48 protein-coding genes (1 of these 48 running past the window's edge) are annotated in these 57,186 nt (G+C 71.7%); 21 read left to right on the top strand and 27 right to left on the bottom strand.

Features of this window, described 5'->3' with window-relative positions; genetic code table 11:
* Both WME75_RS24880 and WME75_RS24875 read right to left on the bottom strand, forming a co-directional pair.
* Positions 1-777, bottom strand: the 5' end (the start) of a protein-coding gene (locus tag WME75_RS24880; RefSeq protein ID WP_437475874.1) for a molybdopterin cofactor-binding domain-containing protein. 1,359 nt of this gene lie to the left of the window's left edge; the window shows 777 of its 2,136 coding nt (coding positions 1-777); it begins with the start codon at positions 775-777; its stop codon lies beyond the left edge, outside the window.
* Positions 774-1,235 carry a (2Fe-2S)-binding protein gene (locus WME75_RS24875; protein ID WP_437475873.1) on the bottom strand — a complete coding sequence of 154 codons (462 nt, stop codon included), beginning with the start codon at positions 1,233-1,235 and terminating at the stop codon, positions 774-776. Before WME75_RS24875 ends, WME75_RS24880 begins: the two co-directional genes overlap by 4 nt.
* Positions 1,236-1,443: 208 nt before the next feature.
* Between WME75_RS24875 and WME75_RS24870 the strand changes: the two genes are divergently transcribed.
* Together WME75_RS24870 and WME75_RS24865 are read left to right on the top strand one after the other, a co-directional pair.
* Positions 1,444-3,114 (top strand): NTP transferase domain-containing protein, encoded by a 1,671-nt coding sequence (locus WME75_RS24870; protein ID WP_437475872.1) that lies wholly within the window; start codon positions 1,444-1,446, stop codon positions 3,112-3,114.
* 191 nt (positions 3,115-3,305) lie between these two features.
* On the top strand, positions 3,306-4,289 hold the full coding sequence (locus tag WME75_RS24865; RefSeq protein WP_437475871.1) for an aldo/keto reductase: 984 nt from the start codon (positions 3,306-3,308) through the stop codon (positions 4,287-4,289).
* 148 nt (positions 4,290-4,437) lie between these two features.
* Here the strand turns inward: WME75_RS24865 and WME75_RS24860 are convergent, their stop codons facing one another.
* On the bottom strand, positions 4,438-5,181 hold the full coding sequence (locus WME75_RS24860) for a hypothetical protein (protein ID WP_437475870.1): 744 nt from the start codon (positions 5,179-5,181) through the stop codon (positions 4,438-4,440).
* A 175-nt stretch (positions 5,182-5,356) separates the two neighbouring features.
* Here WME75_RS24860 and WME75_RS24855 point away from each other — a divergent pair, with 175 nt between their 5' ends.
* Positions 5,357-5,848: a hypothetical protein gene (locus WME75_RS24855; RefSeq protein ID WP_437475869.1), complete on the top strand. Its 492-nt coding sequence runs from the start codon at positions 5,357-5,359 to the stop codon at positions 5,846-5,848.
* 460 nt (positions 5,849-6,308) lie between these two features.
* On the opposite strand, the gene WME75_RS24850 is transcribed toward WME75_RS24855, so the two are convergent.
* The 8 genes from WME75_RS24850 to WME75_RS24815 all read right to left on the bottom strand — a co-directional run bounded on the left by WME75_RS24850 (position 6,309) and on the right by WME75_RS24815 (position 14,689).
* A complete protein-coding gene (locus WME75_RS24850) occupies positions 6,309-6,437 on the bottom strand; it encodes a hypothetical protein (protein ID WP_437475868.1) in 129 nt (42 codons plus the stop codon).
* Positions 6,434-7,825 carry a vWA domain-containing protein gene (locus tag WME75_RS24845; protein ID WP_437475867.1) on the bottom strand — a complete coding sequence of 464 codons (1,392 nt, stop codon included), beginning with the start codon at positions 7,823-7,825 and terminating at the stop codon, positions 6,434-6,436. Before WME75_RS24845 ends, WME75_RS24850 begins: the two co-directional genes overlap by 4 nt.
* Positions 7,822-9,180 (bottom strand): AAA family ATPase, encoded by a 1,359-nt coding sequence (locus WME75_RS24840; RefSeq protein ID WP_437475866.1) that lies wholly within the window; start codon positions 9,178-9,180, stop codon positions 7,822-7,824. Before WME75_RS24840 ends, WME75_RS24845 begins: the two co-directional genes overlap by 4 nt.
* Before the next feature lie 178 nt (positions 9,181-9,358).
* Complete coding sequence (locus WME75_RS24835) at positions 9,359-9,946, bottom strand: hypothetical protein (protein WP_437475865.1); 588 nt, start codon at positions 9,944-9,946, stop codon at positions 9,359-9,361.
* Positions 9,947-10,156: 210 nt separating this feature from the next.
* Positions 10,157-11,161, bottom strand: a complete 1,005-nt coding sequence (locus WME75_RS24830) for a hypothetical protein (RefSeq protein WP_437475864.1) — start codon at positions 11,159-11,161, stop codon at positions 10,157-10,159.
* Between the two features lie 136 nt (positions 11,162-11,297).
* Positions 11,298-12,353: a hypothetical protein gene (locus tag WME75_RS24825; protein ID WP_437475863.1), complete on the bottom strand. Its 1,056-nt coding sequence runs from the start codon at positions 12,351-12,353 to the stop codon at positions 11,298-11,300.
* 424 nt (positions 12,354-12,777) lie between these two features.
* Complete coding sequence (locus tag WME75_RS24820) at positions 12,778-13,485, bottom strand: hypothetical protein (protein WP_437475862.1); 708 nt, start codon at positions 13,483-13,485, stop codon at positions 12,778-12,780.
* 4 nt (positions 13,486-13,489) lie between these two features.
* The gene (locus WME75_RS24815; RefSeq protein WP_437475861.1) at positions 13,490-14,689 is read right to left on the bottom strand and encodes an epoxide hydrolase family protein; all 1,200 of its coding nucleotides are present in this window, start codon (positions 14,687-14,689) and stop codon (positions 13,490-13,492) included.
* Between the two features lie 355 nt (positions 14,690-15,044).
* On the opposite strand from WME75_RS24815, the gene WME75_RS24810 reads away from it, so the two are divergent.
* Positions 15,045-17,225, top strand: coding sequence for a TonB-dependent receptor plug domain-containing protein (locus WME75_RS24810; protein WP_437475860.1), 2,181 nt, complete (start codon positions 15,045-15,047; stop codon positions 17,223-17,225).
* Positions 17,226-17,360: 135 nt separating this feature from the next.
* Here WME75_RS24810 and WME75_RS24805 read toward each other — a convergent pair whose 3' ends face one another.
* A complete protein-coding gene (locus tag WME75_RS24805; protein WP_437475859.1) occupies positions 17,361-17,993 on the bottom strand; it encodes an NUDIX hydrolase in 633 nt (210 codons plus the stop codon).
* A 262-nt stretch (positions 17,994-18,255) separates the two neighbouring features.
* The gene (locus WME75_RS24800) at positions 18,256-19,917 is read right to left on the bottom strand and encodes a carboxylesterase/lipase family protein (protein WP_437475858.1); all 1,662 of its coding nucleotides are present in this window, start codon (positions 19,915-19,917) and stop codon (positions 18,256-18,258) included.
* Between the two features lie 227 nt (positions 19,918-20,144).
* Here WME75_RS24800 and WME75_RS24795 point away from each other — a divergent pair, with 227 nt between their 5' ends.
* Complete coding sequence (locus tag WME75_RS24795) at positions 20,145-22,124, top strand: hypothetical protein (RefSeq protein WP_437475857.1); 1,980 nt, start codon at positions 20,145-20,147, stop codon at positions 22,122-22,124.
* 42 nt (positions 22,125-22,166) lie between these two features.
* Here the strand turns inward: WME75_RS24795 and WME75_RS24790 are convergent, their stop codons facing one another.
* Positions 22,167-25,553, bottom strand: coding sequence for an ATP-binding protein (locus tag WME75_RS24790; RefSeq protein WP_437475856.1), 3,387 nt, complete (start codon positions 25,551-25,553; stop codon positions 22,167-22,169).
* Positions 25,554-26,114: 561 nt separating this feature from the next.
* Here WME75_RS24790 and WME75_RS24785 point away from each other — a divergent pair.
* The 4 genes from WME75_RS24785 (at position 26,115) to WME75_RS24770 (ending at position 30,767) form a co-directional block, all read left to right on the top strand.
* Entirely contained in the window at positions 26,115-26,519 is a 405-nt protein-coding gene (locus tag WME75_RS24785; protein WP_437475855.1) for a hypothetical protein, read from the top strand.
* A gap of 629 nt (positions 26,520-27,148) precedes the next feature.
* Positions 27,149-28,480, top strand: a complete 1,332-nt coding sequence (locus WME75_RS24780) for a polysaccharide deacetylase family protein (RefSeq protein WP_437475854.1) — start codon at positions 27,149-27,151, stop codon at positions 28,478-28,480.
* A 44-nt stretch (positions 28,481-28,524) separates the two neighbouring features.
* On the top strand, positions 28,525-29,304 hold the full coding sequence (locus WME75_RS24775) for a metallophosphoesterase family protein (RefSeq protein ID WP_437475853.1): 780 nt from the start codon (positions 28,525-28,527) through the stop codon (positions 29,302-29,304).
* A 95-nt stretch (positions 29,305-29,399) separates the two neighbouring features.
* Positions 29,400-30,767, top strand: a complete 1,368-nt coding sequence (locus tag WME75_RS24770) for a GNAT family N-acetyltransferase (RefSeq protein WP_437475852.1) — start codon at positions 29,400-29,402, stop codon at positions 30,765-30,767.
* Here WME75_RS24770 and dsrP read toward each other — a convergent pair.
* The 3 genes from dsrP to WME75_RS24755 are packed head-to-tail and all read right to left on the bottom strand — an operon-like array spanning position 30,673 to position 33,503.
* Positions 30,673-31,965 (bottom strand): sulfate reduction electron transfer complex DsrMKJOP subunit DsrP, encoded by a 1,293-nt coding sequence (gene dsrP / locus WME75_RS24765; protein WP_437475851.1) that lies wholly within the window; start codon positions 31,963-31,965, stop codon positions 30,673-30,675. The two genes, WME75_RS24770 and dsrP, sit on opposite strands and share 95 nt — an antisense overlap.
* A gap of 15 nt (positions 31,966-31,980) precedes the next feature.
* Positions 31,981-32,883 carry a 4Fe-4S dicluster domain-containing protein gene (locus WME75_RS24760; RefSeq protein ID WP_437475850.1) on the bottom strand — a complete coding sequence of 301 codons (903 nt, stop codon included), beginning with the start codon at positions 32,881-32,883 and terminating at the stop codon, positions 31,981-31,983.
* On the bottom strand, positions 32,880-33,503 hold the full coding sequence (locus tag WME75_RS24755; protein ID WP_437475849.1) for a hypothetical protein: 624 nt from the start codon (positions 33,501-33,503) through the stop codon (positions 32,880-32,882). The genes WME75_RS24760 and WME75_RS24755 overlap by 4 nt, the downstream gene beginning before the upstream one ends.
* A 228-nt stretch (positions 33,504-33,731) precedes the next feature.
* On the opposite strand from WME75_RS24755, the gene WME75_RS24750 reads away from it, so the two are divergent.
* The 5 genes from WME75_RS24750 to WME75_RS24730 are packed head-to-tail and all read left to right on the top strand — an operon-like array spanning position 33,732 to position 38,022.
* A complete protein-coding gene (locus tag WME75_RS24750) occupies positions 33,732-33,974 on the top strand; it encodes a hypothetical protein (protein WP_437475848.1) in 243 nt (80 codons plus the stop codon).
* Complete coding sequence (locus WME75_RS24745) at positions 33,974-36,388, top strand: molybdopterin-dependent oxidoreductase (RefSeq protein ID WP_437475847.1); 2,415 nt, start codon at positions 33,974-33,976, stop codon at positions 36,386-36,388. The genes WME75_RS24750 and WME75_RS24745 overlap by 1 nt, the downstream gene beginning before the upstream one ends.
* Positions 36,385-37,158, top strand: a complete 774-nt coding sequence (locus WME75_RS24740; protein ID WP_437475846.1) for a nitrate reductase cytochrome c-type subunit — start codon at positions 36,385-36,387, stop codon at positions 37,156-37,158. The genes WME75_RS24745 and WME75_RS24740 overlap by 4 nt, the downstream gene beginning before the upstream one ends.
* Positions 37,155-37,688, top strand: a complete 534-nt coding sequence (locus WME75_RS24735) for a 4Fe-4S dicluster domain-containing protein (protein ID WP_437475845.1) — start codon at positions 37,155-37,157, stop codon at positions 37,686-37,688. The genes WME75_RS24740 and WME75_RS24735 overlap by 4 nt, the downstream gene beginning before the upstream one ends.
* Positions 37,681-38,022, top strand: coding sequence for a hypothetical protein (locus WME75_RS24730; protein WP_437475844.1), 342 nt, complete (start codon positions 37,681-37,683; stop codon positions 38,020-38,022). Before WME75_RS24735 ends, WME75_RS24730 begins: the two co-directional genes overlap by 8 nt.
* Before the next feature lie 26 nt (positions 38,023-38,048).
* Here the strand turns inward: WME75_RS24730 and manA are convergent, their stop codons facing one another.
* Entirely contained in the window at positions 38,049-39,248 is a 1,200-nt protein-coding gene (manA, locus tag WME75_RS24725) for a mannose-6-phosphate isomerase, class I (protein ID WP_437475843.1), read from the bottom strand.
* Between the two features lie 122 nt (positions 39,249-39,370).
* Here manA and WME75_RS24720 point away from each other — a divergent pair, with 122 nt between their 5' ends.
* From WME75_RS24720 to WME75_RS24700, 5 genes are all read left to right on the top strand, one after another.
* Complete coding sequence (locus tag WME75_RS24720; RefSeq protein WP_437475842.1) at positions 39,371-39,880, top strand: MmcQ/YjbR family DNA-binding protein; 510 nt, start codon at positions 39,371-39,373, stop codon at positions 39,878-39,880.
* 153 nt (positions 39,881-40,033) lie between these two features.
* Positions 40,034-41,242 (top strand): endonuclease/exonuclease/phosphatase family protein, encoded by a 1,209-nt coding sequence (locus tag WME75_RS24715; protein ID WP_437475841.1) that lies wholly within the window; start codon positions 40,034-40,036, stop codon positions 41,240-41,242.
* Between the two features lie 57 nt (positions 41,243-41,299).
* A complete protein-coding gene (locus tag WME75_RS24710) occupies positions 41,300-42,199 on the top strand; it encodes an AraC family transcriptional regulator (protein WP_437475840.1) in 900 nt (299 codons plus the stop codon).
* A gap of 54 nt (positions 42,200-42,253) precedes the next feature.
* On the top strand, positions 42,254-43,120 hold the full coding sequence (locus WME75_RS24705; RefSeq protein WP_437475839.1) for an alpha/beta hydrolase family protein: 867 nt from the start codon (positions 42,254-42,256) through the stop codon (positions 43,118-43,120).
* A 142-nt stretch (positions 43,121-43,262) separates the two neighbouring features.
* Positions 43,263-44,123 (top strand): DUF1554 domain-containing protein, encoded by an 861-nt coding sequence (locus WME75_RS24700; RefSeq protein ID WP_437475838.1) that lies wholly within the window; start codon positions 43,263-43,265, stop codon positions 44,121-44,123.
* A gap of 70 nt (positions 44,124-44,193) precedes the next feature.
* On the opposite strand, the gene WME75_RS24695 is transcribed toward WME75_RS24700, so the two are convergent.
* The 9 genes from WME75_RS24695 to WME75_RS24655 form a co-directional block, all read right to left on the bottom strand.
* Positions 44,194-45,228 (bottom strand): Kelch repeat-containing protein, encoded by a 1,035-nt coding sequence (locus WME75_RS24695; RefSeq protein WP_437475837.1) that lies wholly within the window; start codon positions 45,226-45,228, stop codon positions 44,194-44,196.
* Positions 45,229-45,459: 231 nt separating this feature from the next.
* Positions 45,460-46,428, bottom strand: a complete 969-nt coding sequence (locus tag WME75_RS24690) for a LysR family transcriptional regulator (RefSeq protein ID WP_437475836.1) — start codon at positions 46,426-46,428, stop codon at positions 45,460-45,462.
* Between the two features lie 220 nt (positions 46,429-46,648).
* Complete coding sequence (locus tag WME75_RS24685; RefSeq protein ID WP_437475835.1) at positions 46,649-47,623, bottom strand: aldo/keto reductase; 975 nt, start codon at positions 47,621-47,623, stop codon at positions 46,649-46,651.
* 14 nt (positions 47,624-47,637) lie between these two features.
* Complete coding sequence (locus WME75_RS24680) at positions 47,638-47,817, bottom strand: dienelactone hydrolase family protein (RefSeq protein WP_437494917.1); 180 nt, start codon at positions 47,815-47,817, stop codon at positions 47,638-47,640.
* A gap of 406 nt (positions 47,818-48,223) precedes the next feature.
* A complete protein-coding gene (locus tag WME75_RS24675) occupies positions 48,224-49,411 on the bottom strand; it encodes a leucine-rich repeat domain-containing protein (protein WP_437475834.1) in 1,188 nt (395 codons plus the stop codon).
* Between the two features lie 327 nt (positions 49,412-49,738).
* On the bottom strand, positions 49,739-51,169 hold the full coding sequence (locus tag WME75_RS24670) for a TolC family protein (protein WP_437475833.1): 1,431 nt from the start codon (positions 51,167-51,169) through the stop codon (positions 49,739-49,741).
* 56 nt (positions 51,170-51,225) lie between these two features.
* A complete protein-coding gene (locus tag WME75_RS24665; RefSeq protein WP_437475832.1) occupies positions 51,226-53,247 on the bottom strand; it encodes an HlyD family efflux transporter periplasmic adaptor subunit in 2,022 nt (673 codons plus the stop codon).
* A gap of 38 nt (positions 53,248-53,285) precedes the next feature.
* The gene (locus tag WME75_RS24660; RefSeq protein ID WP_437475831.1) at positions 53,286-53,978 is read right to left on the bottom strand and encodes a DUF4956 domain-containing protein; all 693 of its coding nucleotides are present in this window, start codon (positions 53,976-53,978) and stop codon (positions 53,286-53,288) included.
* Positions 53,975-54,778 (bottom strand): polyphosphate polymerase domain-containing protein, encoded by an 804-nt coding sequence (locus WME75_RS24655; RefSeq protein ID WP_437475830.1) that lies wholly within the window; start codon positions 54,776-54,778, stop codon positions 53,975-53,977. The genes WME75_RS24660 and WME75_RS24655 overlap by 4 nt, the downstream gene beginning before the upstream one ends.
* A 127-nt stretch (positions 54,779-54,905) precedes the next feature.
* Here WME75_RS24655 and WME75_RS24650 point away from each other — a divergent pair, with 127 nt between their 5' ends.
* Both WME75_RS24650 and WME75_RS24645 read left to right on the top strand, forming a co-directional pair.
* Positions 54,906-55,847: a hypothetical protein gene (locus WME75_RS24650; RefSeq protein WP_437475829.1), complete on the top strand. Its 942-nt coding sequence runs from the start codon at positions 54,906-54,908 to the stop codon at positions 55,845-55,847.
* 19 nt (positions 55,848-55,866) lie between these two features.
* Positions 55,867-57,003, top strand: coding sequence for an FG-GAP-like repeat-containing protein (locus tag WME75_RS24645; protein WP_437475828.1), 1,137 nt, complete (start codon positions 55,867-55,869; stop codon positions 57,001-57,003).
* Positions 57,004-57,186: the final 183 nt, after the last annotated feature.

The raw sequence follows: 57,186 nt of genomic DNA, 5'->3' as shown, positions 1-57,186 counted from the left end.
GACGGCGACGCCGGTCGCGGTGGGGACGACCTTCTCGACGCCGGGCACCTTGAGGGCGTCCGCGGCGTCGAACTTGACGAGCTTGGCGCCGAACGCCGGCGGGCGCAGCACCACGGCGGTGCGCAACCCGGGGAAGTGCACGTCGAGCCCGAACTGCGCCTTGCCCGTGATCTTCTCCGGCGTATCGATGCGGCGCACGAGGGTGCCGATCAGCTTCCAGTCCTTGGGGTCCTTCAGCTTCACCTTCGCCGGCGGGGTCAGCTTCATCGCGTCCTCGGCGAGCTGGCCGAAGGTCAGCTGATCCTTGCCGTGGGTGACGACCCCCTTCGCGGCGACGCACGCCGCGGGCGAGACCTTCCATCGGGCGGCTGCCGCGCGCAGCAGCATGTCCTTGGCCATCGCGCCGACGGTGCGATACCGCTCGAACTCGCCGTTCGTGCTCGACGACCCGCCGGTCATCTGGAACTGCATCACCGGATGGCCGTAAACAGGCGCGGCCGGCGCGTGCTCCGACCGCACCTTCGACCAGTCGCACTCGAGCTCCTCGGCGATCAGCATCGCGAGCCCGGTCCAGATGCCCTGGCCCATCTCGGAGTGCGCGAGCAGCACGGTCACGGACTCGTCCGTTCCGACGCGCACGAACGCGTTCGGCGACACAGGAGGAGGCTGCGCCGCCTTCGGCGCGGCACGGACCCCCTGCGGAACGTAGAAGCTGAGCAGGAGCCCCGCCGCCGAGCCCGCGGTCGCTTGCAAGAAGTCACGCCGGGAGACGGTCACTTGCCACCTCGCTTGAGACGCGAAGCGAGGATCACCGCTTCGCGTACACGCACATACGTCCCGCATCGACACACGTTTCCGGACAGCGCAGCGTCGATGTCGGCGTCGCTCGGATCCGGCTTCTGTTCGAGCAAGGCGACCGCGGTCATGATCTGCCCGGACTGGCAGTACCCGCACTGGACGACGTCGGCCTGCGCCCACGCCTGTTGCACCGCGTGCGACCCGTCGGCCGACAGGCCCTCGATCGTCGTCACCTTGCGCGCCCCGACGCTCGACACCGGCAGGACGCAGGACCGCGCGGGCTTGCCGTCGATGTGGACCGTGCAGGCGCCGCACTGGGCCATGCCACAGCCGTACTTGGTGCCGGTCAACCCCAGCAGATCCCGGAGCACCCAGAGCAGGGGCATCTCCGGAGCGGCATCCACCTCGCGAACAGCGCCGTTGATATCGAGTTTCATGACCGTTCACGCCATACTTTTGCGCTGGTGCGACGTCAAGCGACTGCGCTGGTTCTTATCATTTCTTCAACATCGACCCCCGTCTCGCCGCCGTTTGACGTTGCTTGGTGTCGTGTTGCGGCGCGTGACGCCCGAGGGCGACCCGCGGCGCCCGGTGACGATGAACGCCCTGGCGGGCGCATCGCGAAAGGATAATGATGCCGGGCGCATGAATGAGATCGAGCGGATCGTGCGGGAGGCGGCGGCCCTGGCGACGGATCGTTCCCCGTTTCTGCTCGCGACCGTGGTGCGGGTGTCGGGGTCGTCGTACCGGCGCCCCGGCGCGCGGATGCTTGTGGCCGGCGATCGATGGCTGTCGGGGTGTGTGAGCGGTGGCTGCCTCGAGGGCGACGTGATGCTCCGCGGAGAGCACCGGTGCCGCGATGGCGCCGTGGTGGTCACCTACGACTCGACAACCGAAGACGGGGAGGCGTGGGGTGTGGGGCTCGGCTGCAACGGCGTCGTCGATGTCCTGCTCGAGCACGTCGCGGCGGGAGCGACCCACGACGCGCTCGCGTTCGCCGGCGCCTGCTTCGCCGAGGAGACCACGGGCACGCTGGTCACGGTGATCCGCTCGACGGCCTGCGCGGTCCGGGTCGGCGCGCGCCTCGCCTTCGGTCCGCCGTGCGCGCTCGCGCACCCGGTGGCCGATCCCGCCGCGCGCTCCGCGATCGAGGCCGTGGCGCGGGGGCCGGCCGGGGTCGCGGAGCTCGACGGGCTGGGGATCACCGTGCTCGTCGAGAAGATCGCGCCGTCGCCGCAGCTCTTCGTGCTCGGGGGCGGCCACGACGCGGTGCCCCTCGTCACGCTCGCGAAGTCGGTCGGGTTCCGGGTCACTGTGGCCTCTCCCACCCTCCCCCAGGGCTCCCGGTTCCTCGCTGCGGATCGCGTCCTCTCGACCGGCGGCGCGATGGATCGCCTCGGCGCGCTCATCGACGCGGCGGCCGAGCCGTACGTCGTGATCATGCATCATCAGCGCACGCCGGATCGCGACGCGCTCGCGGTCGCCCTCGCGTCGCGCGCCCGGTACATCGGCGTGCTCGGGCCCGCGCGCCGCACGCGCGATCTCCTCGCCGAGATCGGCCGCCGCCCCGGCGACGATCCGCGGATCCATGCGCCGATCGGGCTCGATCTCGGCGCCGAGACGCCCGAGCAGATCGCGCTCTCGGTCGTGGGCGAGCTCCAGGCCGTCGCGCGCCGGGCGCAGGGGGGAAAGCTCCGCGACCGCGCCCGAGCGCTGCATGCCGGCCTGGCGCTCGTCGTGCTCGCCGCCGGCGGCTCACGTCGTCTCGGCCGCCCCAAGCAGCTCGTCGAGCTCGACGGGGCGCCGCTCGTCCGGCGCGTGGCGACGGCGTGCGTCGAGGCGCGATCCGGACCGGTCGGCGTCGTGCTCGGCGCCCACGCCGGCGTGGTCGCGCGCGCGCTCGGCGATCTGGGCGTCGCGCTCATCGCGAACGATGGCTGGGAAGAGGGCATCGCCTCCTCGATCCGCGCCGCGGTCCGATGGGCGGAGGCCTCGAAGGCCGACGCGCTCCTGATCGCGCTCGCGGATCAGCCGTTGATCACGGTCGAGCACCTCACCGCCTTGCGGAATGCCTGGCTCGCGGGCGCGCCGATCGCCGCGTCGCGGTTCAGCGGCGTCGTGGGCGCGCCGGCGGTGTTCGACCGATCTCGCTGGGACGCCCTCTCGCGCCTCGAAGGGGACCAGGGCGCCGGTCGGCTGCTGCGCGCCGAGGACATCGCGGCGATCGACTGGGCGGGCGGGGCGATCGACGTCGATACGGCCGACGACGTGCGCGCGCTCGGCGGCCGCGCGCCGGCGGATCAACCGAGCTGCTGAGCCAGCCTCTGGACGGACGGAGGACTCGTACGCAGCTCCCGGGCTCGTCCGTGGCTCCGCGATGGGGAAGCGCGTGAGCCACGGAGTCCCTTTGTCCTGCCGCTCCCCTTGACTTCGAGCGCGCTCTCACTCTTACCGTGGCGTGCGTCGAAGCGCCGCGGCCCCTCCCCGCGGCCTCAAGGAGCCCAACCATGCACACGCGCAAGCTCGGTCCTCTCCAGGTCTCCGCCCTCGGTCTCGGCTGCATGGGCATGAGCGATTTCTACGGCCCCCGCGACGAGGCCGAGTCGATCGCCACGATCCATCGCGCGATCGAGCTCGGCGTCACGCTGCTCGACACCGCGGACATGTACGGCCCCTTCACGAACGAGGAGCTCGTCGGTCGGGCCATCGACGGCCGGCGCGATCGGGTCGTCCTCGCGACAAAGTGCGGCATCGTCCGCGACTCGAGCGACGCCACCGTCCGCGGCATCAACGGCACGCCGGAGTACATCCGCGCGGCCTGCGACGCGAGCCTGCGGCGCCTCCGCGCCGACGTCATCGATCTCTACCAGCTGCACCGTGTCGATCCGAAGACGCCCATCGAGGACAGCGTGGGCGCGATGGCGGACCTCGTGAAGGCGGGCAAGGTGCGCGCGATCGGCCTCTCGGAGGCGGGCTCGGCGACGCTCCGGCGCGCCCACGCGGTGCACCCGCTCGCGTCGGTGCAGACCGAGTATTCGCTCTGGACGCGGGATCCCGAGGACGACGTGCTCGCCACGTGCCGCGAGCTCGGCATCGGCTTCCTTGCCTACAGCCCCCTCGGCCGCGGCTTCCTCACGGGGCAGATCAAGCGCTTCGAGGACCTCGCGCCGGACGACTTCCGCCGCTCCTCGCCGCGCTTCCAGGGGGAGAACTTCCAGAAGAACCTCGATCTCGTCGCGAAGGTCGAGGACATCGCGCGGGAGAAGGGCGTGAAGGCGTCGCAGCTCGCGCTCGCGTGGGTGCTCGCGCAGGGGGACTTCATCGTCCCGATCCCCGGCACGAAGCGCCGCAGCTACCTCGAGGAGAACGTCGCCGCGGAGGCGATCGCGCTCACCGAGGCCGATCTGCGGCGCCTCGACGCGGCGGCGCCGAAGGGCGCGGCCGCCGGTCCTCGCTACACGGAGGTCGGCATGCGGCTCGTGAACCAGTGAGCGCCGCGGCCGGAAGACCGCGCCTCGGCGCGCCGGTCTCCGGCACGGCCGGCGCCCCCTCGATGGCGGAGGTCGCTCCGGCTTCGTGAGCCGAGCGCGGGGGCGCCTGCGGTGAGCGGGCGCCCGGCGGGGCTCGCGGGCGCGGCGATCATGCGTCTTCCGGCACCCCGGGCTGCCGGAGGACGCGCAGGGGGCCTTCGGACGAGACGAGGCCGGCGAGCGCCGGATCCGTCATCACCTCGAGGAGGTCGCGCTCCGCGTCGTCGACCGTGCACCGCCGCCGCACGAGCCGGACGACCTGCGAGTAGTCCACGTGATCCAGGTCGTGCGCGAGCCCGAGCGGCTGCCACAGGGGGTGCCGGCCGTGCCGGTGGGCGGCGCCCGGGTCGAACCAGCCGTAGTTGGCGGCGCGGTCGCGCCTGCCGGCGAGGCGGTTGGTGAGCACCCAGTGCTTGCCCACGTTCTCGATGAGCCCGGTGCGCCCCGCGACCCGCTCCTCGACGCGGCGGTGGTGCTCCAGCATGCGGGAGGTGTTCGCCATCGTGGGATCCGGGGCGCCGAAGCACGGCAGGATCCGCACGGTGGCCTGCTCCCAGACGAGATCGCAGAGGCGCGTCGTCAGCATCGCGCACTCGAGCTGATCCGCCATGCGCTGCGTCGTCCTGGCGGACGCGTTGATCCGGACGGAGTCGTGCGTGTCGCCGATGCGGAGCGCGTCGGCGCTCACGAGGAAGGTCGCGCGGTGTTCGCCGTGCTCGCTGTGCACCGGGAGCCAGGAGATGGGCGCCAGGTGGCCGGCCTGCACGGCCTCCAGGAGGGCGTCCTCGCGCGCGGCGCAGGCGCGTTCGGGGAGGCGTGCGACGAAATCGGTGCCTCGCGGGACGTCGGTCATGGCTCCCCCTGGGCGAGCGCGGGCGTCGCTCCGGCCGCGCGGCGCCGTCCGGCCGGCGTGGCGAGGACTGGCCGGCTCGCTCGTTGGATTGTGCGGAGCGCCCGAGATCCGCGCAAGGCCGCGCGGCTCCTGCTCCGCTTTGCGCTGCTCGCTCGACCGCCCTAAGCTCCGCCCCATGTCGCTCCCGGCGAGCCGTCCCTCCCTGCGTCCCTCCGGAGCGTTCCGCGCTTCCCGACTCCTCCTCGTCGCCTGCGCCGCCGTGTTTGCCGCGCAGTCCGCGGGCTGCGGCTCCAGCGCGTCCCAGGGGCCCGACGCGGCCGCCGCCCTCGCGTCGATCGACGCGCGCCTGCGCGGCAGCTTCCGGCTCGTCCGGTTCGAGCCCGAGGTCCCGCTCGAGCCGATGCTCGCGTCGATGCTCGAGTTCCAGTACACGCACCTGATCGTCCGCTTCGACGGGAAGCGCATCCTCGCGGATTCGCCCGGCCTCCACGTCGACCGTGCCTACGAGATCCGCGACCCCGTGTGGGATCGTTTCAAGTTGATCTCCTACGACGAGGCGGGGATTGCCTACGAGGCGCTGTGCGAGTTCTCGGAACAGGGAGAGCTCATCGTGTACGCGCAGACGCCGCCCTGGAAGGGCGTGGCCATGCTCCGGCGGGCGCAGTAGCCCGACGACACGGCCGAAACGAGAGCGCAGCAGAGCAACGAGCCGCGCGGGGGGCGCCAGGATCGGTTCGAAGCCTCGCGCAGCCAGGAGTCGGGGAGCGAAAGCACGGACCCGCGCGCGGCATGTCGCCCCGAGGCCACGAGGACGAGCTCCGTGGCACGGAGCCGCGCGATGGACAGCTGCGCGCCGGTCGCCGTATCCAGCGTATATTGGCGGAGACCCGGAGCCGCGCATGCGGCGATCCGAGACGCCGTGACGACGACCGAGTCGCACCTCGTCGAACTACGCGCCTTCGGAGAGGAAAACGGATCCGGAACACACTTTCGCAACGAGTTGGCGATGAAGCACGTAAGTCGTTGACGTCCCACAGCTCACCCGATGCGCTGGAGATGGCAACCGCGGCTCGAAGCAGCGCTGGCTCCCGCCGGATCAGGTGATCCTGAGCCGGACGCTCCCTGCCTCATCGTCCGCCCGCCGGAGCGGATGCTCGAACATACAGCGTCTGCTTGACCTCGATGTACGCCAGGACGGCCTCGGCGGGCACGCGCTCCCGGATCGCGAGATCGCTGCCCAGACCGCGCAGCGTCACCCCCGCCGCGGCTTCAGGTCCAGCCAGGCCCGCTGCCCCCACGGGCACGCGAACTCCAGCGGCTTCGTCAGGATCCAGAGCACCGGCAGCGGCGGCGGCGCCGGCGGCGTGGGACCCGCGCCGTCCGTGAAATAGATCACGCCGGAGACCCTCCGCGCCGCCAGGAACTCCGGCGCGAACACCGGCCGCAGATCGGTCCCGCCGCGGCCGCCCACGTCGTTGAGCCGGCCGTCGAAGGCGTACACGCGCCCGATCTCCGTGTCGCACTCGGCCACGGTGATGCGCGCCACCGCGCTCATCGCCTGCAGCTGCCGGGCGACCTCCTCCAGCTCGTCGCGCCGCATGCTCATCGACGTGTCGATCGCCACGAGCACCGACGGCTTCGCGATCGCCCGGGGCGCGTACGTCCTGCCAGGCACCTCGCCGATGCGGCCCGGGAAGCGCCGGTTCGGTCGCGCGTACGTGTGCACCGGCGCGCGCTCCCTCGCCACGAACATCCGCAGCGCGGTCTTCCAGTCGAGCGGGGTCGCACGCGGGCCGAGCACGTCCGTGAGCTCCTCGATGAGCCGGCCGGGCGTCTTGCCCGCGAGCGTCAGGCCGGGCAGGTCCGCCGGGTCGCCGTCGCCCGCGAGCGCGCCCGCCTCCTCGGCGGCGCGCAGCAGCAGCTGCCGCGTCTGCTCCACCGCGCCCGGCTCCCGCGACGGGCGGCGCAGCACGCGGTGGTCGTCGACGGCCTCGCCGCCCCGCTGCGGGAGCTTGCCCTCGCGCGCCGCGCTCACGAGCAGCTCGTAGCGCTCCAGCGTGCTCTGGCCGCCGCGCAGGCCGAGCGCGGCGTAGGGCTGCCAGCGGATCGGGTCGGGCAGCGGCTCCTCGATGTACTCGTTGGCCGACATCTCCAGCGCGAGATCCATGAGCTCCGGCTCGTCCGCGCCCGCGAACTTGGGGTGGCAGAGGTGCCCGAGCGCCACGTGGTGCACCTCGTGCAGGAGCACGCCGCGCAGGAACACGGGCTCGCTCATGAACGACTCCACGTTGACGTGGAGGAAGAAGCGGCCCTCGAACAGCGAGACGGCCATGCGCTTGACCGAGGGGTCCGCGACCGGCGCGAGCCGCGCGAGGATCGCCGCATAGCAGGGATACCGCTCCAGGAACCCCGGATCGCGCACGAAGGCGTCGAGCCACGCCGTGAGCTCGTCCTCGGGCACCTCGCGGTGCGCTGTGCTCTCGAGCGCGGGGTTCGCGCGCTCGAGCGCGGGATCGGCGTTCCCCGGCGCCGGTTTCGCGTTTCCGGGAGCGGGATCGGCGTTCCCCCGCGCCGGTTTCGCGTCCCTGAGCGCCGGCGCCTCCGTCCCCGGCGTGGGTTTCTCCGTGTCCTTGTCCCGCCTCATTGCGGCCGGATGGGCGTGACGCCGTGCTTCTTCAGCGCCCCCGCGAGCCGGAGGGCCCAGCGCTCCGGCAGCTGCGCGAGCAGCTGGCCCAGGCACGCCCGCGCGACGTTGCTCCGCCGCACCTCGACGAGCTTCGCCTGCTGGGCGAGGTGCGCCGACAGCGCGGTCACGACGAGCCCCACGCGGTGCTGCCGCAGCGGATCGGCGCGCCACCCCAGCACCTTCTGCTCGGCGGCGCTGCCCGCGTAGTTCTGGAGCAGCTCCTCGGGGCGAATGTCGATGAGCTGCGTCGCCGTCGCGTTGCCGCCGAGCGCGTCCTGGAGGCGCTCGCGGTGGTCGCCGGGCAGGTCGGCGAGCAGCGCCTCGAACGCCGAGAGCGAAAGCTTCCGCTGCGCCGCGAGCACGCCGACCTCCGGCCCCTCGAGCAGCGGCGCGAGCCGCGTCGTCACCTCGTCGAACCGGTCGGTCTCCCCGCGCTCGCGCGCGGCGCGCAGCACCTTGCCCGCGGGCGAGGTCGGCCCGTAGTCGGCGAGCAGCGCGCGCAGATCGAACGGCAGCCGCGTCGACCAGGAGTCCTTCGACGCGAGCAGGAGCTCCACCCAGCTCGGCGGCAGGTACCCGCCGAGCGCGTCGCGCAGGAGCACGCCGTCCGCGAGCTCCTCGGGACGGAGCGCGCCGAGCACCTGCGACGCGTACGTCCACGTGCGCGGCGGGACGTCGTCCAGGATGCGCTCGTGCGCCTGCCCCAGCGCGATCACGCCCGGATGGAGCCCGCTCACCTGCGCCCAGGCGAGCCAGGACGCCCGGTCGGCGCGGACGCTCAGGTTGAGGAACCGCGCCCGGAGCGCGCGGTCGAGCGGGGTCACCTGGTAATCGGCCGACTCGGGGTTCACGGCGGCGAAGCACACCCAGCCCGCGGGCAGCTCGTACTCGTGCAGCCGCCGGGCGCTGAGCAGCTGGAGCGCCGGCTGCTGGATGTACCGCTCCGCCCGGTTGAGCTCCTCGAGCATCAGGATGCCGGCGCCGTCCTGGGGCAGCACCGACGGCGCCGCGTAGGCGGTCCGGTTGTCCCGGATGACCGGCAGGCCCACGAGATCGGGCGGCTCGAGGAGGCTCAGGTCGAGCACGACCGTGGCGATGCCGAGCCGCTCGGCGAGCTGCCGGACGAGCTCGCTCTTGCCGATGCCCGTCGGCCCCTCGAGCAGCACCGAGCGCCGCGCGCGGTACGCGAGATCGAGCACGGCCTCGAGCCGCGGTCCGACAGGGATGGGCGCAGAGCGCCCCTCGAGGAGGCCGGGTGAAGTCGCCGCGGCCGACCTGCCCGGCGCGTTGCCATCGGATCTGGGCTTCGTCACGGGGATAGAGGAGGGGTTTTCGTGCGAGGCGCGAGGAAAGGACCTCCGAGGCCTGGGGCCCAGGAGGCTCGGCCTTCCCGTCCCCGGCGTGCTCTCGGCGCTCGTCCTGCCAGGTGGACCGGAGCTCTAGCAGCCGCTGCGGGGCCTGTCATTCGTCACGCGACGGCCGGCGGCGCCCTCATGCGCCAAGGAGCAGCCCGAGCGTTGTCGCGAGCGCGGCGTCGCTCCACGAGGACAGCCCGCGGGGCAGGAGGACGGTCACGTGGTGAGGCTGGCCTCCGCAGCTGCGTGCGCCCTCGTAGGTGCGTCCCGTCCGTGTGAGCTCGTAGCTGCATCGCCCGATCTGGCCGGTGAGCTGCCGGTCGTCCAGCCGGTAGTCGGAGAGGGCGCCGGCCACGAGGCCGCGCGCGCGGAGCCCTGCCTCCGCCCGGGTCACCGAGAGCTGAAGCGGCATGGCGCCGACGATGCCGGTCGCGCCCTGCCCGGTCGTTGTGACGCTCACGGCCCGGTTGAACGCGATCCCCCGGACCGCCTGCCCGCCGCGCTCGCCGCCCGCCGCGTACACGCCCAGGTTCACGTCCGGCCCGACGACGCGCCCCGGCTCGATGTCGGCGCTCACGAGCTCGCCCCGGGCGGTGAGCAGGATGAACTCGCCCGGCCCCGCTGCGCCGAAGATATCCTCGCGCGCCGGGTGATCGGCGCCCGGCGCCGCCCCGCACGCCGCGGTGAGCGGCAGCGCGAGCGAGAGCACAAGGAGCAGCCTCATCCGCATCGCAGCACCTCCACGCCCGATCGGGCACACCCAACGTGAGGCCGCCGGCGCCGGAACGGTAGACGTCGGTACGACCGGGAACGGTTTCGCTGGATCCGTCCCCGATCGCGCCGGGATTCTCACGAAGACGTCCTGTCGGGAAAGGCTGAACGCCGGCGCCCGCGAGGCGTGCGAGACGTTATGGCGCGACGAGCCCGGAGCCCCTCAGCGCGGCGTCTCGAGCGGGGCGCAGGTCGACACGCCGGCGCCGACGATGCGGAAGCCGATGTTCGTCATGTAGGCCGTGTCGATCGAGCCGTCGGAGGGGCGATAGCGGCTGACGTTGGTGGTCCGCGACGCGGACTGGAACCGATCCGGCGCGGTGTAGAAGTAGAAGTCGCCACCCCAGAAGGTGAACGCCCAGGCGCTCGGGGTCTCGATGCCGGGCAGGTCCGTGGCCTCGATGATCTCGCCGGTCTCCTTGTCGATCTCGGCGAGCTGGACCGGCGAGGTGGTGAAGAAGCCGAAGAGGCGTCCATCGCCCGTGCCGGTGAGCTCCGCCGAGGCGCCGCGCAGCGAGCCGCTGAACTCCCCGACCGGCTTCACCGACGGACCGTCGATCCTCCCGAGCCCGATGCCCGGGGTGCCTGTCGCGCCCGCCACGAACAGCTGCTCCGCGTCCGGACGCGAGAGGTCGCTCGAGAAGCCCATTCCGAGCCGGGACCACCCTTCCGAGAGCGGCGTCTCCGTGGGCTCGCAGCTCGCGTCCTCGGTGCTGACCTTGAACAGCGTCCCGGCGCTGTCGTCGGCCTGCGCGTAGTTGACCCACGCCACCGCGTCGCGATCGACCGCCATCGAGTTTGGATCCATGTCGGTCTGGCAACCCAGAACACCAATCTTCGTGAACTCCTTGCGATCCGGTTTGAAGCTGTAGAGCTCGTTGTCTTGCGAGAGCACATACACGAAGGCCGCCCGCTCGATGCAACGGCTGTCAGCGTCCCCACTCCCGCTGTCCCCGCTGCTCCCGCCGGTCCCGGCGCCGGCGCCGAACGTCTCGCCTTCACCGCCCGCGCCGACCGCGCCGACCGCGCCGTCCTGGCCGCCTTCGCCGCCGTTCTCGCCGGCGCCGCCTGTGGGCTGGCCGCTGTCTGTCGGGGACGTGCCGCTGTCGGAGGCGCTGCAGCTGCTCGCTGCGAGCGCCATCCAGAAGCACCATCGTGCGATTCGCATATCCGCTCTCCCTTCCGCGTGATCGCGTGATTCGCTTCTATAGCGCGCGAAGCGCGCGCCCGGGGGCACGAAGTCGCGTCCTCGAGCCAAAGGGCACCGCGCGCTCTGCGTCGGGCGTGCGGGGCGGGCGAGGTCATCAGTGCACGAAGACGGCCTCGTCGGACTGGCAGCAAAAATACGAAACGCCCGTCGGTATCACTTGCCCCGTGGCGACTCCACCGGTCGGGGCGCATGTGCCCGGCTCGTTCGTGACCCACTGCGCCGCCATGCTCTCGAGCCGCAGGTCCGGCCCTGCGACGCACTTCGGCCCGGCCAGCGTCACCGTCTCGGCGCCGAGGAGCTGGCGGCAGCTGCCGTCCTCGTAGGCCGACACGAGCGCGGAGCACGCGCTGCCCTCGAGCGGATCGCACCCGCACGGCGTGCAGCTGCGCGTGTCGTCGAAGCCCGTGTGGAGCTCTTGCAGCTCGGGGTATTCCTCCGGGCACCTCGGCTCGCCCTGGCGGAGGTGGTGGATGCAGATCGAGAAGCCCTCCGGGCGCGGCACGGGGGAAGCGATGCACATCAGCGAGGGATCTCGGCACGTGTGCTTGTCCGCCGTCCCGGCGCAGCCGCGCGCCCGCACAGCAAAGGGGGCGGGCAGCTCGAGCGGCGCCCCTCCGGGATCGATCGTCGGCGCGCAGGCGTCCACGGTCGGCGCCGGGATGAGCAGCGAGCCGAGCTCGTCCAAGGCCGCTGCGTCGGGCGCGGTGCATGCGCCGTCCCATCCGTCGGGGGCGTCGAACGGCGCGGCCGCCGTCCCGTCGCACGTGGCCGAGGCGCTCCCCCGGAGGCCCGGCGGCAGCTCGCAGGAGGGCTGCGTGCAAAGGCATGTCGAGCAGCTGTGCGCGTCGGCGAAGCCGCCGTAACCGTCGAACACGAGGTCCGGTGTCTCCGCCGGGCACTCCGGCGCAGAGGCCCCATCGGTCGAGTCGCCCCGCCAGAGCAGCATGGGATCGCTGAACCCGAGGTACGGTAGATCCACGCACGCGCCCTCGCACCTGGCGCACGGCTTGTCGCACTCGTAGATCTCCAGGCCCCAGCACGGGTCGTCGCACGAATACATCTGGACGTGGCCGCCGGGCCAGCAGCCCGCGAAGCTCCCGGCTGCAGCGAGCGCGAGCGCGATCAGGATCGGGTACTTCCTTTGTGTCATCGTGGTGGCCCTTTTCTGGCGTGTTTCGGTCCGGCTCTCGGACAGGGGTCACTGCGCCGCGCTGATCTCTCGGCGCCGCCCCCCCACCTCACCTCGTGCTCCTTCACGCCGGTGGGCCCGCGCGACCGGGGCGCGCGGCGCAGCGTCGATTCAGAGCAGGGAGAGCGCGCACACCGAATCCATACTTGGGTCGACCAGGGCAGGAAAGCCCAATCTGCCATGAAGCCTCGAAGCATCGAGAGCATTCCGGTTGGGCTCACGAGATTATCAGTCTATTCGCTGATGATTTTCTGATAATTTTTCTACGGGTCACGGAAGGTGTGTCGCGGCTGGACGGTGGTCAATCGGCTCGGGACGTCGCCGCCCAGAGGACCCACGCGTGCATCGCGAATCGGTCGCGGGCGGAACCCGTCACTGGCGAGCTCTACGATCGGTCGAGCGCATCCACGGCGTCCAGCTGGGGTTTGAGCTGCGCGCGCTCCTCATCGGAGAGCGGCGCCTCGTCGAGCTCGGCGCGCAGGGTGCGCGCCCGCGCCCCCTCGCCCAGGGCGACCGCAAGCTCGATCCGGGCCGCGAGAGCGCGCGCGCGTTCGAGCGGGGCGTCTGCCTCCTTCCGTGCGAGCGCCACGTCGAGGACCTTGGCGGCGGCGTCGTCGTCGTTCTTGAAATCGCGCAGCCGCGCCGCCGTGCGCAGCGCCCGGTCCAGCCTCGAATTCGAGCGCGACCCGGCGGCCCCCTCGTCGTAGTCGTCCGGCGCGTCCCGCTGGATGAAGATGACCGAGTTGCCCGCGACGTCGACCACCGTGAAGCGGCTCTGCCCCTTCTTCATGCGCGAGATCCGGGGAAAGCCGGCGATCGGCACCTTGCCGTACGCCTGCCGCAGGCCCTCGGCGAAGGTCTCATGGAGGCGCTCGACCTCGGGGACGAGCACAAGGCACGTGCTGTACGACTCGCTCGGATCCAGCTTCTTGAGGCCCATGAAGTGCAGGTGGATGTCGCCGCGGCGCGTCGCCGCGTACACGTTCGGCTTCGTCTGCTGGTGAGTGACCTCGAAGCCCAGGGCGCCGTAGAACGCCAGGGTCTCGGGCATCGACACGCACGGCAGCACGGGAATCGTCGTCACCTCGCCCATGAGATCACCCCTCTCGCGCCGGCCCGCGGAAGCGGCGGAAGAAGGCGCGCACGTCGCCGATGAAGAGGTCGGGCTCCTCCATGGCCGCGAAGGTGCCGCCGCGGTCGAACTCCGACCAGTGCACGATGTTCGTGTTGTCGCGGGCGGCGAACCTGCGAATCGGAGCGATGATGTCCCGAGGGAACACGGCGACCCCGGTCGGCAGGGTCGAGGGCTTCACGTCGGCGAGGTCCGCATCGTCGGGCGTGTCCGGGGTCTCCACGAACGAGCGGGACGACGATCCGGCGGTGTTGGTGAGCCAGTACAGCATCACGTTCGTGAGGATGCGATCGCGGTCGATGGCGTCCTCGGGGGTGTCCTTGCAGTCGGTCCACTCCTTGAGCACGCCGACGATCCAGGCGAGCTGGCCGACAGGTGAATCCGAGAGGGCGTAGGCCAGCGTCTGGGGCCGGGTCGACTGGATCTTCTTGTAGCCGTACAGCTCGCGCAGGTAGTACTCGGACGCTTTCAGCCGGGCCTGCTCGACGTCCGTCAGGCCGACAAGCTCCTCGGGATCTCCGGACGGCCACGAGACAAGGCCGTTTGTGTGCACGCCGATCACGTGGTCGGGGTCGACGAGGCCGACCTCGCGGGAGATCCACGTGCCCCAGTCGCCGCCCTGGGCGCCGTAACGCGGGTAGTCGAGCCTTCGCATGAGCTCGGCCCAGGCGCGGGCGATCCGGCGCGCGCCCCATCCGGCCTCGCGGGTCGGCCCGGAGAGGCCATATCCAGGGAGCGAGGGGATGATCAGGTGGAACGCGTCCGCCGGATCGCCGCCATGAGCGCGGGGATCGGCCAGCGGACCGATGACGTCGAGGTACTCGACGACGGAGCTCGGCCAGCCGTGCGTCACGATCAGCGGCAGCGCGCCGGGCTCGCGCGAGCGCACGTGGAGGAAGTGGATCCGCTGGCCGTCGATCGTCGTCGTGAGCTGGGGGTGCTCGTTCAGCCGCGCCTCGTGCCTGCGCCAGTCGTAGGTGGTGCGCCAGTACCCGGCGAGCTCCTTCAAATAACCGAGCGGGACACCGTGCGACCAGCCCACCGAGGGCAGCTCGTCAGGCCAGCGGGCGCGGGCGAGCCGGTCGCGCAAGTCGTCGAGCGCAGCCTGCGGGGTGTCGATGCGGAAAGGCCGGATGTCGCTGTCCACGGGCAAGGGCGAGCTCATACGTACTGTGTAACGTACGTTGTACGGTTCGTCAACCCGGGAGCCTGAGCCGGCTCGCACGTCTCGGCCTCGACCTCGGCGGAGCTGCGGAGCTGCCGAGGTGTCAGGACTGAAAGCCCGGATCTCAGGAACGAAAGATGTAAGGGTCATCCTTAGGGATAACCGCATGAAGTGAGGAGGGCTGAGCCCTGGCCCGTGTCCTGCTAAGTATGCAGGGCAGAGCGCCCGTGACGGCATCCCCCCCCGCCGTCGAATGGGCGCTCTGTTTTTTGTGCTCCTGTCACGGGGCGAGCGCGGAGGGGCGCCGCCTCGCCGATGCGATCGCCGGCGCTGCACACGCGCCCGCCGTGCCTCCGTGGCTTTCGCCGAGCGGCTGGATTTGCTAACTGCGGGGCGCCACGAGGCGGATCTTCCACCTCCCCGGCGGCGTATCGACGACATCCGCGTGAGATCCTCCAGCGCCCTCCTCGCCTTCGCGATCGCCGCCGCCGCCAGCTTCCACGCCGGCGAGGCGCACTCCCAGGCCGCCCCGGCGATCCCCGGCGCGCCCCCGGTCGAGCCGCCAGCGGCCATCGCGCCCCCGGCCGAGCGGCCCGCGGCCACCGCGCCGGCTGACGCGCCCGCCGCGCCCGCCGAGGCAGCCGGCGCGCCGGCTGAGGCGCCCGCCGGGATCGAGGTGACCGTCGAGGGGAGCCGCGCCCCGCCGGGATCCATCTCGCTCTCGAGGCGCGACATCCGCGAGCTGCCGGGCGCGCTCGGCGACCCCTACCGCGCCATCGAGATCCAGCCCGGCGTGACCGGCATCGCGAGCGGCATGCCGTACTACTACATCCGCGGCGCGCCCCCCGGGAACATCGGCTACTTCTTCAACGGCATCCAGGTCCCGCTCCTCTTCCACGTGGGCGCCGGCCCCAGCGTCATCCCGGCCTCCATGGTCCAGCGGGTCGAGATGCACCTCGGCCCGTATCCCGCGGACATCGGGCGGCTCGCCGGCGCGGCGATCGAGGCCGAGAGCGCGCCGCCGTCCGACGTCTGGCGCGGGGAGGGGAGTATCCGGTTCGTCGACCTCGGCGGCGTGGTCGAGGGGCCCATGGACAGGGACACGCACGTCCTCGTGGGCGGCCACTACGCCGCCGGCGCGGCGCTCACCTCGGCGCTCGTGCCGAGCGTCGACGTGGGCTACGCCGACTACCAGGGCCGGATGACCTACCGGCTCGGGCCGGAAGAGCGCTTCACCCTGTTCGCCTTCGGCGCGTACGACTACCTCGCCACCGTCGACGAGGAAGGCGGCGCCGAGACGACAAACGTCCTGCTCGACAGCGACTTCCACCGCCTGGACCTGCGGTACGACCGCGACGACGCCTCCGGCGCGCGCGTCCGGGCGGCCGTCACCCTCGGGCTCGACCAGTCGCGCGGGGTCGGCGTGGAGAGCGCGCAGGCCTGGAAGCTCAACGCGCGGCTCAGCCTGGCCCGGCCCATCCTCGGGGGGCGCGCGCTCCTGCGGGCCGGGGTCGACGCCGCGGTCGACCGCTACAAGGTGATCCCGCGCCCCAGCCCGCCGCCGGACGACGAGCCCGCCGAGGGCGCGGACGACGAGCCCGCCGAGGGGATCGACCAGCTCGACGAGAGCTTCCCCGAGCTCTTCCGCAGCCGGCTCGATCTCGCGCTGGGCGCGTGGGCCGACGCGCTGCTCGTGCTCGACGAGCGCTCGACCGTCACGCCCGGCGTGCGCGTGGACCACTACACCTCGCTCGGCCGGAGCGCCGTCGCCGTGGACCCGAGGATCGTCGGCCGCTTCGGCATCGGCGAGCACGTGCGGCTCATCCCCGCCTTCGGCGTCGCCTCGCAGCTGCCAGGCCTCGCCCCGCTGCCGGCGCTCCAGATCGGCGGCATCCCGGGAGGCCTCCAGCGCAGCCTGCAGTCGAGCTTCGGCGTCGAGGTCAACGTGGGTCCGGTCAATTTTAATACCACGGTATTTCGACAGGTGATCTTCGGCCTGAGCGATCCGATCGGCACCGGGCGCGGCACGAACCTCAGCACGGAGCGCTTCCTGACGCGGAGCCTCGGCGACTCCTACGGCCTGGAGCTCGGCGCGCGCGGGGCGCTGCGGCGCAACATGTTCTTTCTGGCGTCGTACACGCTGTCGCGCTCCACGCGCACGCGCGGCAAGGTGACGATCCCTTCCGCCTACGACCGGACGCACGTCGCGCACGTCGCGCTGCTCTACGACCTCGGCAAGGGCTGGCGCGCCGGGATCCGCCACGTCTTCTACACCGGCTTCCCCGCCGACGAGGCCGCGCCGGGCCGCCCGCCGCGCGAGCACCCGGATCGCATCCATCCGTTCTACCGGCTCGACGCGCGCCTGTCGAAGCGCTGGGCCCTGAGCGCGCGGAGCTACCTCGGCCTCGTGCTCGACGTGCAGAACGCGACCCTCGCGAAGGAGGTGTTCGACGTGAGCTGCGACGACAGCGGGTGCACGCCGCAGACGATCGGGCCCATCACGCAGCCGGGGATCGCGATCGAGGGCGGGTTCTGAGGGGAATGCTCGCGCCCCGAGGGGAGGGGCGAGCGGGAGCCGATGACCCGGTGAACCGGAGCTCGGCCAGCGGCGCGCCTCGTCCGAGCCGGCCCGCGCCGGCGATGGGCCGGGGCGAGCGCCCGGGCCGGCGGCTCACCGGTGGAGCACGTCGAAGAGCTGCTCCAGCATGAGGTAGGTCAGCCCCCAGACGACCCGCTCGTCCACGCGCAGGCACGGGAGCTGGCGGACGTTCCCCTCGTGCGTGTACGCATAGCTCGAGGCGCGCTCGCCGCGCGCGAGCGGGCCGAGCGGCGTCCAGAGCGCCTCGGCCACCTCGTTGCTCAGGGCGAGATCCGGCGTGGAGCGCAGCGCGAAGACGAACGGGGCGATGATCATCCCGACGCGCCGCCCGCGCGCGACCGCGGGGATGTCGGGCAGGCGCGCGAGCAGGGTGCCGTGCGCCGTCAGGTCGATCCCCACCTCCTCGCGCGTCTCGCGGATCGCGGTGGCGAGCAGGCTCTCGTCCGACGGCTCGCGCCGCCCGCCCGGGAGCGCCATGTGCCCCGACCACGGATCGGCCGGGTGCTCGGCCCGGCGGATCAGGAGGAGCTCGGCCTCCCCGGGCTCCCGGCTCCCCGCCCGCTCGAGCGCCGCTCCCGGAGGCCCCGCCGGCGCTTGCAGGATCGCGGCGACCGCGGCCTGACGCTCCTGCGTGACCACGTCGGGCCCGGCCTCGCGCCCTTCGAGGCGGGCCATGATGGCGGCGAGGTCGTAGGAGGAGAGCACGGGGACGAGGATAGCACAATGTCTACAGGTACTTAGCTCTACTGCGGGAAGTCGGGCCGGGAGGGGAACCGCCATGACGCCAAGGGCGCCGAGAAATCAGGGAAATAGGGGGACGGCGGGAGGGGCCCCGCTCGTCCTTGGTGGCCTTGGCGCCATGGCGGTTTTTCTGCTGGTGCAGGGCAACCTTCCGCAGTCGTGCTGGAGCCCGAGCGCGGCCGCAGGGCGGCAGGACATCATGGCCCTGCCCGGGGATCAGACCCCCTCAGGGAGCCGCCGTGGCGAAGGTGTCCCACGCGTCGCAAAGGTCCTTCTTCAGCCCGGCCTCCTGAGAGAGGGACATGGCGAGGACGATGTTCTCGTCCGTCTCCGCATCGTAGTTCGGCCATTCGACGGCGTCTCCGCCGTTCGGGTCCCCGCTCTCCGCGTGGCGCGACCAGTACCCCATGATCGCCTGCGACATCCCGAGCTCGTCCTCGGTCAGCGGCGCTGGCACGAGCTGCCCCGGGTTGCCAAACACGTACCTGATCTCGGCCGAATGGAAGGAGCCGAGATCGCCGAGCAGCGAGCCCTGCGGCGCATGGGTGAAACGGTAAAGATACGTCGCCACGCCGGCGCTGGCGATCGCGCGCGCCGCGCGCCGCGTCGGGCACACGAACATCGCGTCGCCCAGCGCCGCCGTCGCCGCCGCCTGCGCCGAGCCGTAGGTCTCGCTGGGGTAGAGCGCCACCACCGCTTCGCCGTGGCCGGGGGCGAACGTCTCGGCGAACGCCGCGAACTCGGCGTCGTCGGCGACCGTCGCGGTCTCGCCCCAGAGCGCGACGAAGAGCGAGCCCTCGTCGGCGTTGCTGCCGAGGATCGTCGGCACCTTCTCGAAGCTGCCGGCCTCGAGGAGCTTGCCAGGCCAGTCGGGGAGGTTCCAGCCGTCGATGACCGGGAACCAGGTCGGGCCCTCGCCCACGAGGAACTTCTCGCTGGCCACCAGCGCGCCCATGACCTCCTCGGCCGACTTGCCGCGCAGGCACTCGAGGACGGAAGGCGCGTCGGTGCAGCCCAGCGCCTCGACGAGCTGCTGGCCCTGCGCGGTGGCCGTCGCCTCGTCCGTGGCGCTGTCGCACGGCCCGCTCTCGATGATGGCGCGATGGAACAGGCCTTTGCTCGCCGGCGACACCATATGCATGCAGACGCTGATGCCGCCCGCCGACTCGCCGAACAGGGTGACCTTGCCCGGATCGCCGCCGAACGCGCCGATGTTGGCCTTGACCCATTCGAGCGCGGCGCGCTGGTCCTCCAGGCCGTAGGCGCCCGTCGAGGGGTGATCGGGATCCTCCGACTTGAGCTCGGGGAGGGCGAGGAACCCGAGCGGGCCGAGGCGGTAGTTGAGGGTGACCACCACCGCGCCGGTCGTCTCGGAGAGGAGCCGGCCGTCGTAGTCCGCCTCTGCGCCGCTCCCGAGCTCGAAGCCGCCGCCGTGAATCCACACGAGGACAGGCAAGGACGAGGACGCCGGGCGCTCGGGCGTCCAGACGTTCACGGTGAGGCAGTCCTCTCCCGAGCTCGCGTCGAAGCCCGGCGTGAGCAGGCCCATCTGCGCGCAGGGGACGCCCACCTCCACCGCACGCCGCGGCTCGGTCCACGGCTCGTGCGGCGCGGGCGAGCGCCAGCGCAGCTCCCCGACCGGCGGCGCGGCGTACGGGACGCCGAGGAAGGTGCGCGTCGCGCCGACGACCTCGCCCTCCACCGGACCGCTGTCCGTCTCGATGCGCAGGGAAGCCGACTCGCCGCCGCCGGAGCCGCCGCCGCCGCTGCCAGCGCCGCCGGCGCCGCCAGCGCCGCCGGGGCCCCCCGGGGCGGCGTCACTCGAGCCGCAGGCGGCAGCGAGCAGGCCAAGGAGAATGGTGTGCGACAATGAGGATCGAATAGGCATGGTCGTCTCCATCGAGAACAAGTCGAGAATGCAGGTCCGTGAGTCAAGGGAGTAAAGGAGAGCGCAGCGCCGAGCGAGAGCGGTGCATCCGGCAAGTCAACCATGAGGCGCGTGCGGGTAGGTCTGGAATTTTCGGCGGATCGCCCCGGTCGACTCGTCATGTCAACTTCGTGCGGTGGGGAAACGCGGCCTTGACAGGACGAATGGCGTGCACGTCTCCTGGGCGCATGGCAACTCTTTGCGAAGACGGGATTGCGGGCGGCGCCGGGCGTCGAGAGGCTCCGGCGAGCAGGTCGCAGCGCCGCGCGGCCCGCATCGGGAGATCGGGCTTTCCCCGGCTGCTGTCGTGCGGGATCATCGCCGGCGCCCTGGCCGGGAGCGCGTGCAGCTCGGACCCGAGCCCCGGCGGCGCCGGTGCCGGGGGTGGAACCGGCGGCATGGCGGCCTCCAGCGGGAGCGCGGGCGGCGAGGCGGGCGCCGGCGGCACCACGACGACCGGCGCGGGAGGCGAGGGGGGCGCGGGAGGCGCGGGAGGCGAGGGCGGTGGCGGCGATATCGCGCCGGTCCTGCCCGAGATCCACCCCGAGGTATTCGGCACGTTCGACACGTCCGAGCTGACGGTGTTCGCCTTCAGCCAGGTGGAGGTGCATGAGGAGGATCCGCAGGTGCTCGAGCTCGCCCCGGACATGGTGCCGAGAGCGTGGCAGCGCTGGCGCGATACCGGGATCGCGGCCGACGATTACGACGCCGCGTATCCGGCGAGCTGCCGCGAGCGCGACATCCGCTTCGTCGCCGGCAGCACCGCGTCCGTCATCTTCGAAGACGAGGTCGACAGCGAGGAGCAGTTCCTGGAGCAGACCACGCGCAACGCCGCGGGCGAGCTCGTCGCCCACGACCCGATCGTGCCAGGCGCCCACCGGTCGAGCATGGCGTCCCCGAGCTACCGCGCGCGCCTCATCGAGATCGGCAAGCTCCAGATCGATCTCGGCGTGGACGGGCTGACGTTCGACGAGATCAACGGCGGCTACGGGGGCGCGCAGTACGACGGCAACGAGGGGTTCGACGATCACCACGTCGCGGACTTCGGAAACTACCTCTGTCGCAAGCACGGCGGCCGCCCGGACGGCTGGCAGCAGGAGCTCGATCTCCTGCCGGAGGACGGGCTCGACTGCGGAGGAGCGCCCGAGACCGCCGGGAGGAGCTTCGACTTCCGCGGTCACCTCCAGCGCATGAACGCCACGGTGAAGCCGTTCGACAGCGGGAACAAGCTGCTCCTCGAGGAGTGGGGCTGGACCGTCGGGAACCGGCCAGATCCGCAGGTCGGGACCTTCGTCGAGGTCTATCCGGCGCTCGTCTACTGGCAGGAGGTCGTGCTCGAGCTCCGCCGCTACGCGCGCGAGCAACACGGCCGCGAGATCTTCATCACCTCGAACGGCATCATCCCGTTCGTCGACCTGCAGAGCGTGGGCCTGTACGACTGGAACATCGACGGCGACGGTCCGCGCGGCATGGACTGGGTGCCCATCGTGGATGGACACCTGGACGGGACCGTGTCGTTCCAGACCGCCCTGCGCGGGCTCAAGGCGCGCTCGAAGCGCGTTCAGGAGCTCGTCGGCGGCAAGGAAGTCCCCCTGATGCTGTTCCTGGACTGGCCCAATGACATGATGAACCGCTACTACGCGCTCCCGCTGGAGGAGCGGAAGGACTACTTCCGTGTCTTCGCCGCGGAGGTCTACGCGAACGGCCTGTACTTCGCCCTGCCGCTGCACACGACGACGGACGAGAACACGGCGACCGCGCTCGAGATGATGGAGTTCTTCGCGCGCTTCCGCGACTTCTACCGATCTCACGCGGACCTGGTCCACGGGGCGACCGACCTGACAGGAGAGGTGACCCTCTCCTTCGAGGCGTGCGCGTCCGCCGAGGACCCCGAGGCCTGCGCGGACGAGAAGAAGACGAGCCACAACCTCGCGCAGCTCCCGGACGGCCGCACGGTGCTCCACGTGATCAACCACGTTTACAGCGAAGGCGTGGTGGAGCAAGAGGGGTTGACGGCGAGCTTCCCCCTGGACACGAGCCCGACGGAGGTGACGGTCGCGTCGATCGATTTCGAGGAGGATCGCGCGGTGCCCTTCTCGTACGCGGAGGGCGTGGTCACCGTCCAGGTCGGCTCGCTGCCGGCCTCCGTGGCGATCGTCGTCGAGTGAGCGTCGACCGTGCGCCGCGCGCCGCGCGTCACGCACCCGCCGTCAGCCGCCCGGCCGGCGGGCTGCGGCGACGCGCGCGACGAGCCGCTTCACCTCGGCCGCGTCCACCGGCTTCGTCAGGTGGTGGTCGAACCCCGCCTCCCGGGCCTGCCGCCGGTCCTCCTCCGTCCCCCACCCGGTGAGCGCCACGAGAAAAAGCCCGGCCAGGTCGGGCTCCGCCCGGAGCCGCCGGGCCACGTCGTAGCCGTTCATGCCCGGCAGGCCGATGTCCAGGAACACGAGGTCGGCGCCGAGCTCCCGGGCCGCGGTCAGCGCCTCGGGGCCGGTGTGGACCGCACGGGTCTCATGCCCCGATATCCGGAGGAGCAGGGCCAGGCTCTCGGCGCCGTCGACGCTGTCGTCCACGACGAGGACGCGGAGGGCGGCCAAGGGGGCGCCCTGCGCAGGCCCGGCGGACGATGGCCTCGACGCGACCTCGGCGGCGGCGGCGAGGGGGAGGCGGACGGTGAACGTGGAGCCGCGGCCGGCGCCCTCGCTCTCGGCGTGGATCGTGCCGCCGTGCAGCTCGACCAGGCGCTTGACGAGGGTGAGCCCGATCCCGAGGCCGCCCTGGGCCCGATCGATCGAGCGGCCAACCTGGGTGAACATGTCGAAGACCTTCGACAGCATGTCGGCCGGGATCCCGACGCCGTTGTCCGCGACCCGGACGACCACGGCGGCGCCGTCCCGCTGGGCGGCGAGCCAGATGCCGCCGCCGGCGGGAGTGTACTTGGCCGCATTGTTGAGGAGGTTCGCGAACACCTGGGCCAGCCGGGTCGAGTCGGCGTCCAGCAGGAGAGGGGCCGGCGGGAGGCGGACCGCGAGCTCGTGCGCGGCGGCCTCGATCAGCGGACGGCTCGTCTCCAGGGCGCTGTTCAGGACCGCCCGGAGGTCGACGCGCTCCTTCCGCAGCTCGACCTTGCCGCGGGTGATCCGGGAGACGTCGAGCAGGTCGTCCACCATCCGGACCATGTGGCCGATCTGCCGGTTCATCATGTCCAGGATCTTCCGGGTCTGGTCAGCGTTGCCGGCGATCTTGAGGATCTCCAGGCCCGTGCGGATGGGAGCGAGCGGGTTCCGCAGCTCGTGGGCGAGCGTGGCAAGGAACTCGTCCTTGCGCCGGTCCTGGTCGCGGAGCTGGTCGTAGAGCCGGGCGTTCTCGATCGCGACGGACGCGATGTGCGCGAGCTGGACGAGGATCGCCTCGTCGCTCTCGGTGAACTCGCCGTCGTGCTTGTCGGAGAGATGGATGAGGCCGAGGTTCTCCCCGCTCCGGCCGATGAACGGCACGACCAGCCAGCCTCGCATCGGCGGAGGCCTGTCGGCCTCGGCGCCGAGGCTCCGCCAGGCCAGGGGCGCCGGGGGCTCAACCCGGGTGGGGGGTGCTGCGGGGGGCTCAACCCGGGTGGGGGGTGCTGCGGGGGGCTCAACCCGGGTTGGGGGCGCCGCCGCCGGCTCAACCCGGGTGGGGAGCGCCGCCGCCGTCGCCGGCTCAACCCGGGTGGGGGGCGCCGCCGCCCCCAGCTCAACCTGGGTGAGCCACGCCGGGGGTGCTTCCAGCTCAACCTGGGTGAGCCGCACGGGGCGGTTGGCATGGCAAACTACCGCATAGACGTAATCTTCTATGGGCGTCACCAGGGGTCGTCGCCAGCCATCGTACTTTCCGGATACCGACACGGTGTTGACCGCCTGCGACCCCCCATCCCCCGCGGTCAGCCGGGTCATCGCCACGTGCGCCCCGATGATCCGCCGCGCCTCCTCCGTGATCCCCTCCAGCACGCTGCCCAGCGAGCCGCACGCATGGATGGTGAGCGCGGCGTCCGCCACCTGCTTGAGGAGCCGGCCCTGCTCCCGCTCCCGCTCGAGGAGCCGCGCGACCCGCTCCTCATCGAGCTTGCGGGCGGTGACGTCGCCCGTCACCCCGTCGAACCGCCGCGGAGCGCCGTCCGGCGCATAGGCCGTCCCGCCCAGCGCCCGGACCCACTTGATCGCCCCCGTGGCAGGATCGACGGTCCGGTAGTCCACGTCATACGGGATCCGCTCGCGGATCGACGCCTCGATGGCCCGCCGGGTCAGCTCCCGGTCCTCCGGGTGCAGGCGCTCGTAGAACGTGCGGATGGTCACCCGGGCATCCCGCGGCAGCCAGAAGTGCTCCTTCACCCGGTCGTCCCAGATCAGGTCGTCGAACGGCAGATCGCAGTACCAGAACCCGAGGCCCGATAGCCGGACCGCATAGTCGAGCCGCTCGTCCCGCTCCCGCACGCCCCGCGCCGCCCGGGCTCGCTCGATGGCCTCCCAGCAACGGCCCACCACGAGCCGCACGAGCCCGACCTCAGCGGCGCTCCAGCGGCGCGGCACCCTCTGATGGACCGCCATCGCGGCGGTGAACCGGCCGGACTTGTGCAAGGGGACGCAGATGACCGCCTGGATCTGCGTCGCCCGGTACGCCGTGAGATTGTCGCCGGCCCGCGGGTCGGCGTCGACATCGTCGATGACATACGGCTCGTTCGCGAGCATGAGCCGCAGCACCTCCGGGCCGAAATCGGCGACCGGCCACCGGCCGACGATGCTCCGGACCCCCGCCGTGTAATCGCCCGTGATGACGAAGGTGCGCTCGTCCTCGACCTCCGCGTAGGCGCACCGGTCCACGCCGAGGTGCTCGGCGAGCCGGCGCGCCGTCACCGCCATGACGTCGCCGGGGTCGGCGAGCGGCTGGGTGGCAGCGGCCAGCCCGGCCAGGAATCGATGCCGGCCCTCGCTCTCCCGCAGCGCCTCGGCGGCCCGCCGGGCATCCCGCGCCTGGGCAAGGGCATGCACGGCGGTGGCGGCGAACCGCGACAAGCTGGAAAGAAGCCGGGCGTCCTCGGCATCGAACTTCCGCTCCTCGCCATGAGCGAGGACCCAGACCGTGCCGATCGGCGTGCCGCCCGCATGGAAAGGGACGGTCAGCGCCTCGACGACCGGCGGCTCCACGGCGGCACCCGCCACGAAATGACGGGCAGGGTGCGAGAAGAGGAGCGCCGCATCGCGGTCGAGGACGAGGCCGCACGGGCTCTCGTACCGGGGCATCGTACCGCCGAGGTTGGGCGCAAACGCCCCGGCGACGGCAACCCACCGGAACACCGCCCGGCCGTCCTTCTCCTCCTCGAGCACGCTGACGCCCGCCGAGTCGGCCCGGCACAGCTCGAGGAGGAGCGACACGAGCGCCGGGAGGACGTTCTCCAGGGGCCCGGCCATGGCCTCGGCAAGGGCGATCAGGGCCCGGTTCTCGGCCGCGTGGTCGGGCAGCCGGGACCGGCGGCGGCCGAGCTCCTCGGTGGCCATCAAGCCCTCCAGGAGGGCCCCCTCCGGCGAGAGCGCAGCGGTGCCGTCGCGGGGCGGAGGACTCATGAACGCGCACGCTCCACCCGGTCCCAGCGGTGCAAGGGCCAGGCGGATACGCCGAGCAGCTCGGCCACCGAACCGACGGTCATGAGGTCCCGGAGATCAAGCCAGCTCGGCTGCGCGTGCTGCATGGGCTCGGCAGGTGTTGCTAAGGCGAACGGCACGCCACCGCAAGCCGTCCGGCGCGCGTCGGGCGCACACGGGCGTCCCGCCGCCGCGCGCCGGCCGCGCGCTCAGCCTTGAGGGCGCCTGGCGCTGGTCCAGGGACGAGCGGGCGCCGTTCGTGTCGATCGTCACCGCCCTTCTTTCTACGCTGGAAATTGTCGCTGCGGAAGCGTGTGTCGTACGGCTGACTCCGCCGGTCGGACGCGCGCCGTGGAACGTGCTGTCCAGGGTTTGCCCAGGCGCGCGCCGGAGCGACTCAGGAGGTTGCTCTCGCCGGGCCCGTTTTCAGGAAGGTGCCTTTGCCGGGGGCGTTGAAGAGATCGCCGGGCAGCGACGGCGAGCTCAGCAGCTCCCGGCGCGCGGCTCGCCAGGGCGGCGCTCATGATAGAATGAGCGTGGACCATGCTCGAGATCCTGCGCAATGCTCACTACACCGTGACGATCGACCCGGCGGCACAGCTCGCGCGGGTCGTGCGGAGCGCGACGCCGCTTGAGTCCCCGGCGCAGCTCGAGGAGCGGTGGATGGAGGTGAGCCGCGCGCTGGACCGGGTGGGCCGCAACGGGCTGTGCCTGCTCGTCGATCTGCGCGCGGCGGTGGGGCGGAATGAACCGCAGTTCGAGACGGCGATGCAGCGGCTGCGGCCAGCCTTGTTGAGCGGCTTCCGGCGCGTCGCCATCCTCGTACGGACGACCGCGGGCGCGCTGCAGGTTCAACGCCATGTCCGGGAGGACGGCATCGACCGGATGATCGGCAGCGACGAGGCCCAGCTGCTCGATCACCTTCGCCAGGCGCCGCGCAGCCGCTGACGCGGCTCGCGGCCGACGCCGCCCCGCCGGCGCGCGCCGGAGCACCGCTCCTGATCTTCATCGAGGTGTCCTCGGTCCGGCAATGTCCATCGCGAACTCCTTCATTCCGTGAAGACGTGAAGAGATGAGGAGCCGAGGTCGCGCGCCCGGCGCCCCCGCAGGGCGAACGGCCGCCACCCACCCACGCTCGCTCGCAGGACAGCCCCCCGCCCGGGCCGCCGCTCGCCCTCTACAGTGCTCGCGCGATCCGGACGCGGCTCACCTTTCGCGCCCGGCCGGGGACGATTCTTGTAACTGGCCGAAATTGAACCGCTTTGCGGGCAACGGCCGGCCGCCGGCGCGCCCTCGCCGAGCGCCTCGCCGGCGAGGCGCCGCGCTCGATGACGCCAGTCGAAGACTGGGACGGAACACCTCTGCTCGGCGCTGCGGACCAACTCCTTATCTGGGCTGTGCAGCCCTGTGCTTCGGTTTTGTCGTTTGTTGCTTGAGCCGCTTGTCAGCTATCGAATCCACCGTATAGTGGACCCGAGTCGCGCCCCTGCCATCCGCCATGCAGTCATGCGGCGTGTTGCAGCGCTCGTGTCGATCCGTCGGATCGAGGCGCCGGCCATCTCAGGTCCGCTCCGGCGATGCCCTGGACGGCGTTTGCCGTGCAGGAGGGGCCGGGCGCGGGGGGCCAGGAGGACAGCCAGGCAGGGCCGGCGCTGGACGAGCAGGCGAGTCGAATGAACGGCAGTCCACTCGATGGGGGAGAGGGGTATGGCGGCCGCCGGAGCGCCGCCGTCACCGATCTCTGCTGCTGCCAAAGGCTCTCGAAGGGGGGAGGAATCATGTCGAACGTGGTGAAATGGCTCTCGGATCTCCTGGCCGTGCCGTGGGCGACTCGGCCATTCACGCGGATGATGCGCGGCCACGTGACCATCATCGTGATGCATCGGCTCGCGGACCCGGACCGCGGCATCGCGGGCCTCGATCCGCGCGATCTCCGGCGCGCGCTGCAGTTTCTGAGGAGCGAGCGGTATCCGATCGTGTCGCTCGAGCGGGTCTTCCGGAGCCTCGCGGGCGAGGCGCCGCCCATCGACCGGGCCGTCGCCTTCACGATGGATGACGGCACGAGCGACCAGGCGACGGTCGCCGCGCCGCTCTTCGCGGAGTTCGATTGTCCGGCCACGGTCTTCGTCGTGACCGGCTATCTGGACGGCGAGCTGTGGTGCTGGTGGCACCGCGTGGAGTACGTGTTCGAGACGACGCGGCGCCGCGAGCTCAGCGTGATGGTGGCCGGCCTGCGCCACGTCGTCCGCCTGGACGAAGGCACCCCGCGGGCGCAGCTCGCGCGGCGCTTCATGGAGCAGTGCAAGCGCGTCCCCGACGTCGAGAAGCTCCGCGCGATCGAGTGGCTCGCCGCCGCCGCCGAGGTCGAGCTCCCGGCGCGCCCGCCCGCGCGTTACGCGCCCATGTCGTGGCATGACGTCCGCGCGTGCGAGGCGCGCGGCATCACGTTCGGTCCGCGCACGGTCACCCATCCGGTGCTCTCCAGGACGAGCGACGCGCAGTCGAAACACGAGATCCTCGTGTCCTGGGCGCGCCTGTGCGCCGAGGCCAGGCGCCCGGTCCCCATCTTCTGTTATCCGAACGGGCATGTGGGGAGGGACTTCGGCCCTCGCGAGAGCGCCACGCTGCGCCGGCTCGGCTTTCTTGGCGCCGTGACCAACTCGCCTTGCGACTACGCGACCGCCGAGGGGTTCCAGAGCTCGCCGGAGGCGCCGTTCTCCGTGCCCCGGATCGACTTCGGCGCCGATCACCGGAGCTTCATCCGCTCCGTGTCAGGCGTCCTGCGGACGAAGCAGGTGCTGACGCGGCACGTCGTCCAGCGAGGCGCGGCGGCGCCGGGCGATCCGGGCACGGCGCTCGATGAATCCCAGGACGAAACCCGCGGCCCGACCGCCTCGTTCTTCGAGTGATCATCGACCGAGGGGGACATTCCTCACACGAAAGGTGGCGCGCCATGCTCTACGGGATCATCGCGGACGTTCACGGTAACATCGAGGCCCTCTCGGCAGTCCAGGCGTTCCTTGCGGAGCGGGGCGTGGATCGCCTGATCTGCCTCGGGGATATCGTCGGGTACAACGCCGACTCGGACGCGTGCGTGCGCCTGCTCGCGCGGCCGCCGGTCCTCGCGATCGCGGGCAACCACGACCTCATCGCGATCGGGCGGCTGGGGGTCGAGCGCTGCGGCGCCAAGGCGGCCTTCGCGCTCCGGCGCACGCGCAGCGCGCTCTCCGCGGACAGCAAGCGGGCGCTCGCGCTGCTGCCCAAGCGGCGCGTCATCGAGGGCGAGATCGTCCTCGTCCACGGCGGCGTCGCCGACGTCTGCCAGTACATGGTGAGCCCCGCGCACATCGAGGAGAACGCGCTGCTCCTCCGCGAGCGCGAGCCGAGCGGGCGCATCTGCTTCTTCGGGCACACCCATGTCCAGGCGCTCTACGAGGTCGAGGCGGCGGTCGCGACGGCGCGGCCGATCGGCGAGCGCGTCTCGCTGGGCCGCGCGCGCCAGCGCTTCTTCATCAACCCCGGCTCGGTCGACGCGGCCCGGAGGAGCGAGAAGCTCGCGGATTTCGCCGTCTTCGACTCGTGGCGACAGGAGATCTCATTTCACCGGGTCCCTTATGATCACGAGCGCGCCGAGCGGCGCGCCGCCGAGGAGGGATATCGGATGACGTGGCTGGACACGCGCCTCGGCGCGGCGCGGGGGGCGCTCGCCCACCTGCGGCCGCGATGGCGCTGAAGGGGAGCGATGCCGCCGCCGCGCCGCTGCGAGGAGGGCCCGGGCGGGGCGGCGGACGCGGGAGCGGGAGCGGGGTTGCCCGGAGGGGAGGGGAGATGTTGCGGTTTCACCTGGTGACCGAGTTCGCCGAGCTCTGCGCGATGCGCGGAGCGTGGGAAGAGCTGATGGGGCGGAGCGGCTTGAACGAGCCGATGGTCACGCCGGACTGGACGCTCGCCTGGTGGCGCGTGTTCGGGGCGCCGGGCCGCTCGCTGCGCGCCGCGCTCTTCTTCGATGGGCCCCGCCTGGTCGGCCTCGCGCCGCTGCTCGAGCGCCGCTGCCGGCACCGCAGCGGCATCCCGTTCCGCCGGCTGGAGCTCCTCGCCTCGGGGGAGGACCAGGCCGACGAGATCTGCTCCTGCAACCTCGGTGTGATCGCCGAGCGGGGCGCCGAGGCCGACGTCGCGCGCGCGCTCGCCGGCGCGCTCACGGGCGCAGCGCTCGGCGCCTGGGACGAGCTCGTCATGCCGGCCATGCGCACCGACGGCGCGCTCGCCGTGCTCCTCGCGCGCGAGCTCCGGCAGCACGGCATCGACGCGCGGATCGAGGTCACCGACGTCTCACCGTACATCCCGCTGCCGTCCAGCTGGGAGGCGTACCTTGGCGCGCTCTCCACGTCGCGCCGCTACCTCGTGCGTCGCTCGATGCGCGACCTCGAAGCGTGGGCGGGCGGCGCGCTGACGTTCGAGCGGGCGAGGACGCGGGAGGAGCTCGCGCAGGCGCGGGCGATCCTGGTCCGCCTGCACGCCGAGCGGTGGTCGGCCGAGGGGCGCGCGGGCGTGTTCGCCTCGCGGCGCTTTCGAGAGTTCCACGACGAGGTGATGCCCGCGATGTTCGAGCGCGGCGCCCTCGACCTCGCGTGGCTCTCGGCGCGCGGCGAGCCCATCGCGGCGCTCTACAACCTCGTCTGGAACAACAAGCTCTACTTCTACCAGTGCGGGCGCAGGGTCGACCTGCCGAAGGGGCTCCGGCCCGGGACCGTGATCCACGCCTACGCCATCCGCGCCGCGATCGAGGAGGGGCGGCGCGAGTACGATTTCCTGGACAGCCCCTGCCAGTACAAGCTGGCCCTCTCGCTGTCGGCGCGGCCGCTCATCGAGCTCCGGGCCGCGCGGCCCTCGGTGAACGACAGCGCCCGCCGCGCCGCGGAGCTCGCCGCGCACGAGCTCCGCGTGCTGAAGCGGCGCGTCCCTCGCGACGTGGCGCGCCGCCGCCGGGTCGCTCGCGCGCGCCCCGGCGGACCGGCAAGCGCCCCCGTGCGGCGAGCCGGCAGGCGCCCCGGCGGACGGCGCGAGCCCCCGGCGGGCGGCGCAGGCGCGCGCCGCCTCGTCATGAGCCTTCCGCTCCGGCGGGCTCACCTGCTCTCTCGGCTGTACCTGCTCTGTTGGCTCGCCCGCGCGGCTCGACCGAGAGCTCGCCGGTGAGCACCGTCAGCGCGACCTTGATCGCGATCGTGAGCACCATGAGCCCCACGGCCCAGATGCCCGCCGTGATCTTCCACTCGGCCATCGAGGGCGCATACTCGACGATCTCGTGCAGGGTGCTCGGCACGAAGCCCGGGATGATGAGGCCCATGCCCTTCTCGATCCAGACGCCGGCGAAGGCGGCGACGCAGGCAGCGTCGAGCCAGGCCCGGCTCCTGCGGCTCGCCGGCAGGTGCAGGATCGCCGCGGAGGCCACGTTCAGCGCGACGGCCGACCAGATCCACGGCACGAGCGCGGCCTTGCCGTGCAGGCCGAAGAACAGGTAGGTCACCGCGGCGCCGTGCGTGCCGCCGGTGTAGAGCGACGTGAAGAGCTCCGAGCCCAGCATGAACAGGTTGAGCAGCACGGTCACGCGGAGCACGGAGGTGAGCGTGCGGATCGGCCCGTCGCCCACGCGGAACCGGGTCAGCCGGGCGACGAGCTGGAGCAGCAGGATCACGAAGGCGGGGCCCGTGATGAAGGCCGAGGCGATGAAGCGGGGGGCGAGCAGGGCCGAGTTCCAGAACGGCCGGCCGCCGAGGCCCGAGTAGAGGAACGCCGTCACCGTGTGGATCGAGACCGCCCAGCCGATCGACAGGAACACGAACGGCAGGTACCACCTCCTGTCCGGCTTCCTGCCGAGATACCTCGTGTAGATGAGGTAGCCCGAGATGTGCAGGTTGATGAGCAGGTAGCCGTTGAGGACGATGACGTCCCAGGTCAGCATCGAGATCGGCCAGTTGAACCGGCCGATCCCGGGCAGGATGTGCCAGAACCTGTCGGGGCGCCCCATGTCGGCCACGATGAACAGGAGGCACACGACGATGGCGGCGATCGCGAGCAGCTCGCCCAGGATCACGACGTCGTGCATCTCGTGGTCGTCGTAGAGATACGCCGGGATCACCATCATCACGGCGCCCGCCGCGAGCCCCACGCCGAAGGTGAAGTTCGCGATGTAAAGGCCCCACGAGACGTGGTCGCTCATGCCCGTGACCTGCATGCCCTCGGCGAGCTGGTGCGCCCAGGCGTTCGCGCCGACGAGGGCGATCGCCGTGAGCACGGTCATCCAGAGATAGAAGCGCCATGAGCCCTCGAAGCTCTGGCCGATGACCCGGAGCAGGAAGCGCGGATAAGTGATGGCGTGCGTGTCCTTGCGCATCGTGGCTCCGCTCGCTCAGACGTCGAAGAAGTAGAAGAAGCGCGGCCGCGTGCCGAGCTCCTCCTTGAGGACGAAGATCCGCTTGTTCTCGAGCACCCAGCGGAGCTCGCTCCCCGGGTCCAGGAGGTTGCCGAAGACGCGCGCGCCCGTGGGGCAGGCCTCGAGACAGGCTGGCATCCGGCCCTCGCGCGTCCGGTGGAGGCAGAAGGTGCACTTTTCCACCACGCCCTGGGGCCTGATGCGGTTCGACAGGTAGCCCTGGTCCGGGTTGATCTCGTCGGCCGGTATCTCGGGCTTTGTCCAGTTGAAGCGTCGCGCGTGGTAGGGGCAGGCGGCCTCGCAGTAGCGGCAGCCGATGCACCAGTCGTAGTCGACGGCGACGATGCCGTCGGGCTCCTTCCAGGTCGCCTGGACAGGGCAGACACTCACGCACGGCGCGTTGTCGCACTGCTGGCACTGCACGGGGAGGTAGTACTTGCCCTTCGCGGGGACCGCGTGCTCGTACGTCGCGTTGCCCTTCTCCATGTCGAAGCTGCCCTGCTCCATCTCGAGCACGCGGATGTAGGAGTTGTTCGTGCGCCGATCGTGGTTGTTCTCCACGTGGCAGGCCTCGACGCACTTGCGGCAGCCGATGCACACGCTCAGGCTGAGCGCGTAGCCGAACTGCACCCCTTCCTGCGGGCGGACGTCCCGGATCGTCACCTCGCGGCCGTACTCCTCGCGCGTCTGCTGCTCGTGGCGGTGGATGACCTCGCCGATCTCGTCCCGGGTGAGCTCCTTGTAATGGCGCTGCAGGAACTGATCGAGCGAGAGATCCTTGCTCCACGCGCGCAGCGGCTCCATCGCGTGAGCGAAGGCGGAGGCGCCGAGCGTGCCTCCGAGCACCTTGAGCGCGACGCGCCTCGACGGCTGGGTCATTGGTGGGCTCCTTCTCCTGTGCCGTGATTCCCCACGAAGCGGTCGCGCGGGGGCAGGACGGGCGTCGAGGGCTGGAACGCGGGCACGTGGGGATCGTGGCAGTCGACGCAGTGGTTGCGCACCCGCGCGCCGCCCGCGTAGCTGCCGCTCATGCCGCCGTGCGCCCCCTTCGCGTAGTCGCGGTGCTGCGGGCCATGGCACTGCGCGCAGAGCTGCATGGCGTCGCGCATCGGGACGAGCGCGCCGTCGGCCTTGCGCAGCGTGTCCTGGTCGCCGATCACATGGCACGAGGCGCAGCTCAGCTCGCCGTGCTCGAACCGCAGCCCGACGTGGAACTCGTCGAGCGCCGCCGCCGAGGCAGGCAGCGCCTCCGGCCGGCGCAGCGAGTGGCACGTGACGCACGCCGCGCGGATCGGCCGGCCGAGGGAGTCCCGCTTGTCGGTGGGGACGCCGGAGAGCTTGCCAGGGCGATGGAGGGTCGCGGAGGCGACCGGCGTCGCGTCGAGCGCTGGGCGCAGCTCCAGCGGCTGGTCGCGATCCTTGCAGCCGGCCGCGTGGGCCAGGCACAGGAGGCCCAGAATCGCGGCGGCCCCGGGTCGATGAGGAAGAGAGGAGTGCACGGCGCCGTCCCCATCGCACGTCACGTGCCACCGCGCGCGTCCGGGGCGGCGCCGGGGCCCGCGACCCGGGCGGGGTGCAGGGCGCGCGTGTGGACGCACGGTTTGCGTGAGGCCCGGTCTCCGGGCGCCGTGGGCCTCCGGTGAGCCGCGGTGCGCGAGGTGCAATCCGCCGGTCTTCCAGCGGCGCTCCCGCGTGGCCCGGGCCTTGCGAGCGCGGACGGAAGCGCCATGCCCATCAGTGCTCTTGTCATCACCCTTGCCGATGAACCCAGCGCGCGAGAGCGCGCGTGTCGCTCGCTCGCCGGAGAGGCCGCGCTCTCGCTGGGCCCACCGTCCGGCTCCAGGCTGCCCGCGGTCGCCGAGACAGCGTCGCTGCTCGCGGGCGCAGAGCTCCTGGAGCGGGTGCTCCTCATGGACGGCGTGGACTTCGTCGATCTGGTGTCGGTCGACTTCTCGGATCTGGAGGAGTGATGGAGCGCCGTGAATTCCTGAAGTACTCCGCGATGGGCACGGCGACCGTGGCCGCGAGCCGGCTCGCGCTGGGCAAGGACGCGGTCGCCGCCGCCGCCGAGGCGGCGCCCGTCACCGCCGATGTGGTGTGGAACAAGGCGCCGTGCAGGTTCTGCGGCACCGGCTGCCACGTGCAGGTGGGCGTGAAGGGGGGCCGCGTGGTCGCTGTCGCGGGCGACCAGAGCGCGGACGTCAACAAGGGCCTTCTCTGCGTGAAGGGGTATCATGTCGGTCTCGCCCTCTACGGCAAAGATCGGCTCACGAGGCCGCTGCTCCGCAAGAACGGCAAGCTCGAGCCGATCGGCTGGGACGAGGCGATCGAGATCATCGCCAGGCGCGCGATGCAGAACCCGGCCGGCTTCGCGCTGTACGGCAGCGGCCAGTGGACGATCCCCGAGGGGTACGCCGCGAACAAGCTCGTGAAGGCGGGGCTCGGGAACAACCAGATCGACCCGAACGCGCGCCTCTGCATGGCGTCGGCGGTGACAGGGTTCCTCTCGACCTACGGCGTGGACGAGCCGGCCGGCTGCTACGAGGACCTGGACAGGTGCGATGTCCTCCTCATGTGGGGGAACAACCCCGCCGAGATGCACCCCGTGCTCTTCTCGCGCGTCGTCGACCGGCGCTCGAGGGGCGAGCAGGTGCTGCTCATCGATCTCACGACGCGGCGCACGCGCACCTCGGCCTTCTGCCAGCACACGCTGTACTTCAAGCCGAACACCGATCTTGCGATCGCGAACGGCATCGCGCACCTGCTCGTCGAGCGCGGGACGTTCGACCGGGCGTTCGTCGAGAAGTTCTGCAACTTCCGCCAGCGGACCGAGCACCCGACCCTCGACGGACGGCCGATGACCTTCGAGGAGTACAGGGAGGCGCTCGCCGAGTACACGCCCGAGCGGGTGGAGGCGCTCTCGGGGGTCGCCGCGAAGGACCTCCGGATGCTGGCGGATCTCTTCGGGCGCCGCGATCTGCGGATCACGAGCCTCTGGTGCATGGGGATGAACCAGCACACCCGCGGCACCGCGATCAACGATCTGGTGCACGGCGTGCACCTGCTCAGCGGGCATTTCGGCAAGCCCGGCGACGCCCCGACCAGCCTGACGGGCCAGCCGTCGGCCTGCGGCACCGTGCGCGAGGTCGGCACCGTGGCCAACGGGCTCCCCGGCGGCCTCGTCGTCACGAACGGCGAGCACCGGCAGAAGGCGGAGCACCTCTGGAACCTGCCCGAGGGGCGGATCAACCCGAAGCCCGGCTACCACGCGGTCGAGCTCTGGAAGCGCTTCTCGACCCCGAAGGAGCAGGGGGGCGACATCGACACCGTCTGGGTGATGGTGACCAATCCGGGCCAGTCGCTGCCGAACACGAACGAGCTCTTCGACCCGAGCCGCAAGATCCCGGGCAAGTTCCTCATCGTGTCCGACGTCTACCCGACGGCCACGGTGCGCGCCGCGGATCTCGTCCTGCCCTCGGCCATGTGGGTCGAGAAGAACGGGATGTTCGGCAACTCCGAGCGGCGCACGCAGCAGTGGTTCAAGATGGTCAATCCGCCCGGCGAGGCGCGGGACGACGGATGGCAGATCCTCGCCGTGGCCCGCAAGCTCCACGACATGGGCTTCGCCGGGATGAAGGACAAGGACGGGCGTTTCCTGTTCGACATCCGGAAGGACGGCAAGGAGGTGCCGGTCTGGGACCACAGGCACTATTACGACGTCAACGTCGACGAGCACCTCTTCGAGGAGTACCGCAAGTTCACCCGCTTCAAGCACAAGGACCTCGCGCCTTACGGCGAGTACGTGAAGGCGCGGGGCCTGCGCTGGCCCGTGGTCGAGCAGCCCGACGGCTCGTGGCGGGAGACGCGGTTCCGCTTCTCGAAGTTCGACGATCCCTATGTCACGGGGGGCGAGATCCAGTTCTACCACTCGGTCACAAGGGACGACCGGGCGCTCGTCTGGTTCCACCCGTACGAGCCGCCGCCCGAGTCGCCCGACGCCGACTATCCCTTCTGGCTGTGCACGGGCCGCGTGCTCGAGCACTGGCACACGGGCTCGCTCACCATGAGGATACCCCAGCTCCAGCGGGCGATGCCGCAGTCGTACCTCGAGATGAACCGCGAGGACGCGCGGAAGCTCGGCGTCGCCGACGGCGAGGTGGTGATCCTGGAGAGCCGGCGCGGCGCGCTCGAGCTGCCGGTCTGGATCGAGGGCCGCGGCGCGCCCGCGCCGGGCACGGTGTTCGTCCCCTTCTTCGATGAGACGGTGATGGTGAACCGCGCGACGCTGGAGGCCCACGATCCGCTCTCGAAGCAGCCGGACTACAAGAAGTGCGCGGTCCGGATCCGACGCAAGCCGCAGGGCAAGCAGGGAGAGGCGCGATGAGGAGCGCCCGCGGCCTGCACGTCGGCCTCGCGGCGGTCGTCGCCATCACGGCGGCGGGCTTCTTCTCGGGAGTCCGCGGCACGGATCAGGGGGTGGCGGCGCTGCGCGGCGATTCGCCGCCGCCCGCCGCGAGCGTCGAGGCGCGCAGCTATGCCGACATGCGCGAGCGCGCACACGGCCCGAACGCGAGCCTGTACGAGGGCGCCTTCTCCCGGCTGGAGGCGGCGCACGCCGACCTCTACGCGCTCGTGGAGCCATCGGAGGCCGACCGCGAGGCGGCGCTCGAGCGGCGCGCCTCCCGCCGCGCGTACGACGGCGCGCCGCCGACGATCCCGCACCGCATCGAGCAGCTCGGCGCGCCGGATTGCCTGTCGTGCCACGAGAACGGGCTGCGCGTCGCAAACCTCACCGCGCCCAGGATGAGCCACCGGCGCTACGAGAGCTGCACGCAGTGCCATGTCGTCGGGGACGACCCGAGGCCGCTCGCGGAGACGCCGCCGGCGCCCGACAACAGCTTCGCGGGCCTGGCCTCGCCGCGGCGAGGCGCGCGCGCCTACGAGGGCGCGCCACCGACGATCCCGCACCCGACCTTGATGCGCTCGGAGTGCGCGAGCTGCCACGGTGTCCATGGCGCGCTTGGCCTGCGCTCGACCCACCCTTACCGGCAGAGCTGCACCCAGTGTCACGCGCCTTCGGCCGAGCTGGATCAGCGCGCGCCCAGGCCGCTCTCGGCGTGGCCGCCGCCGAGCATGGGAGCGGACAGGCCATGAGCGCCGAGCGGCCGAAGATGCGCCGGCGCGATCTGCTCCGGATCTTCTCGCCGGGACCCGAGGCGCCGCGGGAGTCGACCCGGGCACCGGCGGCCTTCTCGCCGGCGCCGGCGGCGGCCTTCTCGCTCGACGCGTTCTATGCGCAGCGGGTCGGCGCCGGGGCCGTCACGGGGGAGACGATTCCCGCCTTCGGGATCTCCGCGTCGGCCGAGGTCCCCGCGCCCCGCGCCGGCGTTGCCGAGCAGCCCTCGCCGCCGCCGTGGCGCCGGGGAGGGGCCGAGCACGCGCTGCCGCCGGGCGCTGTCCCGCGGCTCTTGCCGCACGCCTGCATCGCGCTCGAGTCGTTCTGCTCGGTGTGCGTGGAGCGCTGTCCTGCCGAGGGCGCGCTCGTGATGGAGCTCGGGCGGCCGAAGCTCGATGAGGACAGGTGCACCGGTTGCGGCCGCTGCGTCGAGGTCTGTCCCGCGCCGGTGCGCGGCTTTACCGTCGTTCCGCGCGCCTTGCCGCAGGGAGCTCCACGCCATGCTTGAGACGGAGATCGGTCCCGAGATCCCGCTGCCGCCCTTGCAGGAGGCGGTGCTCGACGAGGCGACCCTCGAACAGCTCTTCCTCGACATCGTGGGGGCCGCGGAGCTCGTCTCGGTGTCGCTCAAGGCGGGCGCGACGGCCCGCGCCGGAGACCGCCCGCGGGCCGGGAGCGGGGGCGACGAGCTCGCCCTCGCCCGCCGCGCGCTCGGCGACGGGACGGCGCTCGGCGTGCAGATCCGCTATCGCTTCGGGGGCTCGGAGTGGTGCGATACGCTGCTCCGGCTGCCCTCCGGCGTGCGGCTCGTGCGCGTGCGGATGGAGGACGCTCTCGGGTAGTGCGTTGCGCCCCGTTCGATTCGGCCTCAGAGGCCGACGGTGGCGCGGAAGAACTGGCCGTCTCCCTCGATGGCGTAGCCCCCGGAGGCGAACGGGACGAAGATGGATCCGCCCTGGCGGAGGTCGCGGGCGAGGCCGCGCGCATCGGTCAGCGACGCGTGTCCCCGGGTGCACAGCACGATCTCCGGGCCGCGCCGGTCGTCCGTCCTCCAGGTGGACACGGCGTCGAGCTCGATGCGGGAGAGCCGGAACTCCGGCGCGGGGGTGTCGTAGAACGACTCTGCGCCGGCCCGGCGCGGCGCGACCGGCTCGACGCGCCACGGGGAGAAGTCGAGGACGCGCACGAGCTCGTCGGCGTTGACGTGCTTGGGCGTGAGCCCGCCGCGGAGCACGTTGTCGGAGCTCGCCATGATCTCGATCCCGACCCCGTGCACGTACGCGTGCAGCCGGCGCGGCGGCAGGTACAGCGCCTCGCCCGGCTCGAGGTGCACGTCGTTGAGCAGGAGCGCGATCACGACGCCGATGTCGCCCGGGTAGAGCTCGTGCAGGCGGAGCGCCCAGCCCGAGGCCCGCGCGAGCCAGCCGCCCGCCTGCGCGCGCGCCCGGCACGCCTCGACCACCGAGGAGACGAGCTCCCGCCGCGCCGCCGGGTCGAGCGCGAGGAGGCCCTGGAAGAGCCGCGCGACGGCGGCAGCGTCGACCGGCGCGGCGCCGCGCGGGACGAGCGCGTCCGCCGGCCCTCCGGCGAGGAGCGCGAAGACCTCCGGCAGGGCGTCGGCCGGCCGGAAGCCGCAGAGCGCGTCGAACGGGGTGAGCGCGCAGAGGAGCTCGGGCTTGTGGTGCGGGTCGCGGTAGGTGCGCTCGGGCGCGTCGACCGGGATACCGGCCGCGTTCTCTGCGTCGAACCCGCGCCGCGCCTGCGCATCGTCCGGGTGCGCCTGCAGCGACAGCGGCTGATCGGCCGCGAGCACCTTGAGCAGAAAGGGGAGCCGCGCGCCGAAGCGATCGCGCGTCGGCCCGCCCAGGAAGGCGTCCGCGTGCCTGGGGATGGCGTCGATCAGGCGCTCGCGGCCCCCGTCGAGCTCGATGCACGAGGACGCCGCCGGGTGGGCGCCCATCCAGAGCTCGGCCTGGGGCTTGTCGGAACGTCCCTGTCCAAGCAGCGCCGCGATGGCCTCCCGCGAGCCCCAGGCATACTCCTGAACACGGTTCTCGAGCGAAAACATGGATAGCTCCTGAGGGGCCCACCCTACCTGATGGCTCCGGGGAAGTCAGCCCTTGAGCGCGCGGGCGAGGCGGCGAGCGGCGCCGGCTTTACGCGGGCCGGCGTGCGCCCTACGCTCGGCGAATGACCACGATCAAGGACGACGCGGCGTTCACTCCCCTCCTTGCGAGGCTGCGCGACGCCGCGCTGGCCTATCCCGAGGCGGTGGAGGAGTTTCCCTGGGGCGATCGCGTCGCCAAGGTGCGCGGGAAGATCTTCGTCTTCCTCAACACCCACGAAGGGAAGCTCCGCGTCACCGCCAAGCTCCCGCAGTCGGGCGAGGCCGCGCTCATGCTGCCGTTTGCGGAGCCGACCGGGTACAACCTCGGCAAGAGCGGGTGGGTGACAGCGCGCTTCGGTCCGAAGGACCGCGTGCCCGAGGCGATGCTGCTCGAGTGGATCGAGGAGAGCTACCGCGCGGTGGCGCCGAAGCGGGCCTTGCGGGCGCTCGACGACGCGGCGCCGGAGCTGCGGGAGAAGGGGGCTGTGGCGAAGAAGGGGATTCCGGCCAAGACGACGTTGGCGAAGCAGGGGATTCCGGCCAAGAAGAAGGCGCCGGCGCCGCGAGCGCAGCTCGCCCGGAAGCGGGGATAGCGCCGCGCTCGCGAGCGTTCACCCGAGCACATCCACGGAAAGACATCGATGCGCCAGAGCGAGCCATCCACAGAATCCTCCTCCGCTCCGCAAGGGCCTGCCGCCCGGCGCCCACCGCCGCCCCCGCCGCGCTGGCGCCGGCTCCGGGCCGTCGTGCTCGCCGGCGCCGTGCTCTACCTCGTCGGGGTCGTCGCGATCTGGCTCGCCCTGCCCGTCCTTGGCGACCGCTGGTGGCCCGCGACGCTCTTCCTCTTCGGCCCGCGCCAGCTCATCGCTCTCCCGCTGCTCGTGATCGTGCCCGCCGCGCTCCTCCTGCATCGCCGTGCCCTCCTCCTGGCGGCGCTGGCGTCAGCCATCGTGGTCGGGCCCATCCTGGGATACTCCCTCTCGCTCCGGGCGATCGCCGGCGGGACGGGCCGCGGCGATCTGCGCGTCGCCTCGTTCAACACGGGGAGCCGCGCCATGAGCATGGAGCGACTCAAGGGCTTCGTGGCCGAGTCCCGGCCCGACGTGCTCGCGCTGCAGGAGTGCGCGACGCCGGAGCCGGAGCTGACTGCTGCCTTTCCGGGGTGGTTCGTCCACGTCGACCGTGGGATGTGCCTCGTGAGCCGGTATCCGCTCCTCGAGGTCGAGTCCAGGGACCGCCGCGACGTCTGGCGTGCAGGTGGCCACGGCGCCATCCTCCGCTACGCGATCGCGCTGCCGGACCGCGCAGCCCCCGGCGCTCGGGCCGGCTCCCCCGGCCCAGGCGCCGACGTCGGCGCGCCGGACGCGCCGCAAGCGACTGCGGACGCGCCGGACGCGCCGCAAGCGACTGCGGACGCGCCGGACGCGCCGCAAGCGACTGCGGACGCGCCGGACGCGCCGCAAGCGACTGCGGACGCGCCGGACGCGCCGCAGCTGGGCGCGCAAGCGGCGCCCGGGACGCGCACCTTCAGCCTCCTCAACCTGCACCTGGAGACGCCCCGCGACGCGATCGAGGCGCTGATGCATGGCCTGTGGAAGCAGGCAGCGGAGCACGACCGCGTCATGGCGCTGCGCACGTGGGAGTCCGAGCTCGCGAGGCAATGGGTGGACGAGGCGCCTCATCCGGCCGTGATCGTCGGCGATCTCAACATGCCGGTCGACAGCGCCATCTACCGGCGCTTCTGGGCGGGCTTCGAGAACGCGTTCTCCCACGCCGGGCTGGGGTTCGGCGCGACGAAGCGGACGCGCTGGTTCGGTATCCGCATCGACCACGTGCTCGCCGGGCCGGGCTGGACCACCGAGCGCGCGTGGATCGGCCCGGATCTCGGCTCGGACCACCTCCCCATCCTCGCCGACCTGCGCTGGACGGGCGGCCCTCGCCAGGGGTCGCCCTGAAGCTCAGCAACTTCGGTCAGGCATGACGGGCAGCCCCTCGCTACCCTGTCGCTCGCCGTGGAGGACACCCCCTTGACCGAGGCCACCGCGAACACCTGCTTCGTCCGGTTCCGCAGGGTGCTCGAGTACATCGACGCGCACCTGGACGAGGACTTGACGCTCGAGCGGCTGAGCGGCGTCGCCGCGTTCTCGAAGTACCACTTTCTCCGGCAGTTCTCCGAGCTCTTCGGCATAGGCGTCCACCAGTACGTGAAGCTCGTTCGCCTGCGACACGCCTCGTACCGGCTCGCCCTCCAGGATCGAGCCCGGATCATCGACATCGCGATGGCGAGCGGGTACGAGAGCCCCGAAGCGTTCTCCCGCGCCTTCAAGAAGGCCTTCGGCCAGACCCCGTCCGAGTTCCGAGAGCAGCCCCGGTGGGACTCGTGGCATGCGACCCACGAGCGCCTGAGAGAGGCGAGGACCTTGCCCCTGCAGGCCGACGATCGTGCCGGAGACGTGAAGGTCGCGCGCTTCGAGGAGACGCGCGTCGCCGCCCTCGAGCACCGGGGCGACCCGAGGGCCATCCTGGAATCGGTGCGGCGGTTCATCGGGTGGCGCAAGGAGAACAGGCTGTCGCCGAGGGGCAGCGCGACCTTCAATATCCTCCACGACGACCCGGCCGATACCCCGCCGGAGGCCTACCGCATCGACCTCTGCGCGGCCATCCATCGCCCCGTGTCAGAGAACCCGTTCGGCGTCGTCGAGAAGACGATCCCCGGCGGCCGCTGCGCCGTGCTGCGGCACATCGGCGGCGATGACACGCTCTTCCAGGCTGTGAAGCACCTGTACGCGACCTGGCTCCCCGCGAGCGGAGCGGCGCCGCGGGATTTTCCGCTCTTTTTGCAGCGGGTGCGCTTCTTCCCGGAGGTGCCCGATCACGAGGGCGTCACCGACATCTTCCTCCCGCTCCAGTAGACGATCCCATTCCCGGCCTCTCCCCTCATCCAGATGGCCTCCGGAGAAACAAGCATGAATCGATTCGTGGGCAGCCGCAGCCTCGTCGTGCGAGACGAGACGAAGAACCTCTCGTTCCCGGTGCTGTTGATGTACCCGACGCGCGTCCCTGCCCAGGTCGTGGCGATGGGTCCTTACTCGCTCGAAATCGCCCCGAACGCCCCCGTCGACGGGGGCCCGCTGCGCCTCGTGATCCTCTCGCACGGCAGCGGCAGCTCACCCCTCGTGTACCGGACGATCGCTTCCCACCTCGCGCGGAGCGGATACGTCGTCGCGATGCCCGAGCACCCCGGGGACAATCGCAATGATCGATCCATGTCAGAGACGGTCGAGAACCTCCGGGATCGACCCCGGCATGTCCGCCTCACGGTGGATGCCGCCTGCTCCGATGCGGAGATCGGGCCGCACGTGCGGGGCGACGACATCGCGGTCATCGGGCACTCCATGGGGGGCTATACCGCGCTCGCCGTTGCGGGCGGGAAGCCCTGGGCAGGGCCGGGGCAGCGGGTCGAGGTCACGAAGGACCCGCGCGTGAAGGCGCTGGTCCTGATGGCGCCCGCGACGGGCTGGTTCGGCCTCAACGACTCCTTGCAGGACGTCACGGTGCCCATCCTCTTGCTCGTCGCGGAGCACGACCGCATGACGCCGAGATGGCAAGGGCAGCTCGTGCTCGACCTCATTCCCGACCGGGCTCAGGTCACGCTCAAGATCGTCGAAAATGCAGGCCATTTCTCCTTCTTGAGCCCGTTTCCTCCGCAGATGCGGACCCCGGGCTTCTTGCCCGCCAGCGACCCCGCCGGGTTCGATCGCGAGGCATTTCACCGCGAGCTCCCGCAGGACGTGCGCGAATTCCTCGACAGGACCTCGACACCCGGAGGGTAGGTCGTCCCCCGGCGCCGGGGATCCAGCTTGCTTCGATGGAATTTTATCGTGTCAAGGCACCCACGAGAATGATCTCCCGCTCTCGATCCAGCAAGTGGGCTATCCTGCGCGCCCACTGCGGAACCTTGTTCGGGAGTCTTCCATGAAACGATCGCGCTCAGAGAATCTTCGCAACCTCGGCATCTTGCTCGGCCTCGGCTTCTCGCTCGCCATCGCCGGCTGCGGTGACGAGGAGGGCGGCGGCAGCGCCGGCACCACCACGAGCAGCAGCAGCACCACCAGTGGCGGCACCCCCAGCGGCAGCACCGCCACAAGCGGCAGCGGCGGCGGCGGCGGCGGCACAGGCGGCAGCGACGGCGGCACGGGCGGCAGCGGCGGCGCGGGCGGCGCCAGCGGCACGGGTGGCAGCGGCGGCAGCGACGCGGGGCCATCGCTCAGCTTCTTCGTGTCGAGCACCGGGAGCCCGACCGCGAACCTGGGCGGGCTCGCCGGAGCGGATAGCCGGTGCCAGGAGCTGGCCGAAGCGGTCGGCGCCGGAGCGAAGACATGGCGCGCCTACCTCAGCGTCGAGAAGGGCCCGAACGATCAGCCGGTGCACGCCAAGGACAGGATCGGCGCCGGCCCCTGGTACAACGCGGAGCTCGTGATGGTGGCCGCGAACATCGAGGAGCTGCACTCGAGGTTCGGTGATCACACCGTGTTCCTCGACGAGAAGGGCGAGATGGTGCCTGGTCAGTGGCCGAACTCCCCCACGCCGAACCAGCACGACATCCTCACCGGCACCGACCGGAACGGCACGCTGAAGGCCGGCCAGACGTGCGCGGACTGGACCTCCGAGGACGCGGGCCAGACCGCCTGGGTCGGGCACTCCGACGGGACCGGCCCCAACCAGAGCATGGCCGACATGTACCGGCCGTGGAATTCGGTGCACTCGAGCGGCAGCTGCGCCGACACCGCCCCGGGAGGCGGCAACGGCCGCGTCTATTGCTTTGCCGCGAACTGATCACCGGTCCTGATCTCCCGGCGAGAGGGCCAGGCTCGCGCGGATATGACGCGATGAGCCGCGCGCCCGCTCAGGGCCTGAACGCCTCCGCGACGTCGGTCAGGCCGAAGCCTTGCTGCGTCCCGCCGCCTGGCACGTAGATCGTCGAGCCGACCGCGACCGCGCCGGTGCCGTGGCGCGGCGTCAGCATCGGCGCGAGCACCTGCCACGTGTCGCGCGCGGTGTCGTAGGCTTCGTTGTCGTCGAAGATGCCCAGCGAGCCCGGCTCCTCGTTGCCCTCGCCGCCGATGACGTAGATCGTCTCGTCCTTCACGGCCGCCGCGACGCCGCCGCGCGCCGTCGGCATCGGCGCGCGCGTCGACCAGGCGCCCGCCGGGAGATCGTACGCGAACACCGTATCCTTGACGTTCCCCTGGCCGTTCGCCCGCCCGCCGAGCACATAAAACGTCGAGCCCACGACCGCGCCGCCGACGTGATCGCGCGGCTCGGGAAGGTCCGGCAGCGTCTCCCACGCGCCGGTCACGACGTCGTACGAGGCGAACGCGAGCACCGTGTCCTGGAACTGAGGCGACAGCGAGCGCAGACCGCCCGCCAGGTAAATCTTCGTGCCGCTCGCGCCGACGGCCGCGCTCCCGCGCTCGGTCCCCTCAGGCATGGGATCGAGCTCAGTCCACGCGTCCGTGGCCGGGTCGTACTCGAACGCATCGCCGACGGCCGTCCAGGGGAACTCGCCGATCATGCCGCCGAGCAGGTAGATCTTGCCGCCCGCGGCCGCGACATTCGGGTGATTCAGCGCCATCGGCAGCGGCGCGGCCTCGGACCACGTCTCCTCGCCAGGATCGTAGATCTCGACGCGCCCCGTGTTCAACTGGTCGCCGCCGGCGCCCGCGATGACATAGACCTTGTCGTCGAGCGCCACGACGCCGTGCTCTTGGCGCGGGCCACCCGCGATCGGAGCGAGCTCGCGCCAGCCCGAACGCGCGTCGGTGCTGCCGCCCTCGCCAGAGCCCGTGCCGCTCTCGCTCGCGCTCGACCCGTCGTCGACGCAGGCGGCCGCGACCAGGGAGAGGCAGAGAGAGAAGCCGAGGGCGGTGATGGGTCGCATGGTGTTCTTTTCCTTTCGGTGCTCGGTCAAATCGATCCATGCCGCCTTCATGAGGCATCACCCCCCAACCTGCTTCAGGGCCATCGACCCCACGGCTCCCGAGACCGCGGGCCTCGCGGGCGGCGGCGCGTGGCGGCACGTCGCGTCGCGCGACGGCGCTTCATCGTCACGGCAGAGCGTAATGCCGGCCCCGAGGGCGGTCCACGCCGCGGCGTACCTGGATGGCCGTTACTATCTATCGACGGCGTCGATAGGCTGTTCGAGGAGCGGGCGCGGTATTCCGGCGTGGATCTCGCGACAGATCTCGGAGATGCACCTGCGGAGCCAGACGTGCGCGGGATCCTTCTGCCGCGTCGCGCTGAAGAGGCACGAGAACGGGAAGGGCGGGATGGCGAGCGGCGGCTCGACCACGCGGAGGCCGAGGAGCGGCGCGGTCGCGTGAACGAAGCTGCTCGGCAGCGTCGCGATCAGGTCCGTGTGCGCGACGACGAACAAGGCCGCCGAGAAATGCGGCAGCCGGAGCGCGATGCGCCGGCGGTGCCCGAGCCGCGCGAGCGCGTCGTCCAGGGGGCTCCCCGGCAGCTCGTAGGGCGCGACAAGGACGTGCCCGGCGGCGGCGTAGGCATCGAGCGTGACGCCCTCCCTGACGCTGGGATGGTCGCGGTGCGCGACGCACACGAACGGCTCCTCCAGCAGCCGCTGCGCGACGAGGCCGGAGAGCGGCTGGAACCTCACGCAGAGCGCGACGTCGACCTCGCCCGACTGGACCGACCGATCCACATCCATCCTGAAGGAGCGCAGGACGACATCGACGCCGGGCGCCTCGCGGCGCAACCGCGCCATGAGCGGCGGCAGCACCAGGATCACGGCCCAGTCAGGTGCGGAGAGCGTGAACGTCCGATCGAGGCGCGACGGCTCCACGTCCGTGGCCTGGCCGAGGAGCTGCTCCAGGGAGTCGAGCTGCGCGCGCAGGGGCGCCACGAGCTCCTCGGCGAAGCTCGTCGGCCGGAGCGCGGCCCCGGTGCGGACGAAGAGCGGATCGCCGAACACCTCGCGAAGCCGCCCGAGCGCATGGCTCACTGACGACTGCGCCCGACCAAGGCGCTTTGCCGCGACGACGGTGCTCTGGCTCCGGAGCAGCTCGTCGAGCACGACAAGCAAGTTCAGATCGACGGAGGCGAGGCGGACGTGGCGACTCATGGCGTGTGCAATACATCACCACGCCCCGCTCAAGACAACCTACGCGACCACTTCACGGCGTCGGGGGCTATCTTGGGACGGTCAGCCGGATGACGCCTACCCCGACACGAACGACAGGCTCACGATCGGACACTCTGTCCGGTACGTCCTGGAGCTTCAGCAGTGAAGCTGCCGAGCACCCTCTCGCCACGGCGGGAGGGTCGCTGTCCAGCGCGGCTCCTCAGGGCCGGATCGCCGCGGAGACCTGCGCCGCGCCGGGCGGGCGTGCGGCCGCCGCGGGCACGGGCTCCGGCGCCGACCCCGCCTGGCTCAAGCGCCGCTTCGCCTCGGCGACCACCTCGCTCGGCAAGGGACCTTTCCTTGCGAATGTCAGGTTGTCGCGCAGGTGCTGCGGGTTCCGGGTCCCGACGATGGTGGTGCTCAGGCCCGGGTGCGAGAGCGTGAAGCGCAGGGTGAACTCGATCCGGCTCAGGCCGTCGAGCAGCTCGTCGAGCCTGGCCCGCTCCCAGCGGTCCTGCATGGTGGTGCCCGGCAGCATAGTGTTCGTACGCTGCCAATCGGTGGGCGCGCCGCGCGCGACGCCGCCGCGGATGATGGTGCCCGCACCGGCCTCGGCGGCCTTGCTGATCACGTCCTCGTGCTCGCGCTGCAGCGCGGAGTACGGGATCTGGAAGGCGTCGAAGACGCCGATCTCGATCTGCTCCACCAGGTTGGGCAGCGTGCCCGAGACGCCGAGGAAACGAACCTTGCCCTCGCTCTTGAGCTTCAGCGCCTCTTGCAGCGCGCCGTCCTGCTCGAACTCTCGCCGGGTGAGGCTCCGGTGAAATTGCACCAGGTCGAGGTGGTCCGTCTTCAGGAGGCGCAGGCTGTTCTCCACGCCGTGCCGGATGTTCTGTGCCGTGTGCACATGCTCACCCTGGGCCCCGCCGACGACGCAGCCACATTTCGAAGCCAGGAAGTATTCGCTCCGGCGGCGCGAGATGTGGCGCCCGATGAGCTCCTCGCTGCGACCGTAATCGATGGAGGTGTCGATGAAGTTGATCCCGGTGTCCAGCACGTCGTTCAGGATGCGCTCCGCCTCCTGATCCGAGAGCTCGGGGCCGCGCGGGGCGCCTCGCAGCTCCATGGCGCCGAAGCCGAGCGTGGTGACGCGGACGCCGGTGCGTCCGAGCAGGCGAGTGGGTAAATCCGTCATGGTTCTCCTCTTCTTCAGTTCTTCGGAGCCGCCGCCTTGAGCATCGCGTCGAACAGCGCGAGCAACGTCACGTGGTGGCGCTCGGACGCGGCCTCGTTGTACACCGCTGAATCCGACGGGACCCAGCCATGCTTCGCGCCTGCATACGTCTCGACCGTGTGCTGTACGCCGGCCTGCTCGAAGGCGTCGCTCAGGCGTTGCTTCTGCTGGTCCGGGAACGCCGCGTCCTCGCCGCCGCGGGAGCGAGCGCGATGACCCGGTAGTCCTTCCGGAGAAAACCATCGCTGTCGCGTCCGGAGCCGCGGCCAACGTCAAGGAGGGTCGCCTGCGCAGCCGCGGGCGCGTTTCACGATCGACTCTTACTCTGCTCGCCTCGGCTTGGCAAGCACACTCGCCTCGTGCGATGTCGTTCTCTGGCGCGCGGCGATGGCGCCAGTTGTCTCGATGTCTATCCTGCGCCCTGGCCAGCAGCGCTGCTGAACCGCTGCTGCCTGGGAAGCAGCGGTTCAGCAGCGGTGGTGGTGAGAGCGCCTGCCGCGTGTGCTTTTTGCCATGGGCACGTTACTGGCACGTCCCGTGCTGGCCGAACTCAGGCCGAACTCAGGGCGAGCAGGTGCCGGTACCGTTGTCCTCGTCGAGCACGCTGGAGGGCGGCCAGTCGAGGTGGTCCACGAACGCCTCGATCTCGCAGCTCGGCAAGCTCTCGTTGCCCATGATCTCCACCCCGCCGCTGACCGATCGAGCTCCCAGGCCGCGCAGCGTCGCGAGCGACCGGTTCCCCTTGACGATGAGACTATCGAGCTCCGTCAGGTCCTCGAGTCCGGTCAGCCCGAGCAATGCGTCATTGTTCTGAATTGTGAGCTGGTTCGCGGAGCTCAGGCCGCGCAGAGCATCGATGTCGACGAGTGCTTCGTTGCCTTCCAGCGTCACACTCTCGATCACGCCGTTTCCCTCGCTGAACGGACCGAGTCCGTCGAGGCTGGTCAGGCCGTCCAGGCTGACCATGGCTGAATTGCCGCTGACGAGGAGGTCGTCGATGGTTTCGAGCGCTGTGAGCCCGGTCAGGTCCACGAGCCGCTCGTTCAACGAGATGTCGATGGCCTTCGCGTGAACGAGGCCGTCGAGGCCTTGCAGCGAGCTCAGCCGCCGATTCTCCCGCAACGTGAGCTGCTGGACGATCGTGAGCCGATCGAGGCCCTTCAAGCTGACGAGCCCGTCGCACTCGGAGATGAGGAGCTCCGTGAGATCCTCGACGGCGCCGAGGCCCGCGAGGCTGGTCAGCGCGTCGTTGTCGACCAGGCTGAGCTGCCCGCGCCGCAGGTTGCGCAGCCCGCCCAGCGTCGCGAGCTGGTCATTGCCCTCGATCCAGAGCACCCCCTCCTGGACGTCTGCGAGGCCTGACAAGGATTCGAGTGAATCGTTGTCGACGACGCGCCACTCGGGGGCGTTCACCCCGACGCCGGCGACGCTCTCGAGGAGCGGGTTTTCACTGATCAGGATACCTCCCTCGACCTCTCGCAGGCTCCGGAGCCCGCTGAGGCTGAGCAGCGAGGAGTTCCGCCTCACCGCCAGCTGCGACCCGATGGAGGAAATGGAGCCGAGACCATCCAGGTTGGACAACCGCGGGGCGTCGATGATCTGGAGCAGGCCCGTGATGGTCGTCAGACACGCAAGCGGGGACAGGTCGGAGACGTCGCCGCTGATGTAGAGCGTGCCATCGAGCACCGTTACGCCGCGCAGGTCCTCCAGATCCTCCTGGTGAATGACACTCCGAGAGCCCTTGTACACGTGGCTCGGATCGCACCCCGGCTCGGCGCCCCCCGTGCCCGTGACGCTCGCTGGACCGCCCGAGCTGGGTCCCGTGCCGCCGGCTCCGCCGGTTCCACCAGCTCCTGCCGTCGATCCGCCCTCGCCTCCGTCCGCCGGGGGTTCCTGGGAGAGAACGTCGATCCGGTTCCCACAAGCCGGCGCGAACGCAACGGAGGCAAGCACGCCCACCCACCACGGCTTCCGCATGCCGCGAGGCTCGACTCACCGCGATTCCGCGTCAAGCCGGCCAGATCCATGCTGGAAGTGCGCGCTGTCCCTGGAACAGGACGGCCGGAGCGCCGGAGCTCAGCGCCGGTCCGCCGGCCTGCGCGCGTCCAGCGGGCCGCCGACCACGAGGCGCAGCTCGGCCAGCGCCGTCCGGTACTCGCGCACGAGCCGCAGGAGCCTGACCCGCGCGGCGGCGCCCCGCTCCTCCAGGCCGAGCGCGCGCACCCCGTCGATCTGGCGGCTGTCGAGCGCGCGCGCGACCTCGACCCCGGCGCGCTCGACGGCCGGGAGCGCGCGCGCCCTGAACTCCTCGACAAGCGCCCCCGCCGCGCGCGCCTCCCGGAGCCGATCGCGCACCTCGCGCGCGACCCGCTGGATCTCGGCGGCGAACGTGCGCTGCGCCGCGACCGCCCCGGCGTCCGCGGCGGCGACCTCGCTCGCGTGCGTGTCGAAGAGCGGCAGCTCGATCCCGGCCTCGAACGTCCAGCCCAGCGGGTCGCGCGTCGCGGGCGAGAACTCGTAGCCGAACTCGACGAACGAGAACCACGGCCAGCGCAGCGTGCGCGCCAGCGCGCCCTCCGCGCCGGCGGCGTCGAGCTCGGCGGCCGCGAGCGCGATCTCCGGGCGGTTCCTCAGCGCGGCCTCGATCAGCGCCTCCTCGGACGCCAGGGGGACGAGCGGCGCGGTCGCGAGCGGCTCGCCCACGAGGCGCACCGGCGTGGCGGGGTCGAGCCCGACGCGATCGAGCAGCGCCGCGAGCACGACCTCGCGGCGCGCGCGCGGCGCCGCGCCGTCCTCCTCGGCCACCGCGGCCGACAGCGCCGCCATCGCCTCGTCGACGGCGGTCACCTGCGACACGGCGACCCGCGCCCGCTCCTGGTCCGCGAGGCGGCGGCGCGTCGCGGCGACCGCCCCGAGCGCCTCGAGCTCGGCGTCGAGCAGCAGCACCTCGTCGAACATCCAGCGGACCTCGGCCTCGAGCTCGAGCTCCGCGACGCGTGTCTCCGCGCGCGCGACGTCCACTTCCGCGCGCGCGACGTCCGCGGCCGCGCCGGCCTCGCCGGGCCGGGGAGGGTGAATGCGGACGCCCGCCGAGAAGCGCGGCTCGCGGTCGAGCATCTGATCGAGGCGCATCTGCGAGACGCGGATCTCCGGGTTCCGGTAGGTGCCCGCCGACTCGGCGTCGATCGCCGCCCGGGCCGTGACCTCGCGCGCCCTCATCGACGCGACCGTCCCGCTCTGCTCCCTGGCCATGGCGACCGCCTCGTCCGCGCTCAGCTCGCGCGGCGCGGCGCTGCGCCCCGCCGCGCGAGCTGAGCGCGCCTGCGCCTTCGCGGCGCGCGCCTCGCGGTAGAGCGCGACCGCGCGCTCCGACCCCTCGAGCTGCGCGGGCGCCGCGCAGGCCACGAGCGAGAGGCACGCGACGGACGACAGCACCGGCGCGGCGGGCCGCGCTGCCGCGCGCGCAGCGAGGCGGCGAAGCAGGGTGAAAATATCAGTAATTTTCATGCCTTACGGCCTTCGCGGAAGTCTCTCCGGGCCTGGACGGCGCCGCCCTGCGCCGCTCAGCCCTGCCACGGCATCTCGAGGAAGAAAGGCGCCTCGGCGCCGGCGTCGAACACGACGATCAGCTTGCCCGGGGACAGCGCGAGCGAGATCCCCTCCGGCTTCTGGCCGGGAAAGCGCCGCACGAGGCTGGGCGAGAGGACGCCGCCCTCGGGGCGGAGGACGTGGAAGAGCGACCCCGCGGCGCCGTCGGCGGTGGACGGGGTCGAGGCGATCGCGAGCGAGCCGTCCGGGAGGAAGCACAGATCGGAGATCCCCCCCGGCGTGGGCGCGCCGTCGAGCTCGACGTCGACGCGCGCGCGCGCCCAGAGCGAGAGGCCGGCGTTCTCGAGGCCCCGCGCCTCGAAGAGCGCGCGCGGCGCGCCGAGCTTCCAGATCAGCGCGTTGCCCTCGGCGTCGAGCGGCGACTTGAGCCCGAAGTAGAGCGCGCCGTCGCGGTAGGCCATGCCCTCGATCTCGAGCGGGCGCGTGCCGCCGGGGAGCCCGAGCTGCGCGAGGGCCGCGGGGCCCGCGGCGTCGAGCAGCTCCGCGAGGTGGGCCTCGGCGTCCACGCGGAAGCCGCGGCCGTCCGGCTTGAGCCGGAGCAGCGCGGTGCGCGCCTTCTTGCGCTTGCCCTTCGCGCTGTAGCCCTGCGACGAGAGCAGGTACACGTCGCCCCCGTCGCCCGCGGTGATCGACTCGATGTCCGCGAGCTCCTTCACGCCGTTCACCGGCACCGGCTCCGGATCGACGGCGCCGGTCGCGGACATCGCGAACAGCCAGGGCACGCCCTCGTCCTTCTCGTCCTTCTGGCCCGTGTCGTCGCTGACGAGGAGGTACCGCGCCTCCGTCGGGCGGGGCAGGATGCCGGACGGCTCGAAGCGCGTCCGCTGCCGCAGCGCCGCCGGGACCGTCATGCGGAGCGCGTCGGCGGCCCCGGCCGGCGGCGCCGCCGCGGGCGCGGCCTTCGCCACGGGGGCGGCCGGCGCGCCGGGGGCCGGCCGCGCGGGGGGCGCGGTGGTCGAGCGCTCGAAGGCGACATCGAACGGCTGGCCGGCGAGCAGATCGACCGGGTGATCGAGCGCGATCGTGACCTCGCGGCCCCACACCGGCAGGTTCAGGTCCGTCCAGCAGCGGAGCGGCAGCTGCGTCACCATCGCCCCGACCGTGACGGCCCTGCCCGTGAGCGGCCGCCCGGTCCCGCCGCGCGCCCAGAGCGTCGCGGTGTCGCCCGCCTCGACGTGGAGCACCGAGTGGTCCGGGAGGCAGGCGATGACCTGCCCGCGCGCGTTGGCGATCTCGACGATCGGGTCGCCCGGCACGGCGACGTCGCCAGGCCGTTTGCGCACCGCCGAGACGCGCCCGCCGTGCGACGCGCGCAGCGTCTGCTGGGCGCGCAGCACCTCGAGCTGCTCGGCGCTCCGCCTCGCCATCGCGAGGTCCGCCTCGATCTTCGCCGTCTCCGGGCTCGCCTGCTGGAGGAGCTTCTTCCGGCGCTCCCCGGCCACCGCGATCTGCGCGCGGAGGAGCTGGATGGTGCGGGGCTTCTCGGTCGCGATCGCGTCGATGCCCGCGCGCTGCACGTCGAGCGAGCCCAGGACGTCGAGGCTCGCCTGCTTGTCCTCGATCAGCCGCTTCACCCGGGAGATCTCGCTGGCCAGCACCTGGCCCTCGGCGCTCGCGACGCGCTGCTCCTCGACCTCGCGCGCGAGCTCGAGCTTCAGGTCCTCGACGCCCGCCTCGAGCTCCAGATCGAGCCGCGCGTGCTCCGCGGGGATCAGCGCCCGGAGGCGCTCCACCTCGGCGCGCGCCACGGCGAGCTCAGCGTCGATCGCGCCGGTGTCGAGCGCGACGAGCACCTGACCCGGCGCCACCTCGTCCCCGACGTCGACCTCGATCGAGGCCACCCGCCCGACCTCGACCGCGGCGACCATCTCGACGTCGGCCTGCGCGAACGCGAAGACCCCGCCGGTCGGGGCGCCGGAGAAGCGCAGCCACGCCGCGAGGCCGAGCGTGCCCAGCATCGTCAGCGCGGGGGTCACGGAAGAAAGCGCGGTTCGGATTCGCCAGAGATGCATCACTAGAGGTCCAGCGTCGGCTCCTGGAGCATCAGACTCACGTCCTCCACTCCGGGGAGCGCTTGAAGGCTCGTCACGAGGCGCACCCGCAGGTCGGGGTGGCGCACGCTGATCTGGTAGGCGTGCTCCATGACGGCGCCCTGCGCCGCCTCGCGCAGGGTCACGAGCGAGAAGGAGCCGCAGTGCTCGCGGAGGACGCCCGCGATCGCGCCGCCGAGGTCCGCGCCCGCCGGCCCGGACGGCGCGACGAACCGGAGCAGCCCGTCCGGCTGCCGGCGCGACCCGTAGCCGGTGACGTGGAGCATCAGCGTCGCGCCGGCGAACATCCCCGCCCCGGCGATCGCCGCGCCGTAGGCCTGCGCGCCGCTCGCCATGCCGATGGCGAGCGACGCGAAGACGAACACGACGTCGCGCGGATCGCGCATCGTGGTGCGGAACCGGATCGCGCTGACGCCCCCGGCGATCCCGATGCCGGCCGCGATGTTGTTGCCGACGGCGAGCATCAGCGTGCACGTGATGATGCTGCCCAGCGCCATGCTCTGGACGATGGTCCGCGAGTACGAGAGGCCGCGGAACGTGAGCATGTAGACGCCGGCGATGCCCTGCGTGAGCCCGAAGGCGACGAGGAGGGCGATGAGCGCCCTGCGCCACTCGACCGTCCCGCCCTGCGAGACCGTCGTCAGCCAGTCCATCATGGCTGCGGCCCTCCCTCGATCCGGGCCGCGCGCGCCTCCGGGAGCGTCAGCTGCGCGTTGACGCTGTAGCAGTACTTGGAGAACGAGTGTCGGACGAGCTCGAGGCGCTGCACGAGCGCCACCATCCACGCGGGCGGCCTGCGCTCGAACTTGAGCTCCAGGACGCAGACGGGCTCGTGCGTTTGCGTCTGGACCGGGTGGTCGACAGGGCGCCACCTCCCCTCGGGCGCGTCGAGATCCAGCGTCTCCCTGCGCTGGCAGACGACCCTCCGGTCGAACGTGATGCGCGCGTACTTGTCGAGGGTGCTCTCGTAGGCCTCGCGCTCGTAGTCGACGATCACCACGGGCCGGAGATCGTGGCGGTGGAACGCGCTGATGAACCGCTCCGCGTATTTCCGCGGGCCCGGCGCGAGCCGCTCCAGCGCGGCGGGGTGGTGGTGCTCGAGCAGCTCCCGCCACTCTTCCGCAGGCACGCACGCGCGCGACTTGACGATCACGTCCTGCACGCGCCGCTTCACCTCGAGGAAGACCGGGCTCTTCTTGCCGGGGTAGGTGCGCACCCGCAGCTTGAAGCGGTCCCGCTGCTCGCGGGTGTTCGCCCAGAAGAGGTCGAACCCGCGCGTGTCAAAGTAGAGCGAGCGGATGCGGTACGAGCCGTTCTCGTTCGCGTACCGGTCCCTCCGGCCGACAGCGCTCGCCGTTTCCCGGATCGCCGGTACGAGCCGCTCCGGGACCAGATATTTGAACTCGTATCTCTCGATGACGTCCAGGATGGCGGCCTCCTCGATCGTCAGGGCCACGTGGGTCGCGCCGCCGCGGCGTCGCGAAATTGTTACTGTATGCACGCCATGATGACATAAATTTCACCGGATGTCCGCATGCGGAATCCTGCACAAGCCCTCGATATCGCCGCGGTATCCCCGCGCGTTGCATTGGAGTCGCAAAGCTACAGTCCGGTGGCTCCTGCAGCCCGCGCTCGCGCTGGCGCTGCTCGCCGCGGGCTGCCGGGGCGCGGGGCCGCCGGCGGGCGTGGCGGTGCGGACCTCGGGCTGCCCCCGCTGCGGCGGGATCGCGCGTGTCGGCGCGCTGCCGAAGGGCGAGCTCGACGAGTGCTCCGGTGTGGTCGCCTCTGCGATGCACGCGGACGCGCTGTACCTCCACAACGACTCGGGCGATGCCCCGCGCTTCTTTGCGATCGGGCTTGACGGCGCGCCGCGGGGCGAGCTCGGGGTGGCGGGCGCGACCGCGATCGACTGGGAGGACGTCGCGCGGGGCCCGTGCGGCGCAGGCGGGGGGAGCTGCCTGTTCCTCGGGGACATCGGCGACAACGACCGGGAGCGCGACCGCTATGCGCTCTACGAGGTGAGGGAGCCGGACGCGCTCGGGGGAGCGCCGCGCGCGCTGTCCGCGGAGGCGATCTCGCTCGCGTACCCCGACGGGAGTCACAACGCGGAGACGCTGCTTGTCCACCCGGTCACCGGCGCGTTCACGGTGGTGACGAAGGTGAAGAAGAAGAAGGACAGCGCCCGCATCTACGAGCTACTGACGCGACCCGCCGCCGGCCGGCCGGCGACGCTCGCCGGCGCGGGCTCGATCAAGGCGCCCGTGGGCAAGCCGCAATTCACGGGCGGCGACGTGCACCCGGACGGCGCGGGCGTGCTGCTCCGCACGTACTCGCACGTCTTCTTCTATCCGATGGCGCCGGACGAGACCGTGGCGCAGGCGCTGGCCGGGCCGCCCTGCGAGATGCCGGCGGCCGACGAGGACCAGGGGGAGGCGATCGCCTGGGTGCCCGGCGGGTGGGACTACGTGACGATCGGCGAGGGGGACGAGGCGCCGATCCACCGCGTCTCCTGCCAGGCGCCCTGAGCGCCGGCCTCTCTTTAGTATGAGCCGCTCCTTGCGGGCGGCGAGGATCGTCGTGACGCCGGCGCGCGCAGCAGCTCCATCGTTCGCCGCGCTCCTCGAGGCCGAGACGACGGCGGAGACGCGCTGGAAGCCGGGCGCCGATCTGGAGGGCTCCGCCGACGCCGTCCTCTCGGGCACGGCCTTCGCGGATTTCAGGGGCATGGTTCGCGTGGTGTTCGGGAGCGCAGCGGAGCCCGGGGCCTGGTCCGCGATCCAGGACATCTCGGGGAGCCTGACGGGCGATGAGCGCAGGTTCGGCGACGCGCTGGCCTCGGGGGACCTCGACGGAGACGGCTACGCAGACCTCGTGGTCGGCGCGCCGGGGTCCGGTCCCAACTTCGGTGAGCCGGGCAACGCCTACGTTTTTCGGGGCGGCGCCGGGGGCTTCGATGCCGTCACCGACGCGATGCTCGCGGGGGTGCAGAGCAACAGCGAGTTCGGCGCCTCGGTCGCCTCGGCGGACTTCAACGGAGACGGCTTCTCGGACATCGCCGTCGGGGCGCCTGGCAGCCAGCGCGTCTATGTCTATTTCGGCTCGGCCGGCGCGCTCGACACCGTGCCTGACGGCCTGCTGGTCGGCGACGGCGAGGGCGAGCTAGGACGATCGGTGGGCGCGGGCGACGTCAACGGTGATGGGTTTGCCGACCTGCTCGTGGGAGATCCGATGAGGAGCATGGCCTTCCTGTTCCTCGGCGGGCCAGGAGAGGAGCTCGACACGACCGCCGATCTGGAGCTCCAGGGCGAAGCGCAGCCCGATCGCTTCGGTCAGACGGTGTCGTCGAGCGGGGACCTGGACGGGGACGGCTTCGCGGAGATGCTGGTCGGCGCGCCGGCGGTCGGCCTCTCCGGCAAGGTGTACGTGTACCGCGGCGGCGCGAGCCTCGACATGGAGCCCGACGCCGCGATGAGCCCGCGGCGCACGGGCACGGCGGAGACGGAGATCTCGCGCGCGGGCGACTTCAACCGTGACGGGCTCGGGGACGTCGTCGTGGCCTTCGGCGGCGGCAGAGAGGTGCTCGTCTTTCTCGGCGGCGACCTCGGTGACACCGCGCAGGCGTCGCTGCAAGGCGCGGGCGGCATGAGCGAAGAGCGCTTCGGCTCGGCCGTGTCGCCGTAGCCGGCTCCCTGTGGTTCTGCTGACTGGACCCGGACAGGACATGACGCGTGCCGGCGGGCGACGGAGCGTGAGCAGGCCCTGCGAGGATGTGTGTTGATGGGATCGATGGGATGAGGCCCGAGAGCGTGCCCGGCTGCGGCGCACGCTTCTCTGATCGGATAAAGCGCGAACCAGTTGAAGCTT

The sequence above is a fragment of the Sorangium sp. So ce1014 genome (assembly GCF_051521505.1).
GTDB lineage: Bacteria > Myxococcota_A > Polyangia > Polyangiales > Polyangiaceae > Sorangium.
The sequence above is the reverse complement of the archived record's forward strand: the minus strand, read 5'-3'. Positions and strand labels throughout refer to the sequence as shown.

Coding starts and splice junctions, on each gene's coding strand:
- WME75_RS24825 (WP_437475863.1), bottom strand. CDS start 12,353: ATGACACAAAGGAAGTACCCGATCCTGATCGCGCTCGCGCTCGCTGCA.
- WME75_RS24660 (WP_437475831.1), bottom strand. CDS start 53,978: ATGATGGACTGGCTGACGACGGTCTCGCAGGGCGGGACGGTCGAGTGG.
- WME75_RS24740 (WP_437475846.1), top strand. CDS start 36,385: ATGAGGAGCGCCCGCGGCCTGCACGTCGGCCTCGCGGCGGTCGTCGCC.
- WME75_RS24800 (WP_437475858.1), bottom strand. CDS start 19,917: ATGCCTATTCGATCCTCATTGTCGCACACCATTCTCCTTGGCCTGCTC.
- WME75_RS24720 (WP_437475842.1), top strand. CDS start 39,371: ATGACCACGATCAAGGACGACGCGGCGTTCACTCCCCTCCTTGCGAGG.
- dsrP (WP_437475851.1), bottom strand. CDS start 31,965: ATGCGCAAGGACACGCACGCCATCACTTATCCGCGCTTCCTGCTCCGG.
- WME75_RS24785 (WP_437475855.1), top strand. CDS start 26,115: ATGCTCGAGATCCTGCGCAATGCTCACTACACCGTGACGATCGACCCG.
- WME75_RS24860 (WP_437475870.1), bottom strand. CDS start 5,181: ATGACCGACGTCCCGCGAGGCACCGATTTCGTCGCACGCCTCCCCGAA.
- WME75_RS24730 (WP_437475844.1), top strand. CDS start 37,681: ATGCTTGAGACGGAGATCGGTCCCGAGATCCCGCTGCCGCCCTTGCAG.
- WME75_RS24645 (WP_437475828.1), top strand. CDS start 55,867: ATGAGCCGCTCCTTGCGGGCGGCGAGGATCGTCGTGACGCCGGCGCGC.
- WME75_RS24760 (WP_437475850.1), bottom strand. CDS start 32,883: ATGACCCAGCCGTCGAGGCGCGTCGCGCTCAAGGTGCTCGGAGGCACG.
- WME75_RS24690 (WP_437475836.1), bottom strand. CDS start 46,428: ATGAGTCGCCACGTCCGCCTCGCCTCCGTCGATCTGAACTTGCTTGTC.
- WME75_RS24795 (WP_437475857.1), top strand. CDS start 20,145: ATGGCAACTCTTTGCGAAGACGGGATTGCGGGCGGCGCCGGGCGTCGA.
- WME75_RS24750 (WP_437475848.1), top strand. CDS start 33,732: ATGCCCATCAGTGCTCTTGTCATCACCCTTGCCGATGAACCCAGCGCG.
- WME75_RS24670 (WP_437475833.1), bottom strand. CDS start 51,169: ATGAAAATTACTGATATTTTCACCCTGCTTCGCCGCCTCGCTGCGCGC.
- manA (WP_437475843.1), bottom strand. CDS start 39,248: ATGTTTTCGCTCGAGAACCGTGTTCAGGAGTATGCCTGGGGCTCGCGG.
- WME75_RS24790 (WP_437475856.1), bottom strand. CDS start 25,553: ATGAGTCCTCCGCCCCGCGACGGCACCGCTGCGCTCTCGCCGGAGGGG.
- WME75_RS24705 (WP_437475839.1), top strand. CDS start 42,254: ATGAATCGATTCGTGGGCAGCCGCAGCCTCGTCGTGCGAGACGAGACG.
- WME75_RS24830 (WP_437475864.1), bottom strand. CDS start 11,161: ATGCGAATCGCACGATGGTGCTTCTGGATGGCGCTCGCAGCGAGCAGC.
- WME75_RS24845 (WP_437475867.1), bottom strand. CDS start 7,825: ATGAGGCGGGACAAGGACACGGAGAAACCCACGCCGGGGACGGAGGCG.
- WME75_RS24735 (WP_437475845.1), top strand. CDS start 37,155: ATGAGCGCCGAGCGGCCGAAGATGCGCCGGCGCGATCTGCTCCGGATC.
- WME75_RS24780 (WP_437475854.1), top strand. CDS start 27,149: ATGCCCTGGACGGCGTTTGCCGTGCAGGAGGGGCCGGGCGCGGGGGGC.
- WME75_RS24865 (WP_437475871.1), top strand. CDS start 3,306: ATGCACACGCGCAAGCTCGGTCCTCTCCAGGTCTCCGCCCTCGGTCTC.
- WME75_RS24695 (WP_437475837.1), bottom strand. CDS start 45,228: ATGCGACCCATCACCGCCCTCGGCTTCTCTCTCTGCCTCTCCCTGGTC.
- WME75_RS24870 (WP_437475872.1), top strand. CDS start 1,444: ATGAATGAGATCGAGCGGATCGTGCGGGAGGCGGCGGCCCTGGCGACG.
- WME75_RS24855 (WP_437475869.1), top strand. CDS start 5,357: ATGTCGCTCCCGGCGAGCCGTCCCTCCCTGCGTCCCTCCGGAGCGTTC.
- WME75_RS24770 (WP_437475852.1), top strand. CDS start 29,400: ATGTTGCGGTTTCACCTGGTGACCGAGTTCGCCGAGCTCTGCGCGATG.
- WME75_RS24775 (WP_437475853.1), top strand. CDS start 28,525: ATGCTCTACGGGATCATCGCGGACGTTCACGGTAACATCGAGGCCCTC.
- WME75_RS24835 (WP_437475865.1), bottom strand. CDS start 9,946: ATGAGGCTGCTCCTTGTGCTCTCGCTCGCGCTGCCGCTCACCGCGGCG.
- WME75_RS24685 (WP_437475835.1), bottom strand. CDS start 47,623: ATGACGGATTTACCCACTCGCCTGCTCGGACGCACCGGCGTCCGCGTC.
- WME75_RS24815 (WP_437475861.1), bottom strand. CDS start 14,689: ATGAGCTCGCCCTTGCCCGTGGACAGCGACATCCGGCCTTTCCGCATC.
- WME75_RS24820 (WP_437475862.1), bottom strand. CDS start 13,485: ATGGGCGAGGTGACGACGATTCCCGTGCTGCCGTGCGTGTCGATGCCC.
- WME75_RS24875 (WP_437475873.1), bottom strand. CDS start 1,235: ATGAAACTCGATATCAACGGCGCTGTTCGCGAGGTGGATGCCGCTCCG.
- WME75_RS24700 (WP_437475838.1), top strand. CDS start 43,263: ATGAAACGATCGCGCTCAGAGAATCTTCGCAACCTCGGCATCTTGCTC.
- WME75_RS24745 (WP_437475847.1), top strand. CDS start 33,974: ATGGAGCGCCGTGAATTCCTGAAGTACTCCGCGATGGGCACGGCGACC.